Here is a 54,495-nt window from a genome sequence, read left to right as displayed (position 1 = left end):
CGATCGCCGGGCGGCACAATGACGCGGGACGGCGTGATCAAGGGGCGGCGGAAGGACGGCACGTTGAGCGACCAGGACTCCGCCACGGCCGGGGCGGCACGGCCGGACACCTCCGTGGCGCACAACGCGCGGGTCTGGAACTTCTGGATCGGCGGCGACGCCCACCACGAGGTGGACCGGCGGGTGGGTGAGCAGGTCGCCGGGATGTTCCCGGTGATCCGGGACGTGGCCCGCGCGGACCGGGGCTTCCTGGTGCGCGCGGTGCACCACCTGGCGGCCGAGCGCGGCATCCGGCAGTTCCTCGACCTGGGCGCCGGACTGCCGGCCGCGGACAACACCCACGAGATCGCCCAGCGGGTGGCCCCCGGGTCGCGGACCGTCTACGTCGACAACGACCCGCTCGTGCCGGCCCACGCCCGTGCCCTGCTCACCGGCTCCCCCGAGGGCGTCACGGAGTACGTCCACGCCGACGTCCGGGACCCGGACGCCGTCGTGCGACGCGCCGCGAAGACGCTGGACCTGGGCCGGCCGGTCGCGGTGCTGATGCTCGGCCTCCTCAACTTCGTCCCGGACGGCGCCGAGGCCCGGGAGATCGTCCGCCGGATCATGGCCGCCGTCCCGTCCGGCAGTGTGCTGGTGCTCACCCATCCGACCTTCGACGCTGAAGTGGGCGGCGCGGGGAACGTGACCGCCATGGAGTTCTGGAACGCCCACGCCACCCCGCCGATCACCGGCCGCGGCCGCGCGGAGATCGCGTCCTTCCTCGACGGTCTGGAGCCGGTCGAGCCGGGCCTCGTGCCCTGCTCGCAGTGGCGTCCGGAGGCGGCGGACGCGCTCCCGGTACCGCAGTTCGGGGCCGTCGCCGTGAAACCGTGAGCCTCCACGACCCCCGCAAGGCGCATGTGTCCGAGCCCGCCCGCACCCGCGGCGGGTACCCACCCGGAAAGTATGATCAAGCAATGTCTGACATGACCGAGACCACGCCCGGCTGGCTGACCACGGACGAGCTGGAGATGGCCAGGGCCCGGATGCCGATCCTGTACGTCGAGGCCGTGCCCGTGCGGGTGGACGACAGCGGTGAAGTCACCAGTATCGGGCTGCTGTTGCGCATCGGCCCGGACGGCACGGTCAGCCGCACCCTGGTCTCCGGCCGCGTCCTGCACCACGAGCGGGTGCGCGACGCGCTGCTGCGGCACCTGGAGAAGGACCTCGGCCCGGTCGCGCTGCCCCGCGTCCCCGTCTCCACCCAGCCGTTCACGGTCGCGGAGTACTTCCCCACGGCCGGTGTCACGCCGTACCACGACCCGCGTCAGCACGCGGTGTCGCTGGCCTACATCGTGCCGGTGACCGGCGACTGCCGTCCCCGGCAGGACGCGCTGGACCTGGTCTGGTTCACCCCGCAGGAGGCCGCCTCGGCGGCCCTGCACGGCGAGATGCCCGGCGGCCACGGTGCCCTGCTGAAGCAGGCGCTGGCCCACGTGGGCATCGTCTTCTAGCACTGGTCCGGCCGGGGGCCGAAGAGTCCCCGGCCGGGGCCGAACGGCCCGTGGCGCACCGGGCGGGAGCGGTACGACCCTGGGGGCAGACGCCTCGAAGGGAGCCGGTGCGATGACCACGACCACCATGACCACGGCCCTGGAACCACTGCAGCGCGAGCGGCTGATGGAGCTGGCCCGCGAGGTCTCCTTCCCGGCCGGCACCCGGCTCTTCGAGGAGGGGCGGCGCGCCGACCGGTTCTGGATCGTCCGCACCGGCACGGTGTGCCTCGACCTCCATGTCCCCGGCCGCCGCCCCGCCGTGGTGGAATCCCTCGGCCACGGTGAACTCGTGGGCTGGTCCTGGTACTTCACGCCCAGCGTATGGCACATGGGCGGCGAGGCGATGAGCCCGGTGCGGGCCTGGGAGTTCGACGCCGAGTCGGTCCGCGCCCGCTGCGCCGAGGACTCCGCCTTCGGCCGGGCGGTCGCCACCTGGGTCGGCCGGGTGGTCGCCCACCGTCTGCACTCCTCCCGCGTCCGCCTCCTCGACCTGTACGCCCCCTACGGCAGCGGCGGCCTGCTCTGAGCCCCCGCTCAGCGCGGCTGGTGGGGGTCGAGCTGCGAGGCGAGCACCGCCGCCTGGACCCGGCGCTGGACGCCGAGCTTGGCGAGCAGGCGGGAGATGTGGTTCTTGACCGTCTTCTCGGAGAGGTAGAGCCGCTTGCCGATCTCCCGGTTGGTCAGGCCGTCCCCGATCAGGGCCAGGACGTCCCGCTCGCGGGGCGAGAGGGCCTCCAGCTCGGGCGGCAGCGCGGGCGCGGTCCCGGCGGGGTCGGCGCGCAGCGAGCGCAGCAGCCGGGCGGTGGTCGCGGGGTCCAGCATCGACTGCCCGGAGGCGACCGTGCGCACCGCGGAGACCAGGTCGGAGCCCTTGATCTGCTTCAGCACATATCCGGCGGCCCCCGCCATGATCGCGTCGAGCAGGGCGTCCTCGTCGTCGAAGGAGGTCAGCATCAGGCAGGCCAGGCCCGGCACGCGGTCGCGCAGTTCCCGGCAGACGGTGATGCCGTCGCCGTCGGGGAGGCGCACGTCGAGGACGGCGACGTGCGGGCGCAGCGCGGGGCCGCGGGCAAGGGCGTGCGCGGCGGTGTCGGCCTCGCCGACCACGGCGATGTCGGGTTCGGAGTCCAGCAGGTCGACGAGGCCCCGGCGGACGACCTCGTGGTCGTCCAGCAGGAAGACCCGGACGGGGTCCTGCTCCGTGAAGGTGCGTGTCTCGGGCATGGCGGCCTTTCGTTCCCCTGGGCCGACAGGCGCGGCGGACGGCCCACCGGCAGGATCATCGCCGGTCCACGACACCCAGACTAGGGCCGACCGGACCTGGTGGTGCGACTCCCGGTCCCCCGGAGGGACCTGTGGCCGTGGCCCGGAGGGCCGGTTGCGGTCAGGCTGGTGGGTGGGCCCCGTACGGCCCGGATGCGCTGGGCCGTAAGAGCCCCGCACGAGCCAGGGAGGTGCAGGCGATGCCCCGAACCGTGACCGCGGGACTGGACGGCTCCGCCGAGAGCCGGGCCGCCGTCGAGTGGGCGGCGCGCGAGGCGGTACTGCGCGGGCTGCCGCTGCGGCTCGTGCAGGTGTGGGAGCCGCTGCCGGACCCGATGGCACAGGCCCCGCTGCTGGGTGCCGAGGCCCAGCAGGACTGGATCGAGCGGGCGCCGGACGAGAGCGCGGAGGGGCTGCGGCTGCGCCATCCCGGCCTGGAGGTGATCACCGAACGACGCACCGGCGACCCGGTGGACGTGCTGTGCGAGGCCGCCGGGACCTGCGAGCTGCTGGCGCTCGGCTCGCGCGGCCTGGGCGGGCTGCACGGTTTCATCGTGGGCTCGGTCGGCCTGGCGGTCTCCGGCCACGCCGACTGCCCGGTGGTGCTGGTCAGAGCGGGTGAGCAGGCCGCCGACGAGCACGGGCCGGACCCCACGGGCATCCCGTCGGCCGCGACGCCGTTCCGGCCGGTGGTGCTGGGCCTGGACATCAGCGCGCCCGACGCGGCCCTGCTGGAGTTCGCCCTCGGCGCGGCAGCGCTGCGCGGCGCCCCGCTGCGGGTGGTGTACGCCTGGACGCCGCAGCCCGCGCCCTCGTACAACAGCCCCGGTTACGCCTACGAGGCGGAGGCGCCTCCGGTCGTCGAGGAGGCGCTGGAGCCGCGCAACGCGTTCATGCTCGGCCGGGCCCTCGAGCCCTGGCGGGAGTCGTTCCCGGACGTCGACGTGGCCGAGGCGGCCGTGGAGGGCAGCGCCGGGTCGGTGCTGGTGGATGCCTCCCGCGACGCCTGCCTGGTCGTGGTGGGCCGCCGGGTGCGCACGGCCCGGCTCGGCGCTCACCTCGGGCATGTCGCGCACGCCGTGCTGCACCACTCCCCCGCCCCCGTCGCCGTCGTCCCGCACGCCTGACCGAAGTGGAGAACCCGATGGACGAGCCGATCGTGGTCGGTGTGGACGGTTCCGCGCCCAGCCTGCGCGCCGTGGACTGGGGCGCCGAGGAGGCCGCTCTGCGCGGGGCGCCGCTGCGCCTGGTGTACGCCTCGCTCTGGGAGCGCTACGAGGGCGAGCTGATCGCCCAGGAGCTGAACCGCCCCGTCGAGGAGGTCATGGCCAGGGACGTGGTCGGCACCGCCGAGGCCCGCGCCCGGTCGCGCCGGCCCGGTGTGGAGGTCACCACCGACGTGCTGGCCGGCGAACCGGAGTACGCGCTGGTCCGGGAGAGCAGCACCGCCCGCGCTGTGGTGCTGGGCAGCCGGGGCCGCAGCGGGTTCACCGAGGCGCTGCTCGGCTCGGTCAGCCTGACGGTCGCCGGGCACGCGCACTGCCCGGTGTTCGTGCTGCGCGACGGCCCGGAGGACGAGGTGCCCGGCGGCTCACCGCGGATCGTGCTGGCGGTCGGCGACAAACCGCGGGACGCGGCCGCCGTCCGGTTCGCGGCCGAGGAGGCCGCACTGCGCGGCCTCCCGCTGGAGGCGGTACGCGCCTGGCGGCGGCCCTCGGGCTTCACCGGCCACGACGCGGGCGAGGGCGACCCGGAGGAGGCCGCGCGGGAGGTGGTGGCCGAGGCCCTGCGGGACGTGCCGGAAGGGGTGGCGACGGTCGTCCGTACCCCGGAGGGCCCCACCCGTGACGCCCTCGTCGAGGCGGCGCGGGGCGCCACCCTCCTGGTGGTCGGCGGCCATCCCCGGCACGGTGGCTTCGGTCTCCAGCTCGGCCGGGTCGCCCACGGCGCGCTCCACCGCGCCCCCTGCCCGGTCGCGGTGGTCCCGGAACCGGCGTAGCCGCCCGGCCCGTCGGACGTGGGCCGGGCGGCCCGTGCGCGTGAGCGCCGGGGCGGCGAAGCTGGAAGCAGGGGCCGGTTCCTGGCCGTGACGGCAGGCGCGGGGTCAGCAGCGGGCCGGCCGACGAGATGAGGAGCGTCATGAAGGGCTTCGTCTTTCACGGACCGGGCCAGGCGTCCTGGGAGGACGTCCCGGACCCCAGCATCAAGGAGCCGACCGACGTGATCGTCAGGGTCGGCATCGTGTCCATCTGCGGGACCGACCTGCACATCCTCAGGGGCGACGTGCCCGAGGTGCCGCCCGGCACCGTGCTGGGCCACGAGGCGGTCGGCGAGATCGTCGACGTGGGCAGCGACGTGCGCACGGTCCGGCCGGGCGACCGCGTGCTGGTCTCCTGCATCACGTCGTGCGGCCGGTGCCGCTTCTGCCGGGAGGGCCGGTACGGCCAGTGCCTCGGCGGGGGCGGCTGGATACTCGGCCACCTCGTGGACGGCGCGCAGGCCGAGTACGTCCGGGTCCCGTTCGCCGACCTCTCCGTGCATCCGCTGCCGGCCGCCGTGCCGAGCGAGGTCGCGGTGCTGCTGGCGGACATCTTCCCGACCGCGTACGAGGTGGGCGTGCTCAACGGCCAGGTCCGGGCGGGCGACACGGTGGTGATCGTGGGCGCCGGGCCGATCGGGCTGGCGGCCGTGGTCGCGGCCCGGCTCTACGGCCCGGAGCGGATCATCGTCGTGGACCTGGCCAGGACCCGGCTGCAGGCGGCCCGGCGGCTGGGCGCGGATGTCATCGCCTTCGCGGGGGAGGACCCGCGGATGCTGGTGGACGACCTCACGGGCGGGCTCGGCGCGGACGTGGCCGTGGAGGCGGTCGGCGTGCCCGAGAGCTTCGAGCTGTGCACCCAGGTGGTGCGGCCCTGCGGGCACGTGGCCAACGTCGGCGTCCACGGTTCCCCGGCGACGCTGCACCTGGAGAACCTGTGGATCAGGGACGTCACCATCACGACGGGGCTGGTGGACACGTACTCCACCCCGGCCCTGCTGCGGATGGCGGCCGCGGGCCGGCTGCCGGCCGCGGAGCTGGTGACGCACACCTTCCCGCTGCACCACATGGCGGAGGCGTACGAGGTGTTCGGCCACGCCGCCGAGACCGGCGCGCTGAAGGTGGTGCTGGGCGCGGACCGGCACGAGGTGGCCGTCCCGATGCCGTGAACGGCCGCCTCTGTCGTCCCGCGGGATGCCGTCCCGGGGCGCCGAGGCGGACTGCATCCGCCGGGCCGGGCCGGATGCGCATCGCGTGGTCCCTCTCCCCCCGGTCGCGCGTACCGGGCCGGACGCGGGACCGATACGGTGGATTCGACGACCCACTGGTGCCGACTTCGCGCGCCGAGCCGAGGTGGAGGACCGTGGTGGCAAGCCCCAGAGAGCCACGAGAGCCACGCGTGCTGCTGCCGCAACTGAAGCTGGACGAGCTGCTGGAGGAGTTGCAGGCGCGGATCGACGCGGCCCGCGGCACCAGGGACCGGGTGCACAGCCTGCTGGAGGCGGTGCTGAGCGTCGGCCGGGAACTGGACCTGGAGCAGGCGCTGCACTCGATCGTGGAGGCGGCGGCCGCGCTGGTGGACGCCGAGTACGCCGCGCTCGGCGTGATCGGACCGGACGGCCGCACCCTGTCCGCGTTCCACACGGTCGGCGTCTCCGACGAGACGATCACCAGGATCGGCCCGTATCCGCAGGGCCACGGCATCCTCGGCGAGCTGATCCGGCACCCGGAGCCCCTGCGCCTGTCGAAGATCTCCGAGCACCCGGCGTCCTACGGTTTCCCGCCCGACCATCCGCCGATGCAGAGCTTCCTCGGGGTGCCGATCCGGGTGCGGGGCCAGGTGTTCGGGAATCTGTACCTGACCGAGAAGCGCGGCGGCCTGGAGTTCGACGAGGAGGACGAGTCGGTCCTGTCCACACTGGCGGTGGCGGCCGGGGTGGCCATCGACAATGCCCGTCTGTACGAGGACTCCCGGCTGCGCGAGCGGTGGCTGCTGGCGAACGCCGAGATCACGCACCGGCTGATGCCGGGCAGTGAGCGCTCCGAGGCGCTGGATCTGATCGCCGAGCGGGCCCGTGACATCACCGGGTCGGCGCTGGCGGAGGTGGCCGTGCCGATGGCGGACGCCCCCTCGCTCCGGGTGGAGATCGCGGTGGGCGAGGGCGCCGACGCGCACCGGGGTCTGGTGCTGCCGCTGCACGAGGGGCTGATGGGGCTCGCGTACTCCACGGCCGCGCCGGTCACCAGTGCCGACATCACCCGCGACGACCGGATCACCGCCGAGCCGCCCCGGTTCCTCGGGCTGGGCCCGGCGGTGGCGGTGCCGATCGGCACCGGCGAGGTGGGCGCGCGGGGCGTGGTGCTCCTGGTGCGCGAGGCGGGGCGGCCGGTGTTCTCCGACAAGGAGACCCAGATGCTCCAGGGATTCGCCGCACAGGCGGCCATCGCCATGGAGCTGGCCGAACGCCGCCAGGACGCACAGCAGTTGGCCCTGCTGGAGGAGCGCGACCGGATCGCGCGCGATCTGCACGACCTGGCGATCCAGCGGCTGTTCGCCACCGGGATGACACTGCAGAGCGCGGGCCGTTTCATCGAGCACCCCAAGGCTGCCGACCGGGTGCTGCGGGCGGTGGACGACCTGGACGAGACCATCAAGATCATCCGCTCGACCATCTTCGGGCTGAGGGCCCGCGAGGGCGGTGCGGGCAGCGGGCTGCGGGCGCGGATCGTGCGGGGGGCCGGTGAGGCGGCGCCGGTGCTGGGCTTCGCGCCCGGTGTGCGGATGGAGGGGCTGATCGACACCGACGTGCCGCTGCGGATCGCCGACCAGGTGGTGGCCGTACTGTCGGAGGCGCTGACCAATGTGGCCCGGCATGCCCGCGCGCACGCGGTCGAGGTGGTGCTGACGACCGACGGGCGTGAGGTGGTGCTGCGGGTGTCGGACGACGGGGTGGGCATCCCGTCCGGCGGGCGGCGCAGCGGACTGCGCAACATGGCCGAGCGTGCCGAACAGCTCGGCGGCCGGCTGGAGTTGGGCGGCGCGGAGGGCGGGGGCGCGGTGCTGGTGTGGTCGGTGCCGCTGCCCGAGGGCGCGTGAGCCGGAGGTCAGGTGCGCCAGACGGTGACCAGGGCGGCCACGAGGGTGACCAGGGCGGAGAAGGCCACCATCACGGTTCTGAGGCGGGCGGCGAGGTGCGGGACCGGGTCGGGCGGGGGCTCGGGGGGCTCGGCGGCCGACAGGAGCAGCCGGCACCAGGGGCACTCCTGGTCGGGCCGGTGCGGCGGCAGCCAGTGGATCACGCCGCGCGGGGGTGGGCGGCGGTTGTCGCGCGGGTCCCTGTCGTCCCGGTCGTCTCTCATGTCACTCCGTGAGCGCGGTGGCGACCGCGTCATGGTTGCGAAACCTTGGGCCTTTGGCTCACTTAACGGCTAGGCCCTGGGGAGAGGTTGCGGGTCATGCCTGCCGCACGGCCGTTCTGCACATGCGCGAACGACCGGCCACGGCCGGCACGGGGCGCGGCGAAGCGTCAGCGGTGGCCGTCGCCCGCCACCACCCCGTAGGTGACGGCGCCGAAGACCAGGTGGGGCACCAGGTCGGACACCCAGTCCGTGGGAGACCACGTCCGGGGGTCGGTGACACCGAGCCGCGTCATGGAGGCGTCCGTGGCCGCCATGGCGAGGACGCCGGTCGCCAGGCTCCCCAGCCACCACGGCACCCGGGCACCGGCGCGGTGTGCCAGGGAGACGACCACGCCGGTGGCGACGCCCACGCCGATGCCGCTCAGCGCCCCGAGCGCGGACAGCCGGTTCGACCGCTGCTCCCCGGTCCCGCCGACATGCAGGCCCACGTCCTCGACGAGCTTGCCGGCGGCCTCGGCGGGCACGTCACTGGCGGACCTGCCCCGCAGGGCCATGTCGGCGTAGGTGGCGGCGTTGAGGGCGGTGGTCCCGGCGGCGCCCGCCGCGCCGCCGCGCAGGATGCTGTGAATCATGCGCCCCCGAGTTCCCTGAACCCCCTCAGCGAACCGTGCCGCACCGCCGTACGGGTGACGGGCCCACACACACCCGCAAAGAACCTGTCACACATGGACCGGAATGCGGCCCCGGGGGCGGGCCGTTCTCCTTGTCATGACTGTTGGAGTAGCGCTCAACACGCCCGGCGCCGCGAACCAGGTCGACGCTTCCGTGCTCCAGGCCCGCGAGGCCGCGGCGGCGGGGGTACGGTCCGCCTGGTTCGGCCAGACCTTCGGCGCGGACTCGCCCCAGCTCGCCGCGATCGTCGGCCGCGAGGTACCCGGACTCCAGGTGGGTACCTCCGCGATCCCGGTCTTCGGCCGCCACCCCCTGCTCGTCTCCAGCCAGGCCCAGACCGCCCAGGCGGCCACCCACGGCCGGTACCACCTCGGTCTGGCGCTCGGCACCAAGCTGCTGACCGAGGGCGGCTTCGGTCTGCCCTTCGAGCGCCCCATCGCACGGCTGCGCGAGTTCCTCACCGCGCTGCGCCAGCTCACCGAGCACGGTGAGGCCGACTTCCACGGCGAACTGCTCACCGCCGCCACCCCGGTCCCGGCCCGCGTCCCGGGCGCCGAGGACGGCGTACCCGTACTGGTCGCCGCGATGGGTCCGCAGGCACTGCGGGTCAGCGGCGAACTGGCCGACGGCATCCTGCCGTACCTGGCCGGGCCACGGGCGCTGGAACGGGACATCGTCCCGGCGGTCAACGCGGCCGCCGAGGCCGCCGGGCGGCCCGCGCCCCGGATCGTGGCCCTGGTGCCCGGCGTGGTCACCGACGACGTGGACGCCGTACGGGAGACCGCCACGGAGCAGCTCGCGTTCTACGAGCAGATCCCGTCCTACGCCAGGGTCCTCGAACTCTCCGGCGCCCGCCGGGCCGCCGACCTGGCGCTGATCGGCGACGAGAAGACGGTCGCCGCCGAGGTGCGCCGCTACCGGGACGCGGGGGCGACGGAGGTGGTCCTGACCGGTACCGAGATCGCCGGAGACGCGTCCCGGCTGCGCACCTACGCCCTCCTCGGCGAACTGGCGGACTGACCCCGCCCCCCTCCCGCACGACGACGAAGGAGCACCGATGACCACCCACGCCCCCGCGACGGACCTCCACGCCTTCACCGAGTCCTGGCTGGACTGGTACCGGGCGCACGAGGAGAACCTCGCCGACCCGCACGGCTTCCTCGCGGTGACCAGCCTGAACTGGCTGGACGAGCACCCCCGGCGCTTCCCCGACGCCCCCGGTTCCTGGCGCACCGGCCCCGAGGGCGTCACCGTGGCCCTGGACGAGGGCGAGGAACTCACCGTGGCCGGGGAACCGGTGCGCGGTGAGCACCTCTTCGGGGTGCTCACCGAGCGCGGCGGCGTCGAGGCGGTGTGGGGGGACGCGGTGATCGAGGTGGCCAAGCGCGGCGGCCACGACATCGTCCGCCCCCGGCACCCGGACGCCCCGCTGCGCACCGCCTTCGCGGGCACGCCGTCCTACGCGCCGGACCCGCGCTGGGTGGTGACGGGCCGCTACGAGCCCTTCCCCGAGCCCCGCCCGACCACGGTGGGCGCGGCCGTGGAGGACCTCCGGCACGTGTACGACGCGCCCGGCCGGATCACCTTCGAGCTGGAGGGCCGCCCGCTGGCCCTGACCGCGTTCCCCGGCAAGGGGCCCGGCGGGCTGATGGTGCTGTTCACCGACGAGACCTCCGGCCGCACCACGTACGCCGCGAACCGGGTGCTCTCCCTGGCCCCGCCCGCCGCCGACGGCACGGTGGTGCTCGACTTCAACCGGGCGGCGAACCTCCCCTGCGCCTACACCGACCTCGCCACCTGCCCGCTGCCCCCGGCGGAGAACCGGCTGCCGGTGGCGATCGAGGCGGGGCTGAAGATTCCGCGCGAGCGGGGCGGGGCCTGACGATCAGTCAGGGGCCGTCGGGAGCTCAGTCGCGCGGGAAGAGGTGGTGCAGCGGCTCCCCGGCGGCGAACCGGCGTACCTGCTCGACGATCAGGCGTTCCGCGCGCGGCCGGAACGCGGCCGAGCCGCCCGCGACGTGCGGGGTGAGGAGCACACCGGGGACGTACCGCAGCGGGTGACCGGCGGGGAGCGGCTCGGGGTCGGTGACGTCCAGGGCCGCCCGCAGCCGTCCCGACCGGGTCTCGGCGAGCAGCGCGCCGGTGTCCAGCGTGCGTCCCCGGCCGACGTTGACGACCAGCGCGCCATCGGGCAGCGCGGCCAGCTCCTCGGCGCCGAACATGCCGACGGTGTGCGGGTTCTCGGGCAGGACGAGCACCACGATGTCCGTCTCCGGCAGCAGCGCGGGCAGGTCGGCCACCGCGTGGACGCCCTCCTCGGGCCGGGCCCGCCGCGCCACCCGGACGACGTCCGCCTCGCAGGCGAGCAGCCGCCGCTCCAGCGCCGCGCCGATGGAGCCGTAGCCGACGATGGTGACGCGGGCGTCGGCGAGGGAGCGGGTGAAGTGCGGCTCCCAGCGGCCGGCGCCCTGGTCGGCGACCCACTGCGGGAGGTCCCGCTGGGCGGCGAGGATCAGCCCGAGGGCGTGCTCGGCGGTGGAGGCGTCGTGCAGGCCGCGCCCGTTGTGCAGGGTGACCCCGGCGGGCATGAGCGGGGGAAGCTTCTCGACCCCGGCGCTGAGTGACTGCACCGCGCGCAGACCGGTCAGCTTCGGCAGCAGGTTCACGGCGTCCGGCACGGCGTAGGGCATCACCCACAGGCCGACGCGGGCGAGCGCCTCGTCGGCGGGCTCGCTGCCGGGGGTGACGCCGTCCCACACCTGGACCTCGACACCCTCGGGCCAGGGGCCGTACTGCCGGTCCAGACCGGCCCAGGGCAGCAGGACGTCGGTGGCGGTGTGGTGCAGATCTCTGGTCATCGGACCCTCCGTCTCGTACCGTGCTTTCCGTCCAGTGAAACACTTTCCACCACACGGAAAACAGGGGGTCTGGGATGACAGCGACGTCACCCGCCACCGACACCGCAGCGGCGGCACCCACGCAGACAGGCTTCTGGCGGTCCACCCGCGCCCGGTATCTGATGCCGGTCGCATTCGTCACGTACTCGCTCGCCTATCTCGACAAGTCCAACTACGCGATCGCGTCCGCCGGCGGAATGGCCGAGGACCTGAGACTGTCCGCGGGGGCGGACTCCCTGATCGCCGCCTCGTTCTTCCTCGGCTACTTCTTCTTCCAGATCCCCGGCACGATCTACGCCGAACAGCGCAGCGCCCGCCGCCTGGTGGCCTGGTCGACCGTGGCCTGGGGTCTGCTCGCCGTGCTCCAGGGCATGCTCAGCAGCCCGGCCCAGCTCATCGCGGTGCGCTTCGCGCTCGGTGTGGTGGAGGGCGCGGTGCTGCCGTCGATGGTGATGCTGCTCGGCCGGTGGTTCACGCGCGGCGAGCGCGGCCGCGCCAACACCTTCCTCATCCTGGGCAACCCCGTCACGGTGATGTGGCTGTCGGCGGTCTCCGGCTGGCTGGTGTCGGTCTCCGACTGGCGGGTGATGTTCGTCGCCGAGGGCGTGCCGTCGGTGCTGTGGGGCGTGTGCTGCCTCTGGCTCATCAAGGACCGCCCGGAGCAGGCGCGTAACCTTCCCGAGCCCGAACTCGCGCTGCTCCGGGCTGACCTGGCGGCGGAGAAGGCGGCCGCGCCGCCGGTGAGCGGCACCCTGCGCGAGCGGTACGGCCGGGTGCTGCGCTCCCCCGCCGTGCTCACCATGGCCGCGCAGTATTTCTTCTGGTCCTTCGGCATGTACGGCTTCGTGTTCTGGCTCCCGGCCATCATCAAGAAGGGCTCGGGCGAGGGCATCGGCGCCACCGGCCTGCTCACCGCGATCCCGTACGCGTGCGCGGCCGTGGCGATGCTGGTCAACTCCCGCCTCTCCGACCGCAGCGGGCGCCGCCGGGTGGCCGTCTGGCCCTGGCTGGCCTGCGGCGGTCTCGCCCTGCTCGGCTCGTACGCGGCCGGCGGCGACTTCCCGCTCGCCCTCACCCTGCTGGTGGTGGCCGGCGTGTGCCTGTACGCCCCGTACGGCCCGTACTTCGCGCTCGTCACCACCCTCGCGCCGCCCGGGATCGCGGGCGCGGCCGTCGCGCTGGTCAACTCCTTCGGCGCGCTCGGCTCGTTCGCCGGGACCTACCTGGTCGGCTGGGTGCGCGGCACCGAGCTGGGCGACGCGGGCGCCTTCGGCCTGATGGCGGTGTGCACCCTGGTCGCCGCCGCGCTGACCCTCGCTGCACCCGAGCCCGCGAGGAGCGCCGGCCCGGTCCCGGTACGGTGACCGTCGAAGCGGCGGCCGCCCCGGCACGCGTACGGACGGCCGCCGCACCCCATCCCGGCCACGAAAGCGGCAGTGAACGACGAAAGGCGCGCACGGTGACCACACCATCCGGCGACGACATGCTGGGCCGGGGGCTGCGGCTGCTCACCGTGCTGGCCGAGCACCCCGCCGGCCTCGGCGTCAGCGCCGCCGCCCGCGCCGCGAAGCTGCCCGTGAGCAGCGCCCACCGCATCCTGGGCCGCCTGGTCGAGGAACGGTTCGCGACGTACGACGAGGAGGCCCGGCGGTACGCGCTGGGCTCCCGCGTGCTGGAACTGTCCCGCGGCTTCCAGCGCTCCCCGGCGGGCTACTCGGCGGCGGCCGCGCCGATGCGCAGGCTCGGCGCGCGCACCGGGCTGCCGGTCATCGCGGGCATCCTGGACGACGGCGAGGTGCTGCTCGTCCTCTCCGTGCAGGGCACCCAGCATCTCCAGCTGCGCAACGCCGAGGGCACCCGCAACCCCTGGCACGCCACCTCGCTGGGCAAGGCACTGGCCGCCGGGCTGCCGGAGGCGGAACGCGAGCGCCTGCTCGCCGGCCCGCTCCCGGCGGTGACCCCCCGCACGATCACCGATCCCGCCCTGCTGCGCGCGGAGCTGACCCTCGTGCGGGAGCGGGGCTGGGCGGAGGTCGACGAGGAGAACGAGATCGGCGTCCGCTCGATCGCGGTGGCACTGCCCGACGCCCCGGAGGGCACCCCGCCACTGGCGCTGTCCCTGGCTGCGACGGTCATCCTGACGGACGCGGACCAACTCCGCGCACACGCACCCGCGTTGCGGGAGTGCGCGGAGGAGGTCGCGGCGCGGATGTCGCCGTGAGGGGGGTGCTTCCAGGCGGCCCTAGCAGAACCAGCCGTCCTGGACCCAGCCCCGGCGGTTGATGTTGCCGTAGGCGAAGCCGTACGCCCAGCCGGACTGCTTGCTCTCCACCAGGAACGTCTGTCCCTTGTAGAGCGTGCCCATCCAGGCGCCCACCGGCTCGGTCCGCACGAAGAGGTCCTGCGCGCAGACGGTCTCGCGGGTGCCGACGGCGCCGTCGGCGGCCCGCGCGGGGCCGGAACCCAGCAGCAGGACGGCGCCGACGGCGGCCGCGAACGCCGCGCAGCGGACGGTACGGGGTGCGGACATGCCCTTGCCTCCCAGATCCCGGCTCACCATGAGCCGTAGCCGCCGATGCATTCGTCGCGCACATAGCCCCAGTCGTTGGGGCCGAAGTCGAAGGTGGCGGCCCAGCCGTTGTAGACGGGGTGCGCGCCTCGGGTGTGGCCGACCTTGTCGCCGTAGTACAGCGTCCGGACCAGGCCGGTGGGACCGGAGGAACTGTCGTAGTTGGCGTAGAAGCTGGCGCTCTGACAGATGATCACCGCGTGGTCCGGGACGACGGCCGCGTGGGCCGGGGCCGGGATCTGGAGCAGCGCGGCGGTGGCCAGCGCGGGGGCGGCGAGAGCGAGGGCTCGTCCGAGCAGGGGCACGGCGCATCGACTCCTCGTGGGGGAGGTGTGGGTTGACGCGGGTAGACCGTAGCGCGGATTGTCATGCCCGCAACAGGGTGCGTGCGGGAGGGGTAACGCCCGTGGCTGCGTGGGCAGGACCCCGGTCCGTCCGGGCGAATACCGGCGCTCATCCCCTTCCGGACCCGGCGATCGGGGAACCCACACCCCCATGCGCGCACTAGTGATCAACTGCACCCTCAAGCCGTCCCCGGAGCCCTCGAACACCGAGGCGCTCGCGGGGATCGTGGTCGCCGCACTCAAGGGCTACGGAGTGGAGGTGGACGTCGTGCGTGCCGTGGATCTGAACATCGCGCCCGGTGTCGAGACCGACATGGGGAAGGGGGACGAGTGGCCCGGTGTGCACGAGAAGCTGCTCGCCGCGAAGATCCTCGTCATCGCCTCGCCGACCTGGGTCGGGCGCCCGTCCTCGGTGGCGCAGCGGGTGCTGGAGCGGATGGACGCCATGATCAGCGAGACGGACGAGGACGGGCGGCCGGTCGCGTACAACCGGGTGGCCGGGGTGGTGGTGACCGGTAACGAGGACGGCGCCCACCACGTGATCAGCGAGATCGACGGCGCCCTCGGCGACATCGGGTACACGATCCCCGGCCAGGCATGGACCTACTGGCACCTCGGCCCCGGCCCCGGCCCGAACTACCTGGACGAGCAGCGCGGCCACGACTGGGCGGCCTCCACCGGGCGGGCCATGGCGTCCAGCCTGTTCCACACGGCACAGGCGCTGGCCGCCCACCCCGTACCCGCGCCCCCGTCCTGACGTCCCGGCGCCCCGGCGCTCCGACCGGGAAGGTCAGATGTCCGCGCCGCCTCTGGCGCGGCGCTCCTCGGCGGTGGGGCCGTGCCAGTCCAGGCAGAGCACGGTGGCATCGTCGTCAAGGTGGTCGCCGCAGGCCGCGAGGACCGCGGCGACCAGGATGCGGACGACCTCGCGGGGGTGCTCCGTGGCGGTGTCGCGCAGCAGCCCGGCGAGGTCGACGGACTCCGCCCCGCGTTCCTGCATGCCGTCGGTGTAGAGCAGCAGACGGTCGCCGGGCCGCAGGTCGAAGTCCTGTACCTCGTACGGGCCGGGCTGCCCGGCCACACCGAAGGGCAGGTTGATGTCCAGCGGGATCTGTTCGACGACGCCGTCGCGCAGCCGCAGCGGCCAGAGGTGTCCGGCGTTGACGAACTGGGCGCTGCTCCCGTCGAGGGCGATGCGCAGCAGTTGGCCGGTGGCGAAGGTGCGCCGCCCGTGGTCGAGCAGGGCCTGGTGGATGTGGTGGGCCTGCTCCCCGAGACCGGCCCCGGCCCGGCGGGCGCCGCGCGAGGCGTTGACCAGCAGGGTGGCCATGAGGGCGGCGTCGACGTCGTGGCCCATCGCGTCCGTGATGGACAGGTGCAGGGTGTCGTGGTCGAGGGCGTAGTCGTACGTGTCACCGGCGCTGCTGTCCGCCAGGACCAGGGCACCGGCGAGGGCGAACTCGGCGGCCTCGCAGGAGGGGGCGGAGGGCAGGAGCTGGCGCTGGATCTCCGCGGCGAGGCTCACCGGAGTGGTGCGCTGGCCCCAGTGATAGAGGTCGGTGAAGCGGCGGTCGGTGACCACGATGTACGCCAGTGCGTGCGCGGCCTCCTCGACCTGCTCCAGTACCTCTTCGATGGCCTCGGGCAGCCACAGTTCGAGCACTCCGATGGTGTCGCCGCGGTTGGTGACCGGGGCGAGGACCCGCTGTCCCTCGCCGCCGTCCGCCGCCCGCACCAGCTTCTGGGTACGCAGGACCTCGTCGTAGATGCTGCCGGCCAGCGGAATGTGGTCGGCGCGGCGCCCCTGCTGGGTGGACGTCCCCTCGGCGACGCGCACCACGCGGCGCCCGACGACGTCGACGAACAGGAACGAGACGTACTGCGCGCCGACCCGCTCGCGCAGGATGCGCGCGACCACGTCGAGTGAGGCCACCGGTGCCGCGGCCTCCGCCGCCTCCAGCACCTCGGCCAGTCCGATCCTGTCGCGCGTCACGTGAACCTCCCTTGGTCGACCATTCTCCTTCCCGTCGGCCGGACCGGCACACGAGTGTGGCCCATGTGGGCCCCCTCACTCGACGGCCGGCGGTATAGGCCGCATGCCCCGGCCCCAGCGCACCGTCAGCCGGATCAGCCCCGCCAGGGTGCGCAGCCAGGTGGCCGCTAAGACCCGGAGCAGGACGGGGTGCGCACAGGCGACCGCGACGGCGAGCAGGATGAGCGGGACGACGGCGAAGGCGATCACGGCGGCGGTGAGGGCGCGGGTCCGCCGCCCGGCCGGGGCGGCGAGCGGGGCCCGTATCTCCTGGAGCCGCCGGGCGAGCGCCGGGTCGCGGCCGTGCGCCGCTCCGTCTCGGCCAGTACGCGCTTCTCGTACGGAGACAACCGGACGTCCTTCATGGCGCGCACCTCCTGCCGGGAGCCGTCACCGGTGCTTCCGCCCCCGGCCCGCCCCCGGATGCGGCGAAGGGACCGCGCCCGTCGGACGCGGCCCCTTGGTCGGTGCACCCCTGCTAGTCGAGCAGCGTGACCGAGTAGTCCAGCGTGGTCCCGGTGACGGAGTACGTCGCCGTCTGGCCGTTGTCGCAGTACGAGACGTACCGGTTGCCGTAGTTCCTGGTGCCGGCCACGGCGTCGACGTACGGGCGCAGATCGGTGCCCTCCGGGAACGACGTGGTCGTCAGGTCGATGGTCCGGGTCTGGTTCACGGGGTAGGCGTCGGTCGACGGCGACTGCTCCCCGGTGCGGGTGCTCGCGGCCCAGGAGAGCACGAACCCCGAGTTGTTCACCACCGCGACCTTCTGGACACAGGGCTCCGCCTGCGCGGGCGCGGCCTGCGCGGTCGCCGCCGGGACGGCGGCGAGCGCGACGGCACCCATCAGCGGCAGCGCGGTCCTGAAGAGCTTGCGGTTCATCGTTCGACTCCCTCTCGTAGGACGTCAAGTCCCTTGCTGTGTACGGGACTTGGGATGCGGCACGAGTACCCGGAGAAGTTCCGTGGCCACTCCCGCTCTTCGGCCGGGGCAGCGAATCGGCCATTCGTTCGGATCGGAGGAAGGGGGCTGGGCGCACCGGCCCGTGAGACACGTGTCAGGCCTGCTGACCGCCCGTGCGGCCGCGTCCGTCGCCGGGGCCCCACGGGTGTCACGGGCCGTCCGGGTGATGCCGCCGCGCGAGGCGGGGACGGATGCGGAATGGCCGAATCCAAGAGCGATCAGGCCGCCGCTCCAGGGCGGGGACACCGACGGAGGGCACGAAAACCCGTTGATCGCCTCGGCGTTGGGCCCGTCGGCGGGATCGGGGTTCTGGTCGGCACCGGCGCCGGGGGCGGGGGCGGGGGGAACCGGACCCGGTGTCGGCCGGTCAGTGTCCGGCGCCGAGCTCGATGCACAGCACCCCGACGGCGATGAGGCAGATGCCCGCGCCCATGACCCTGGTGAGGGGTTCGCCGAAGAGGGCGCGGGCGGCGACGGCGGTGAGGGCGACACCGGCGGCGGCCCAGATGCCGTAGGCGACGCCGAGGGCCATGCCGCCGCTCAGGGCCAGGGTGAGGAAGGCGAAGGCGGTCAGGTACCCGGTCACGGTCGCGGCGAGCCACCTCCTGCCGCGCCCTCGGGAGGCCATGCCCAGGCACAGTGTGCCGGCGACTTCGCTGAGGATGGCCCCCGCGAGGAAGGCCCAGGTCACGAGGGCCCCCCTTCCTCGCGGGCGTGGCGGGCCCGGGCGGACTGCGCGCCGAGTTCGACGCAGAGAACGCCCGCGATCACCAGGGCGATGCCGAGGCCCATGACCCCGGTGAGCGGGTCGCCGAAGAAGAGGGCGGCCAGGATCGCGGTGAGGGCGACACCCGACGCGCCCCAGACGCCGTACGCGACACCGAGGGCCAGTCCGGCGCGCAGCACCAGGGCCAGGACGGTGAAGGAGCCGACGTAGCCGACGGCCACGAGGACGTAGAGCACCGGGTGGCCGAGGGCGCCGCGCAGGGAGAGGGTGGCGCTGACTTCGAGCAGGATCGCCGCGGTGAGCAGCAGCCACTTCCTCATGACGCGGGGCCCTCGGCCCACAGGCCCTCCATGACGGCCGGCAGTTCGGCGCGGTCGCGCGCGGGGACGGGGAAGACGCCGGTGGCGGCGGCCGTCCAGTACCCGTCGGCCGGCAGCCGGGCCGCCGTGAGCCGGGCCCGTACCGCGTCCGGCAGGTCGTCCGGCAGGGTGAGCCAGGGCTCGATACGGCGGACCCAGGCCTCGGTCAGGGCGGTGCGGTAGTGCGCGTCGGCGGTCTCCAGGGGTCTGCCGAGCTGTTCGAGCAGGAGCCTCTCCCACCGGTCGGCGACGTGGTCGACGACCCCCAGCATCAGGGCTTCCTTGGTCGAAAAGTGGTACATCAGCTCCGGCTTCGACAGTCCGGCCTCCTTCGCCGCCGCCTCCAGCGTGACCCCCCGCCGCCCTCGGCCCGGAGCAGGTTCAGCGCACGTCGAGGATGCGCCGCTTCGTGTTCCTGGCCGTGGCACCGACATTACCAACCGGCTCGTAAAGCACGCGGCCTGACGCGGGTCACCAGGGGACGACGCCCGCGTCCTCGAAGAACGACCCACTGGGCCCGCCGTCGGGCAGGGTGGCGAGCCGGATCGCCGTGGCCGCGCCCTGCTCGGGGGTGCGCGAGCCCGCGTGGCCGTTGAAGTCGGTGGCCACCAGGCCGGGGCACATGGCGTTGACCAGGACGCCGGTACCGGCGAGCTGCCGGGCGTACTGCACGGTCATGCCGTTGAGGAACGTCTTCGACGGGGCGTACGCCGCCATGATCGGCCCGACCTCGAGGTCCGGGTCCGCCTGCCGGGTCAGGGAGCCCACGGAGCTGGAGACGTTGACGATGCGCGGCGCGGACGAGCGGCGCAGCAGGGGCAGCATCGCGTTGGTGACCCGGACGACGCCGAGGACGTTGGTGTCCACGACGGTGCGGATCTGGTCGAGGTCGACGGTGGTGGGGTCCTGCGACCAGTCCGGCCCCATGTCGCCGGAGATGCCCGCGTTGTTGACCAGGACGTCCAAGCCTCCCGTCTGCCGCTCGATCAGCGCCGCCGCCTCGGCCACGCTCCGGTCGTCGGTCACGTCCAGCGGCACCCCGAAGGCGTCCACCCCGGCGGCCCGGAGCTTCTCGACGGCGGACTCGCGCCGCGCGTCGTCGCGGGCGCCGACGCCCACCCGGAAGCCGAGGGCGCCGAGGCCGGCCGCGATCTCGTACCCGATTCCCTTGTTCGCGCCGGTGACCAGCGCGGTCTTCGCTTCGCTCATGCATCGATGCTCGCTCGCCAGGCGGGGGTGGTGCCAACACCGATGCGGTCGGCTGTGATACCCGGCGGGTATCACCGGGTCTACGCTGGGGACATGGAGGCATTGGAGACCCGTGAGCTGCGGTATTTCATGGCCGTCGCGGAGGAGCTGCACTTCGGCCGCGCCGCCGAGCGGCTCGGCATGGCCCAGCCGCCGCTGTCACGAGCGATCCAGCGGCTGGAGCGGCGCCTCGGGGTCCTGCTGCTGGCCCGCGACCGCCGGGGCGTCTCGCTGACCGGCGCCGGTGAGGTGCTGCTGCACGAGGGCCGCGTGGCGCTCGACGCGGCCACCGCCGCCGCCCGCCGCACCCGCCGGGCGGGGGACGCCGACGGGGCGGGCGGCACCCGTGACCGCCTGGTGCTCGCGGTGAAGGCCGCGGCCTCCCACGACCTGCTGCAGAAGCTCCTCGGCGCCTACGCGGCCGAGCTCGGCGCCGCCGAGATCGAGGTGCTGCCCAGCGGGATGTGCGAGCAGGAGGAGATGCTGCGCGACGGCCGCGCCGACGTGGCCCTGATGCACGCCCCGTTCAACTCCCTCGCGGGGTTCGACCACGAGGAGCTGATGAGCGAGGGCCAGATCGCCGTACTGCCCGCCGGGCACCCGCTCGCCGCCCGCGCGACCCTCACCCTGGCCGACATCACCGATGTGCCCGGCCTGCCGCACGCCCGCTGGCCCCGCGACGGCTCGTACCCACCGGGGCCGGGCCCCGAGATCCACGACCAGACCCAGTTGGCCCAACTGATCGCGCTGGGCCGCACGATGGCCGTCTTCCCCGAGTCCGCCCGCGCCTGGCTGTGGTCCGAGCACGCCGCCGTACCCCTCACCGACGCGCCCCCGGTCGTCACCCACATCGCCTGGCCCGCGCACAGCCGCTCGGTCGCCCTGGCCGGTCTGATCCGTACGGCGACCCGGCTGTGACGGTGCCAGACTGGTCGTGTGACGGACCCGGACCAGCGGCTTGAGCAGACCATCCTGCGCCTGCTGGAACAGCGCGCCGACACCTCCTCGATCTGCCCCTCCGACGCTGCCCGCGCGGCCTACGAGGGTGACGACGACGGCTGGCGGGACCTGATGGAACCGGCCCGCCGGGTGGCCTGGCGGCTGGTCGCGGCCGGTGAGGTCGAGGTGACCCGGTCCGGGCAGCCGGTCGGGGAGTCCGAGGCGCGCGGGCCCGTCCGTATCCGCCGCGCACGCCGGTAGCGCGCCCCCTCCTCCTGACGACCCGGGGTCAAACTCCCGTCGATTGCCCTACCGTTGGCGCATGGCGCTGCATCACCACAGTGACCGGCCGTGGCGTGTGCGAGTGGACGACGAGGAGCGCACGCCCTGTGGCGCCGGAGTGCTGCTGGACGACCGGCACGTGCTGACCTGCGCCCATGTGGTGCGGGACGCCGGGGCGGCACCCGGCGGCACCACGTCCCGCCTGCGGATCACCAGCGTGGCGTGCCGCCCGGAGTGGAGCCGTACCGCGTACGTGGCGCCGGGCACCTGGGTGCACGAGGAGGGCACGCAGCGCGGGGACGTGGCGCTGCTCGAACTCGACGAGCCGGCCGGGTGCGGCATCCGGACCAGGCTGTGGAAGGCGCCCATCTCCGGCGGCACGGTCCAGGTGTACGGCTTCCCGCGGCACGCGCCGTTCGGCATGGGCGCCGACGCCCGGCTGGCGGGGTCCGGTCACCGGCAGGGCGAGTGGGGCCTGTTGACGCGGATGCGCGAGGGCGTCCCCTGGATCGAGCCGGGGTACTCGGGCGCCGGCGCGATGGCGGTGGGCGGGGAGTTCGACAACCATGTGATCGGCATCGTGGTGGCCGACTATGTCAATGGCGACGAGAAGGCGGCCTGGATGCTGCCGACCGAGACGATCCTCAGGTACCTCCCCACGATCGAGGAGTTCACCGGCGGCGACCGCAACGACGAACTGGGTCCCACACGCGGCGAGTTGCCCGCCGACGTACTCGGCGACCCACTACGGCTCGCGCTGACCCAGGAGCTCACCCGGCTGCTCGACAGCGGCTGGTCCGGTGCCGCCGTCGTCGGCACCGGCGGCACGACCGCCGTGGGCGACTCCTGGCTGGTCCGGCTGGTGCGCACGGCCGACCCGGCGGCCCGCGTCGGTGTCACGGACGCCGAGCTGACCGACTCCCCCGGCGACACGGTCCTCGGGCTCGGCACCATCGACGCGGCCTACGACGCACGCGGCAGGTCGGTCGGCGACTTCGCCGGCTACCTCACCCGCCGCTTCGGGCTCCCCGGCGGCGACCCCCACGAGGTACGGCGGCAACTGCTGCGCCGCAGGCCACCCGCGTGTCTGGTGGTGGGCGGCGTCGACCGGGCCCAGGACCCCGAGGCCCTGGTGGATCAGTTACTGGGCCGGCTGGCCGCCCGCGCCCGCCCGCGCGGTCTCCGTCTCGTCCTCGGCTTCGAGGGCACACCCCCGCCCGGCCTGGCCTACGACGTCTCCCTGGACCCCGAACCGCTGCGCGGGGACCCCGCTCGCAGCGTGAGCGCCGCCGAGGTCCAGGCGGCCGTCGGCCGGCTCGCCGTACAGGAGGAGGCCGCCTCCGCGCTGCAACTGGACTGGGGCGTACGGTTCTTCGCCGCGCCCCGGCTGCCGCCGCTGGCCGCGCCCCGCCTACGGGTCCGGCTGGCGGTGGCCCGTGCGACCGAGCCCAACCCCGAACTCAGCGCGATCCACGACCAGGCCGCCCACGCCCGCGCCGCCCTGACCCGGTTCGAGCACAGCCTGCGCCGCATGATCACGACCCATGAGGACCTCACCACCTCACTGGAACTGCACCGCGTCCGGGCCGCCCGGTACTTCGGAGACGAGGACCGCCCGCTCGCCGAACGCCACGCCCCGGCCGCCCGTGCCCTCCAGACCGAGCCGATCGACCTCGGGGCCGCCCGCGAACTGGTCCGGTGCTACATCGACGAGGTGAACCGCCGGTTCGAGGAGAGGTGACGGGTGACGACGAGCCGCCGGCTGTGCAACCGCCCCGACTGCGGGCGCGGCACCATCGACGAACAGGGCTTCTGCGACCGGTGCGACCGGCTGCCCCTGCCGCAGGACGGCGCGGCCCCCGAGCCCCCGGCGCGGACCGGCGCGAGCGCGGGCGTGGCACAGGTCCGCCCCGACCCCTGGTACGGCCTCGGCCTGGTCGACCCCGTCCAGGCCCCGGAGGCCCTCCAGGTCCCGGACGTGCCCTCGGAGCCGGTGGCCGAGCAGCACCGTTTCTGCCCCAACCCGGTGTGCGGGCAGCCGGTCGGCCGCGGCCACGACGGCGAGCCGGGCCGGATCAGCGGTTTCTGCCCCCAGTGCGGCACCGGCTTCGACTTCGCCCAGCCGGGGGGCTTCACCATCGCCGACCGCTACGAGGTCCGGCGCACCCTCGGCTCCGGCGCGTACGGCGCCGCCTACCTCGCCCACGACCGCAACCTGGCGACCGACGTCGTCCTCAAGGCGCTGCACAAGTCGGTGGCCAAGACCGCGCTGCACGAGCGGGACATCCTGGTCGAGCTGCGGCACGACAGCATCGTCCGCATCCTCGGCTACGAGGAGGAGGGCCCGCACCTGGTCCTCGAGTACGTCCCCGGCGAACCGCTCGCGGCCCGCCCCGGTGACCGTCTCGAAACCCTGCTGGCGCACGGCGTGCGCGTCCTCCAGGCGCTCGACTACCTGCACGCGCGCGGCCTGTTGCACTGTGACGTCAAGCCGCTGAACATCATCCGCTTCCGGGAGGAGAACCCGGCGGGCGCGCTCGACCGGGTGCGGCTCATCGACTTCGGCGCGGTGCGCAGCCAGACCAAGGACACCGGCCCGGTGGTGGCGTTCACCAGGGCATACGCTCCCCCGGAGTCCGACCCTGAGCATCTGCGCCCCACTCCCGGCTTCGACCTCTACGGACTCGGCATGACCCTCCGCGAGGTCTGCCGCTCCTACGGGACCGACCGCTCCGCTCCCGGCGTCGACTCCCTCCATCTGCTGCTGGAGCGCGCCACCCACCCCGAGCCGTGGCGGCGGTTCGGATCGGCCCGTCAGTTCGCGGAGCAACTCAGCGGTGTCGTGCGGCAAGTGGTGGCGGCCCCTCCCACGTGCCGCCAAGTGACCCGCCTTTCCGCCCTGTTCGGCCCCGCGCCCGAGCCCCTGCACGGCGGCCTGGGCGCCGCTCGCCCCCTCGCCCACTGGGCCGAGGCGCGTCCGGACCGGGACGCGCTGCTGGAGATGGCCTCACCCTTCCGCACCCCGGACCCCGCCGATGTGGCGGCCACTCTCCCGGCCCCCCTGTCCGACCCCGACGATCCGGGCGCCGGGGGTGCGCTCACCGAGAGCCGGCTGGCCCTGCGCCGCAGGGACGCCAAGGGGGCGGCCGAGCGGCTCGCGGCGGCGGGCCTGCCCGACTGGCACTGGCTCACCGGCTGGTACTGCGGCCTGATCGCCCTCGCCGACGGACACCCGCAGCGGGCCGCCGTCGCGTTCACCGAGGTACGCCGGGCGCTGCCGGGTGAGCTGATACCGGGCCTCGCCCTCGGCCTGTGCGCCGAACTGCGCGGCGACCGCACGGCGGCCCGGTCGCACTACGGCACCGTCTTCGACACCTCCCCCGCCCTCGGCGCGGCCGGTTTCGGGCTGGCCCGCGTACTGCTGCTGGCCGGGGAGCGCGCCAAGGCGGTCGAGGTCGCCGAGAAGCTGGCCAAGGAGTTCCGCTACGAGCGCGAGGCAGGCGTGGCGGCAGTGCGCCTGCGCGTCATGGTCCGCCCGGACCTCGAGCCTCCAACCGAGGACGACGTGGACCGGGCGAGGGCGGCCCTGCCCGGCCTCGACGTGACCGACGCGGCGGCCGCCGCGCTCCGCGCCGAGATCCAGTACGCGGAGTTCCTGCGCACCCGCGACCGGCTCAAGCTGTCCGACGCCGTCCGCGCCCTCGGCCCGCACGCGCCCACCGAACGCGAGTACGTCGCCCTGGTGGATCTGGCGAACAAGCTGCGTCCGGGCTTGAGTTGGGGATGGTGGGGAAAGCGCGACAGATCGGGTCACACCCGTTCCGGAGCCGCACCCGGACCGCTAAGCTTGTAAGACGTTCCGTCGATGACGGGAGCACGCTCCGCAACGAAGCGCAGCGACAGATCGGGTGGTGCCGGTGGGGGACAGGACACCCTTGGGGCTCAGCTTTGCCCTGGAAGTGGACTCGCCCTCGGACCTGCCCTACGACGAGCGGCGCGCGGACGCCCTGATCACCGTCACCGCACACTCCGCCGCCGGGCCGTCACCGCAGGTCCGGAGCGCCCAGGTCCTCATCATGGACCGCTCGTTGTCGATGTCCCGGCACAAACTGGACGAGGCGAAGCGCGCGATGTGCGCGGCCATCGACACCCTGCGCGACGGCACCCTGCTCGGAATCGTCGCGGGCAACCATCAGGCCGAGGTGATCTTCCCGCCGACGGGCGGTCTGGCCGTCGTGGACGCCCGGTCCCGCGAGGACGCCAAGCTCCGGGTCGCCGGCCAACTCGCCGAGGGCGGAACGGCGATCGGCCAGTGGCTCGACCGTGCGCGTGATCTCTTCGCCTCGGTGGAGTCCCCCGGCACGGTGCGCCACGCGATGCTCTACACGGACGGCAAGGACGAGCACGAGACACCCGAACAGCTCGCGGAGATCCTCGCCTCGTGCGCCGACCGGTACATCTGCCACGCACGGGGCTTGGGCGAGGACTGGCATCACGACGAACTCCTGCGCATCACCCAGGCGTTGCACGGCACCGCCGAGGCGGTCGTCACCATCGCGGACCTCACCGAGGACTTCACCCATCTGATGCGGGAGGCCCAACGGATCGTGGTCCCCCGGCTGTACCTGGGCCTGCGCCTCAACAGCCGCTTCCAGCTCGCGTTCGTACGGCAGACGCGCCCCACCGAGGCGGACTTGACCTTACGTCAGCTGCTGGACGGCGAAACTCATGTCCCGCTGGGCTCCTGGCCCGCCGAGTCCCGCCAGTACCAGGTCTCCCTCCGCTTCGACCCCGACACTCTGACCGTCGACGAGCTGATGCGCGCCGCCCGTGTCACCCTGCACGCCGAGTTCCCCGACGGCACCCGCCGCCCCTGCTCCGAGAGCGCGGCCATGGTCGTACGCCGCCGCGCGACCCCCGGCTTCGGCATCGTCCGCTCCCCCGACCTGACCCGCGTCGAGAACGAGCGCGAACTCGGTATGGCCATGCGCGCCTGCGCGGACGCCCAGCTGCGCGGCGACCTCGACCGCGCGGACCGTGAACTGCGCCTGGCGACCAGCCTCGCGGAGTCCCTCGGGGACACCGCACGCCTGCGGCTGCTGCGCGCGGTGGCGACCACCGGCCCCGACGGCCGGCCCCGGCTGCGGCGGGACGCCTCCCGTGGACAGATGCTCCGCATCGGCGTCGACTCCACCAAGACCGTGAGCCGCCCGGTCGAGTCGCGTGAACTCTCCGTGCGGCACACCGGTTTGCCCCGCGTGTGCCCCAGGTGCGACACGACGGCGACCTCCCCCACCGCCAAGTTCTGCGAGGAATGCGGCCACCCGCTCGGGGCCGGGGGCCCGGTGGACGCGTTGTGACCGGCGAGTGGCCGCGCGTACCCCATACGGTCGTGATGCTGCGGTGGCTGCGGGCGGGCGTGCTGACCATGGTGGCGGTCACGGCGCTGCTGTACCTGGTGGTGGCGAACGGGGCCGAAGAGCAGATCGCCGCCGCCGACCGTACGACGACGGCCATCCGGCACATCGGCGAGGCCTACGACCAGGCCGACGCGGCCGACACCGCGCTGAAGGCCGTCTCCCGGACCGGCGCGATCGACCTGATCGGCACCAGCGGCGACTTCGCCAACGCCACCGCCCGCGTCAGCTCCCACCTCACCTCGGCCACCGAGGGCAACGCGGCCGGGGAACAGGGGCTCAGCCACATCCAGTTCGTCCAGGGCCAGTTGACCACCTGCGTACAGTCGGCCAACGCGGCGGTCCTGGACGGCAGACCGGGCCTGGACCGCGCCCGCGACGCGCTGGACGACGAGCCGGAGTACGACGGCGGGGACCCGGTCCCCTTCACGGGCGGCCTCAAGCAGTCCCTCATGGACCTCAAGGCACTGGAGGCCGACGCCCGCGACCGCCAGCGCAGCTCGGGCTGGCGGGACCCCGCCCTCCTCCGGACCCTGTTCCTCGGCCCGCTGGCGGTCATGCTGCTGCTGGCCGGCGTCACCGGCCGCCTCATCGTCCACCGCTTCCGGCGCTACCCCGGCCCGGCCCTCGTCCTGGCGCCGCTGGCCACCGCGTCGATCAGCGTCCCCATGTGCACGATGAACCCGCCGAACGTGGCGATCGCGCTGCCCGTGCTCGCCGCCGCCGGCGCGCTCGGGTACCTGGCCTACCGCCCCCGGCTCGCCGAGTACAGATTCCCGCGCCCATGAGACGGCCCACGGCACCCCTCCTGCGCTGCGCCCTGATCCTCGGGCTGCTCCTGGCGTCCGTCTCGTGCGGCGGACCGGAGCGGAGCAAGGTGACGATCATGGTCCCGTGGTCCGGCACCGAGTTCCAGGCGTTCTACGCGGTCGTCAAGGACTTCGAGCGCGGCCACCCCGGCATCGACGTGGAACCCCAGGTCACCCGCGCCCTCACCCAGCAGCTCGACGCCGCGGTGGGCGCCGGCGCCGAGCCCGACCTGGCCGTACTGCCCAGCGTGGGCGCGATCACCAAGTACCGGGAGGAGGACGCGCTCCGGAAACTGGACGTCGACACGAGCGCGTACGTCGAGCCCTTCCGCGCGCTCGGCACGCACGCCCAGGAGGTGTACGCGGTCCCCGTGAAGGCCGACCTCAAGAGCCTGATCTGGTACGACGCCCGGTCCACCGAGCCGCCTTCACCGGGCCGGCCCGGCCGATACCGCTGGTGCCTCGGGCTGGAGTCCGGGCCGACCTCCGGCTGGCCGGGGGCCGACTGGATCGCGGACCTGGTGCTCTCCGAGGCGGGCGTCGACGCCTACACCGACTGGGCCTCGGGCGAGGGGAAGTGGGCCGAGGGACCGGTCAGGGACGCGTGGACCGCGTGGGGGAAGACGGTGGGCGCCGGCCTGCAGGGCGCGACCGCGCGGAACTTCCGTCAGGCCGCAGGCAGCAAGGACGCTCACGGGTGTGCACTGAGCCACGGCTCCCTCTCCGCGATGCCGTTCAGCTCGGCCCAGGTGAGCGACGCCCAGTACACCTACGTACCGTCCTCGCGCGACGCCCTGGAGGTCTCGGCGGACTTCGTCGGCAAGTTCACCGGGAACGACGGCGCCGACGCCTTCATCACCTACCTGGCGAGCACCGAGGCCCAGCGGACGTGGGTGAACGAACCCGGCTTCGCGGTTTCCGCCAACCGCAAGGTGACGGAGTACGACAACACGATCCAGGGCCGGATCGCCGGGATACTCCGCTCCCCCGACTTCGCGCTCTGCTTCAGCGCCGCCGACGCGATGGACCCCGATGTGTCCGCCGCGTTCTACCGGGCGGTGCTGGACTACGCGAACGGCAAGGCGCCGGGGCCGCTGCTGGCCGCACTCGACAAGGTCCAGCGGCAACTCGGTGATCCCTCCCCGGAGCCCGCGCCCGCACCGCTGTGCAGCATACCGAAACCCCGCTGACCTCCAGGAGACCTCATGGCGGACGCCATCCAGTTCACCCTCGACGACGGAACCCGCGTCCTCGTCGCCCCGCCCACCCGCACCGGAACCGGGGCCGTGGGCCTGGGCACCCGGCTGGAGAGCGCGGCAGAGAGCCTGCGGGAGGCCCTGCGGCCGATCACCGCCGCCGCCTCCGAGGTGATCGGCCAGTTCCGTGACGTCGCCCAGCGACCCGACGAGGTGGAGGTCACCTTCGGTGTCACCCTGGACGCCAAGCTCGGCGCGGTCCTGACGAGCGCGGGCACCAGCGCCCATCTGGACGTCACGCTCCGCTGGAGCGGCTCCGAGCCCGCACTATGACAGTTGACGCTCCGTCACCTTCTCCAGACGCGCCCGCTCACCGTTGGCCGACCGTGCCTGCTCAAGCAGCAACCGGGCCGAACGGCCGTGCAGGTTCAGGGTCATGAGCTGGTTGCCGAACCACGGTCCGCCCGTGTGCCGCCAGACGATGGGGAGCTGAGCGCAGCGTCCGTGCCGGGCGAGCAGGCGCCCCAGTGAGCGTGCCGTCCGGCTCCAGCCGAAGCGGAAGCCGAACCTCATCGACCGGGGTACCGAGTTGTGCACGGGCGAGCAGGTGAGCTGAGTGACGCGGGAGGCGACCGTCGTGGACCGCCAGGCCGGCTCGGCGACATAGGCGTGATGGACGTCGCCGGAGAGGACGCTGATCGTCGCCGGTGCCTCCGGGCCCGAGCCGGCCTCGGCGATCAGGTCCGCCAGCGCGGTGAACGACGCCGGGAACGCCGCCCAGTGCTCCAGGTCGGCAGCCCGGCGCAGCCACTCCCCGAACCGGGCCCAGCGCGGGCCGCGTTCGCCCCGGCACAGCGCCGCGTCCCACGCCTCGGCGTCGTGCACGAGGTGGGGCATCAGCCAGGGCAGCGAGGTCCCGATCAGCAGGTGGTCGACAGTCTCGCGGTCGGCGAGCGCCTGCTCCCGCAGCCAGCGCTCCTCGTCCGGGTCGAGCATCGCCCGCTCGTCCTCGGCAAGCACCCGCGCCGCCCGTGAGTCCACGATCAGCACGCGTACCCGGCCGAAGTCGCGGCGGTAGCTCCAGCGGGTCGAGGCGGGGTCGGCGTCGGCCTCGGCGGCGAAGGCGCGCAGCGCGTCGGTGCCGTCGGCGGCCGAGGTGACGGCGGTGTACAGCGGGTCGGCGGCCAGGTCGGCCGGGGCGAGGTTGCCGATGTGCTGGTAGACCCAGTAGGACATCAGGCCGCTCAGCAGCCGCTCGCGCCACCAGGGCGTGGCCCGCATGTCGGCCAGCCAGGAGGCGGAGGTGTTCCAGTCGTCGATGACGTCGTGGTCGTCGAAGATCATGCAGCTCGGCACGGTGGACAGCAGCCAGCGCACCTCGGGGTCGAGCCAGGACTCGCGGTACAGCCCGGTGTACTCCTCGTAGTCCGCCACCTGGGAGCCGGGCGGTTCGTCCAGGTCCCGGCGCGCGGCGATCCGCTTCTGGGTCTCCTCGGAGGTCTCGTCGGCGTAGACCTGGTCGCCGAGCAGCAGGAGCACGTCGGGGCGCTCGCCGCCCGCGACGAGCCGGGTGGCGAGGGTGTCGAGGGCGTCCGGACCGGCCGGGTCGTGGCCGCCGTCGGCGGGCGGCGCGGCCCAGCGGCAGGAGCCGAAGGCAACCTTCAGGCCGTCGTCGGGGCCGGGGACACGGATGCGGGAGGGCGGGAAGGGCGAGTCGGCCGGCGGCCACACGGACTCGCTCTCCAGCAGCACCTCGTACTCCGCCTCGGTGCCGGGGGTGAGACCGGTCACCGGTATCAGGGCGTAGTGGTGGCCCGCTACGTGGAAGGTGTGCGCGGTGCCCTTGGCGCCGTCGGAGCAGCGCACCTCCGCGGTGCAGGGGCCGCTCGTCTCGACCCAGACGGTCGCGGACGAGCCGTCGACGTAGCGCAGCAGGGGGCCCAGGGTCAGGCTCGGCAAGATGTCCTCCGTCCCGCCCCGGCCGGTGCGGGCGGGGCGGACCGTACGGTAGTCAACGAATAACCGGGGCGGACAGTCCCCCCCTCCACGGCCGGCCGGGATCGCCCGCGGCTGTGTCCGCCATGTCGGCGGCATCGCGCGGGCCCACTACTCCATCCGGGTGCCAAAACCCCCCGATCGGCGGCGTGTCGGCCGCTCAGGAAGCCGGGGTCCGGCCCGAACCGCAAGGATGGCCGTCACTGACGCCACGGCGCGGGTGGAACTCGAGCACCAGGAGAAGCGGGACCTGTGACAATCATCAATCAGCCCGAGCCGGCGGCTGAGGACTCGAGCGAGAACGAGCTTCTCATCCACCGGAGGCAGCCCGGCAATGTCGTCGTCAAGTGGCTGACGACCACCGACCACAAGACGATCGGCACGCTGTATCTGTCGACGTCCTTCGCGTTCTTCCTGATCGGCGGCGTGATGGCGCTGCTCATTCGGGCGGAGCTGGCGCGCCCCGGAATCCAGATCATCTCCAACGAGCAGTACAACCAGGCGTTCACGATGCACGGCACCGTGATGCTGCTGATGTTCGCCACCCCGCTGTTCGCGGGGTTCACGAACTGGATCATGCCGCTCCAGATCGGCGCGCCCGACGTGGCGTTCCCCCGGCTGAACATGCTGGCCTACTGGCTGTACCTGTTCGGCTCGCTCATCGCGGTCAGCGGCTTCATCACTCCGCAGGGCGCGGCCGACTTCGGCTGGTTCGCCTACTCGCCGCTTACGGACGCGGTCCGCTCGCCCGGTGTCGGCGGTGACCTGTGGATCATGGGCCTGGCCTTCTCCGGCTTCGGCACGATCCTCGGCTCGGTCAACTTCATCACCACGATCATCTGCATGCGCGCTCCGGGCATGACGATGTTCCGAATGCCGATCTTCGTATGGAACGTGCTGCTCACCAGCGTGCTGGTCCTCTTCGCCTTCCCCGTGCTCGCGGCGGCGCTGCTGGCGCTGGAGGCGGACCGCAAGTTCGGCGCCCACGTCTTCGAGGCGGCCAACGGCGGACCCCTGCTGTGGCAGCACCTCTTCTGGTTCTTCGGCCATCCAGAGGTGTACATCATCGCGCTGCCGTTCTTCGGCATCGCCACCGAGATCATCCCGGTGTTCTCCCGTAAGCCGATCTTCGGCTACATGGGCCTGGTCGCGGCCACGATCGGCATCGCCGGTCTGTCCGTGACCGTGTGGGCGCACCACATGTTCGTCACCGGCGGTGTACTGCTGCCGTTCTTCTCCTTCATGACGTTCCTGATCGCGGTCCCCACAGGCGTCAAATTCTTCAACTGGATCGGCACCATGTGGCAGGGCTCGCTGTCCTTCGAGACACCGATGCTCTGGACGACCGGCTTCCTCGTGACGTTCCTCTTCGGCGGTCTGACCGGCGTCATCCTCGCCTCGCCCCCGATGGACTTCCACGTCTCGGACACGTACTTCGTGGTCGCCCACTTCCACTACGTGGTCTTCGGCACGGTCGTCTTCGCCATGTTCGCCGGCTTCCACTTCTGGTGGCCCAAGTTCACCGGCAAGATGCTGGACGAGCGGCTCGGCAAGATCACCTTCTGGACGCTGTTCGTCGGCTTCCACGGCACCTTCCTGGTCCAGCACTGGCTGGGCGCCGAGGGCATGCCCCGCCGCTACGCCGACTACCTGGCCGCCGACGGCTTCACGGCCCTGAACACGGTCTCCTCGATCTCGTCGTTCCTGCTCGGCCTGTCCATGCTTCCCTTCTTCTACAACGTCTGGAAGACGGCGAAGTACGGCAAGCCGGTCGAGGTGGACGACCCGTGGGGCTACGGCCGTTCGCTGGAGTGGGCGACCTCCTGCCCGCCGCCGCGCCACAACTTCGTCACCCTGCCCCGCATCCGCAGCGAATCCCCGGCGTTCGACCTGCACCACCCGGACATCGCGCGGGCGGAGCGCGAGGCGTACGCCATCGGGCACTGAGTCCGGAGACCACCATGACCAGACTGCCGGGGCAGGAAGCCGAAGGCGCCGGCCTCGGCAACGAGGTCGAGGGATATCTGCTGTGGCAGGCCACCATCGCGGTGGCCGAGCAGCGGGCGCGGGAGTTCGTCGAGCGCATGGACTGGCTGACCACGGCGCAGCGCGAGGAGATCGAGCAGCTCTACGTCTCCGACAGCCTGCGCCGCGCCAAGCAGGACCTGGAGCGCATCGCGGCCCGCTGCCGGTCGCTGCGGAGCGAGTACGAGGAGCGCTATCGCGTGTTGCGGCTGCGCTGTGTCGGATACACGCTGGGCGCGGCGGCCGGTCTCACCACGGCGGCGGCCGCCGCGCTGGCGCTGAGCCGCTGAGTGGCTTGCCGTGGACCTCCCAGAGGAGGTCCACGGCACCACGTCCTACGAGCAGTGGCTCCAGGATCAGCGCGACGCCTGAACCCACCGACGTACGACCGAGGGCCGGTTTCGGATTACTCCGAAACCGGCCCTGATCTGTGACTGTCTCCGGTCTGAGCCGGGCGGACACCGATGCCCAACGGACGGAACCCTGTCCTGCCCAGCTCAGGAGCACTCAGGGAGTGTGGATCACATCCACGTTGGTCACCTTCGCGCAGACCGCGAATGCCTGGAGCGTGCCTGGGTTGTTGGGGTCACTGTTCGTGGCGTAGGCCCACCACGTCTCGTTGCCGATCGGCCTGCTGGCCGCGAGGTTGTAGCGCTGGACGTACGAGTTTCCGGCCTTCACCTCGGCGCCGCCGCCCGTGAGGACCTCCCCCGCCGGACACGTGGCCGAGGCCGCCGCGTCACCGGCATATCCATTGCCGGGCGACACAGGCAGCGTGACCGTCTTGCCCTCGACGATGTGCATCGTTCCCGTACCGGCAGCTGTCGCGAAGCCAGTCGGTCCGACCAGCATCGCCGCAGCCGCCGCTGCCACGAGACCGCACTTCACCGCGCGCTTGACCACTGGGGTCTCCTTACCTTTCTGCGGCGAGAGGGGGAGCCCCCTCCGCTCGATCACCATGCTGGCGTCAGACATGACCGACACGCCCGAATGAAGAAGATAAGAGCCCTTTCCGTGGAATCAACCGAAAAAACCGCTTAAAGATCCACGCGATGGGGATCCTTAAGGGCTTTCCGAATACCCATCCAGCGGTGAGTCGTTCGAATTCTGAGGGGCTGCCCGGCGGGTCTCCTCCGCGGTCCCGCACCCGACCGCCCTGTCACCCGAATGGCGCAACATGACGTGTCACCCACATGGAGGTATCTCAACCTGAAAAGTGCCCCACCGAGGCAATCCGTGAAAGGGAAACCAAATGCACATTCGACGAATCCTCGCCGCCGTCATCGCCACGACAGCCCTCGCCGGACTCGGCCTCACGGGGGCCGCCACCGCCACCGCGCAGGGTGCCGCGTCCTACGTCACCCCTTCCGAGTGCAAGCAGGGCGGTGGAACGCCCGATCTGACGGACAACCTGTGCAAGGGCGGCTCGCACAACGGCGAGAAGATCGACTAACCCCACGCGGGGGCGTCCCGCGGCCACGCGCCGCGGGACGCCCCCGCGCGAGCGCAGCCGGGAGAGTCGCAGAAGCCATGCCGACCCGGTACGCCAGGTCCGAGGGGCGACGTCGATGTCCTTGGCGTCGGGAACTGCCCACCCGGGGCCGCGTTGTGTCCGCGCAGACCGGGGGTTGAGGAGGAGACGGGCCGTACCCGCCTCCGACCGTACCGGCGGGCGGCTGCCCCGCGCGGTCCTCTAACGCGGTTCGTGGGCCGCCGCCCGGCAGGCACCGGTCGCTGCGCCGCCCGCCACTCCGGCACCGGTCAGCCCGGTCACACAACTCTGCAGGTCTCCGACCACGCCACGGCTGCAGGCCGCTGTGACGGAGTCGGACGCGGTGGCACCGGCCAGTTCGGCCATCCGTGTGCAGGCGGGGATGTCCGCCCGGACCGCGGGAGCGGCGAGGACCGCACCACCGAGGGTGAGGGTCAAACCGGTGAGGGCACCGGCGATACGGGTCGACGTGCGCATGGGACACACCTGCCTTCCGGGGTGGGCGCGCGGTCCTGGTCCCGGCGGGCCGGATCCACGCCGTACGGACGCCTGGCGACGCCCGGTGAGTGAGGCCCCGGCCGGCGGCCTCACAGACTGACCGCACCGTTCCGCGTCGCGTCCATGGAGCCGGACCGGGACATGGTCGCCAGGCCGAAGGAGAGGGCCCCGGACCGGATGAGACGCACTCGGACCTCCACTCGCGGGCCCCTCACTCCAGCGTCGCATCCTCTCCCCCGCCCGTCCTGGGCATCCGGGAGAGGGCCGCGCTGAGTAACCGCGATCGCGCGAAGCGCGGTAGCCGACCCGTCCGGCCGACCGGTGGATCGGGCGGCCCAGCTTCCCGCCCGGCCTGTCCCCTGCACACCGCCGGGCGGGGCCCGACCGAGCCCAGGTCGGGGATGGCCCGTAGTCGCCGAAATCGGCCACGAGGAGCTACGCCGCCAGGACCTCCGGCGCACCGGCCCGATCTGGTTCGCCGAGGCGGAAGTACAGGTTCACGGATCGCCGGACATGACCCGCCGAGCCGGTCAAGGCTCCCGGTCGGCAACTGGTCCCCCGACAACGGCCGAGGGCCGGTTGCGGATTTCTCCGTAACCGGCCCTCACCAGCGACTTCGTAAAGTCGGGACGACAGGATTTGAACCTGCGACCCCTTGACCCCCAGTCAAGTGCGCTACCAAGCTGCGCCACGTCCCGATGCTGTTTGACCTGGGGTTTCCCTGGTCGAAACGCGCAGGGAAACTCTACCGCACTCGGGTCGGTGCTCGCGCACCGGTCGGTTGTTGACCTCAAGCGGGCTTGAGGTTGCAGGATCGTCGGCATGACGATCACAGCGGACCACGGCTACGACGATCTGCCCCGGCTGATGAGCCTGATGACCGGCGACGAGAAGCACGACTTCGCCGCGACCTCCACGCTCGACGTGCTGTGGGTGCTCTACGACCGGGTGCTCGATGTCACCCCCGAGCGGGCGGAGGCGACGGACCGGGACCGGTTCCTGCTGAGCAAGGGGCACGGGCCGATGGCGTACTACGCCGTGCTCGCGGCGAAGGGTTTCGTGCCCGAGGAGTGGCTGCCCGGCTTCGGGTCGTACGACTCGCCGCTCGGGCATCACCCGGACCGGGTGCTCGTGCCGGGGGCCGAGATCGGCAGCGGATCGCTCGGGCACGGGCTGCCGCTCGCCGTCGGCAGCGCGCTCGGGCTGCGGGCGCAGGGGCTCACCGATCCGGCCGTGTGGGTGCTGATCGGGGACGCCGAGCTGGACGAGGGCAGCAACCACGAGGCCATCGCCTACGCCGGGGCCGCCGGTCTGGACCGGCTGCACACCGTGGTCGTGGACAACGCCTCCGCCAGCCACGCCCTGCCCGGCGGCATCGCCGCCCGGTTCGAGGCCGCGAACTGGTCCACCTCCACCGTCGACGGACGTGACCACGCCGCGCTGTACGAAGCCTTCACCGCCCCGCACCCCGGCCGCCCGCACGCGGTCGTCGCCCGGGTGGAACCGAAGAACGCCCGCTGACGGATCAGAAAGGCCCACCCTCGTGGAAATCATGGAAACCATGCGTGACCGGTTCAGTGCCGTCGCCTCCCGGCTGCTGGACGAGGACCCGCGGGTCGCGGTCGTCCTCGCCGCGATCGGCCGGGACGCGTTCACGGCCGCCGCCCGCCGCCACCCCGACCGGCTGATCAACGTCGGCATCCGCGAGCAGCTCCTCGTCGGCGCCGCCGCCGGGCTGTCGCTCACCGGGATGCGGCCCATCGTGCACACCTTCGCCGCCTTCCTCGTGGAGCGCCCCTTCGAGCAGGTCAAGCTGGACCTCGGCCACCAGGACACCGGAGCGGTGCTGGTCAGCGCGGGCGCCTCCTTCGACTGGCCGGCCGGTGGCCAGACCCACATGTCGCCCGGCGACGTCGCCCTCCTGGACACGCTGGACGGCTGGACCGTGCACGTCCCCGGCCACCCCGACGAGGCCGAGACCCTGCTCCGGCACGCCGTCGCGGCGGGCGACGACAAGGTGTACGTACGCCTCTCCCTCCAGCGCAACCGGCTTCCCCTCCCGGTCGACGGCGCCCGCTTCCACACCGTGCGCGAGGGCCGCGCCGGGGTCGTCGTCGCGGTCGGCCCGATGCTGGACGCCGTCCTCGCCGCGACCGAGGGCCTGGACGTGACGGTGCTCTACGCGACGACCGTCCGCCCCTTCGACGCGGCCGCCCTGCGCCGGGCCACCGAAGCGGCCGGCACCGACGTGGTCCTGGTCGAGCCCTACCTCGCCGGAACCTCGACCCGCGTCGCCACCGAGGCCCTTGCCGACGTCCCGCACCGCCTGCTCGGCCTCGGCGTCGGCCGCCGCGAGCTGCGCCGGTACGGCACGCTGGACGAACACCTCGCCGCGCACGGGCTGGACGCCCGCGGCCTGCGGGAACGGATCGGCGCGTTCGTCGGGGCGGGCGCGGTCAGCGCCTAGCGCTCCTGCGGCACCCCCAGCCCCGGATGCTCCTCCAGCAGCCGTATGGGAGCCGCCTGGCGCCAGGAGTCGGCGAGGATGTCCCGCAGTTCGTCCTCGCCGTCCAGCGCCGCGAGTCTCGCCCGCACCCAGGCGAAGCTCGCCTCGTGGTCCGCGATCCAGAACTTCTCCGGCTCGGCCAGCACCAGTTCGTCCCGCTCCTCCTTCGGGCAGCGCACCGCGAGGGAGGTCTCCTCCTCCGGGAGCGTGGCGAACATCTTCCCGGCCACCCGGAAGGTGGGCATGCTCCAGGCCGTCTTCTCGGTCGTGTCCGGCAGGGACAGGGCGATACGGCGTACGTCTTCTGCGTCCGGCATGCAACGCACCGTAACCCCCGGCACTGACAACGGCCCCGGCTCAGCCCTCGGCCGCGGCCTGCCCCAGCGCCTCCAGCACCGGCCGGATCAGCGGATGCCCCTCCGCGCCCCGGCGCACGGCCGCGAACACGCGCCGGGTGGGGGCCACCCCGTCCACCGGCCGTACGACCACGCCCGTCAGGTCCATGCCGCGCAGCGCGGAGCGGGGTACGAGGGCCACGCCCGCGTCGGCCGAGGCCAGCGCGACCACCGCGCGGAAGTCGTCGGAGGAGTGCTCCAGCCGCGGCTGGAACCCCGCGCTCTCGCAGGCCAGCACCACCACGTCGTGACAGGGGTTGCCGGGATACGGCCCGATCCACGGGTCCTTGGACAGCTCCGCGAGCGGCACCTCGGCATCGTCGGCGAGCCGGTGCCCGAGCGGGACGACGGCGTCGAACGGCTCGGCGTACAGCGGGAGATGGGTCAGCCTGGGGTCGTCGGCGGGCGGCGCTCCCCGGTACTCGACGGCCACCGCCACATCCACCTGACGGTCCAGCAGCATCCTGAGGCTCGCGTCGCCCTCCGCGTCCTGCACCCGGATTCCTATGCCGGGCGCCGACCGGCCGAGCCGGGCCAGGGCGGGCGCCACGACCTGGGCGATCCCGGTGGCGAAGGCGGCGACGGTGACCGTCCCGGCCTCGCCCTTGCCGTACGCCGCCAGCTCCGCCTCGGCCCGCTCCAACTGGGCGAGGACGGCGTTGGTGTGGCTGAGCAGGATCTCGCCGGCCGGGGTGAGCCGTACGCCCTTCGCGCCGCGCTCGACCAGGCGGTGGCCGGTCTCCTGCTCCAGCGCCGTGAGCTGCTGGGAGACGGCGGAAGGGGTGAGGTACAGCGCGGCGGCCGCCGCCGTGACCGTGCGGTGGTCGGCCACCGCACGGAGGATGTGGAGCCGCCGCGCCTCGATCATGCCGCCATTATCGCAAGGCGGCCGTGCTGGTCAGCCCGCCAGCTCGGCGCGGGCCGCGATGAAGGCGTCCACGGCACGGTTGACGTCCTCGGTGGAGTGCGCGGCGGAGAGCTGGACGCGGATGCGCGCCTTGCCCTGCGGGACCACCGGGTACGAGAAGCCGATCACGTACACCCCGCGCTCCAGAAGGAGTTCGGCCATGCGGCCCGCCTCGGAGGCGTCGCCGATCATCACCGGGGCGATGGCGTGGTCGCCGGGGAGGATGTCGAAGCCGGCCTCGGTCATGCGGGAGCGGAACAGCGCGGTGTTCTCGGCGAGCCGCACCCGCAGGTCGTCGGCCGACTCCAACAGGTCGAGGACCTTCAGCGAGGCGGCGGCGATCACCGGGGCGAGGGTGTTGGAGAACAGGTACGGGCGCGAACGCTGGCGCAGCAGGGCGACGATCTCGGCGCGGGCCGCGACATAGCCGCCGGAGGCGCCGCCGAGGGCCTTGCCGAGGGTGCCGGTGATGATGTCGACGCGGTCCATGACACCGTGCAGCTCGGGCGTGCCGCGGCCGCCCGCGCCGACGAAGCCGACGGCGTGCGAGTCGTCGACCATGACCATCGCGTCGTAGCGGTCGGCCAGGTCGCAGATCTCGGCGAGCGGGGCGACGTAGCCGTCCATGGAGAAGACGCCGTCGGTGACGATCAGCTTGCGCCGGGCGCCGCCCGCGTTCGCCTCCTTGAGCTGGGTCTCCAGGTCGGCGAGGTCGCGGTTGGCGTAGCGGAAGCGGCGGGCCTTGGACAGGCGGATGCCGTCGATGATGGAGGCGTGGTTGAGGGCGTCGGAGATCACCGCGTCCTCCGCGCCGAGCAGGGTCTCGAAGACACCGCCGTTGGCGTCGAAGCAGGAGGAGTAGAGGATCGTGTCCTCCTGGCCGAGGAACGCCGAGAGGCGGGCCTCCAGCTCCTTGTGGACCTCCTGGGTGCCGCAGATGAAGCGCACGGAGGCCATGCCGTAGCCCCAGCGGTCGAGCGCCTCGTGGGCGGCGGCGATCACCTCGGGGTGGTCGGCCAGGCCCAGGTAGTTGTTGGCGCAGAAGTTGAGGACCTCACCGGGGCGCCCGCCCCGGGTGACCTCGACGGTCGCGGACTGCGGGGTGCCGATGACGCGCTCGGGCTTGTGCAGTCCGGCGGCGCGGATCTCGTCGAGGGTGGCGCGGAGGTCGTCGCGGACGGTGTCGAACATGGGGGCTCCTTCGAAGGTGCTGACGGGGGTTACGCGGTCCAGTCCAGGATCACTTTGCCGCCCTTGCCGCTGGCCGCGTCCTCGAAGGCCGCCTCGTAGTCGCGGTAGTCGTACCGGCCGGTGATCACGGGGGCGAGGTCGAGGCCGCCCTCCAGGAGGACCGACATGGCGTACCAGGTCTCGAACATCTCCCGGCCGTAGATGCCCTTGATGGTGATCATCGAGGTGACGATCCGGGACCAGTCCACCGGGAACTCCTGTGCCGGCAGGCCCAGCATGGCGATGCGGCCGCCGTGCGTCATGTTGGCGATCATGTCGCGCATGGCCTCGGGGCGGCCGGACATCTCCAGGCCGATGTCGAAGCCCTCACGCAGGCCCAGCTCCCGCTGACCGTCCGCGATGGTGGAGCGCGAGACGTTCAGTGCCAGGCTCACTCCTATCTTGCGGGCCAGTTCGAGGCGCTCCTCGCTGACGTCGGTGACGACGACGTTGCGGGCGCCCGCGTGCCGGGCGACGGCCGCGGCCATCAGGCCGATCGGGCCCGCGCCGGTGATCAGCACGTCCTCGCCGACCAGCGGGAAGGACAGCGCGGTGTGCACGGCGTTGCCGAACGGGTCGAACACGGCGGCGATGTCCAGGTCCACGGGGACCCGGTGCACCCACACGTTGGAGGCGGGCAGCGCCACGTACTCGGCGAACGCGCCGTCGCGGCCCACGCCCAGGCCGATGGTGGAGCGGCACAGGTGGCGGCGGCCGGCGAGGCAGTTGCGGCACTTGCCGCACACCAGGTGGCCCTCGCCGCTGACCCGGTCGCCCACCCGGATGTCGGTGACGTCGCGGCCGGTGGACACGACCTGCCCGACGAACTCGTGGCCCACGGTCAGCGGGGTGCGGATGGCCTGCTGCGCCCAGCCGTCCCAGGCCCGGATGTGGAGGTCGGTGCCGCAGATGCCGGTCCGCATGACCTTGATGAGCACGTCACCGGGACCCACTTCGGGCTCGGGGACGTCCATGAGCCGGAGACCGGGCTCCGCCTTCTCCTTGACCAGCGCCTTCAACGCTACGGCTCCTGTGGGTGAGGCCCGGCCGTACGGGCTCGCCGAGGCGTCCGCACCGGGTCCGAGGGGTGGAATCACCCCGCAATCTGCCGTACGCGCCGACCGGAATCCATCGAGCTTTTCTTAACCGGCGCCACAGGTTTCCTTCACGCGTCGGGAGCTTCGGCCCAACTCCAGTCCTATTTGCGTTCGTTCAGATGGGCAGACCGTCGTCGGCGGCCCGTTCGATGCGTACGGCGAGTTCGGCGGCCATCCCCTTGATGGCCTCAAGCCCGGACCTGCCCCAGGTGCGCGGCTCGGTGTCGGCGGCGCACACGGTGCCGAGCACCATGCCGGAGCTGTCGATCAGTGGGGCGCCCATATAGGAGCGGATGCCGAGGTCGTCGACGATGGGGTTGCCGGCGAAGCGGGGGTAGTCACGGACGTCCTCCAGCACGAGGGCTTTGTGGCGGACGACCACATGGGGGCAGAACCCATGTTCGCGGGGCAGCACCCGGCCGGTGCCGTCCTCGCGGGTGAGGGGGCCGGTGGGCGGGGCGCTGAGACCGGCGAAGAACTGCTGCTGCTCGCCGATGAAGTTGACCATGGCGTACGGGGCGCCGGTGACCTGGGCGAGGTGGTCGGCGAAGGCGTCGAGCGCGGGTTCGGCGCGCTCCCCGAGGCCGAGGCGGCGCAGCCGGGAGGTACGGGCCGGGGCCTCCTTGTCCTCCGGCGTGAGCAGCAGACCCCGGACCCGGCGGACCGGTTCGTACATCATGGCCGCGCTCCCTGGACGGGGGCTCCCTGCACGGGCACGGGCGCCGGGACGTGGGCGAGGAGGTGGCGTACGAGGGTGAGCAGGGTCTGCACGCCGGAGCTGGAGATACGGGCGTCGCAGGGGACGACCGGGACGGCAGGGCTGAGGTCGAGTGCGGCGCGTACCTCGTCGGGGTCGTAGCGGAAGGCGCCGTCGAACTCGTTGACGGCCACGATGAAGGCGACGCCGCGTTCCTCGAAGAAGTCGACGGCGGCGAAGCACTCCTCCAGGCGGCGGGTGTCGGCCAGGATGACCGCGCCGAGGGCACCCTCGGACAGCTCGTCCCACATGAACCAGAACCGTTCCTGGCCGGGGGTGCCGAACAGGTACAGGACGTGCCGGGGGTCGAGGGTGATCCGGCCGAAGTCCATGGCGACGGTCGTCTCGACCTTGTTCTCGATGCCGTCCAGGTTGTCGGTGGCCGCGCCGACCGTGGTGAGCAGTTCCTCCGTGCTGAGCGGCGCGATCTCGCTGACCGCGCCCACGAAGGTCGTCTTGCCCACGCCGAATCCGCCCGCCACCAGGATCTTGAGCGCGGTGGGGAACGGGTCGGAGCTGTACGGGTCAGAGCTGTCGTCGTAGTCCATCGAGCACTGCCTCCAGCAGAGACCGGTCAGTGGGGTTGTGGTGGAAGGCGGGGGGCTTGGTGGTCAGCGCCCCGCAGTCGACGAGGTCCGAGAGCAGCACTTTGGTGACCACGGCCGGCAGTCTCAGGTGCGCGGCGACCTCGGCGACCGACACGGGCGCGCGGGACAGGTCGAGCACCTGCGCGTGCTCGGGGCCGAGATAGCCGAGCGGCGAGACTCCGGTGGCCATCACCTGGGAGATCAGGTCCAGCGCGACGCTGGGTTCGGTACGGCCGTTGCTGACCGTGAACGGCCGCACCAGCCGCCCGGCCGCGTCGTCGAGCCAGGGCCCGTCGCCCACGGCGGCCACGCTCACGTCTGCATCGCCGTCGGGTCGGCGGCGGGCTGGCGGGGCGCGGTGACGAGGTACGGGCGGACGCTCTTGACCAGCATCGCCATTTCGTAGCCGAGCACGGCGGCGTCGGCCTCACGCCCGGCGAGCACGGCGAGACAGGTGCCGGAGCCCGCGGTGGTGACGAACAGCAGCGTGGAGTCCAGCTCGACCACGACCTGCCGCACCTCCCCGCCGTCCCCGAAACGGACACCCGCGCTGCGGCCCAGCGAGTACAGGCCGGAGCCGAGCGCGGCCATGTGGTCGGCGCTGTCCGGGTCCAGCCCGTGCACGGACTTCACCAGCCCGTCGCAGGACAGCAGCACCGCGCTGCTGGTGTGCGGCACGCGCTGCACGAGGCCGCTCAGCAGCCAGTCGAGGTCGGATGCGTGGGCGGTCGGCGCATCGCTCGCCATGGTGGATCGACTCCTTGGGGTACGGGGGGCTGCGGGAGCGGTGGGGGTCGTGGGGGCGGTGGGGGTGTGCGTCATGCGGGGGGCGCGCTCCTGTCGAGGGGGCCGGGGGGCATGTGGTCCGGCTCCATGTGGTTCCGCTCCATGTGGTTTCGCTCCGAAGGGGGCGACACGGTGTGGTCCGGCTCCATGGGGGTGGGAGCCATGTGGTCCGGCTCCGTGGAGGGCAGCGCCGTGTGGTCCGGCTCCATGGGGGGCGGCTCCATGGGGGGCGGCTCCATGGGGGGCGGCTCCATGTGGCCCGCCTCCACAGGCGCGACCTCCCTGTGCGGCGCCCGCATGGGCCCGGCATCCATGTGCGCGACAACCATGTCTTCGACGCCCAGGCGGGAAGGCTCCGTATGCGTGCCCTCCATGTACGCCGTCTCCGAAGGCTCCGCCTCACCGGGCGGCACCTCCCCGAACCCCTCCCCCGCCGCCTCCAGGCTCTGCTGGGACTCCGCCAGCCCGATCCCGCGCTGGAAGGCGGCCATCAGGCCGGGGTCGTGGCCCACGACAACATCGTTGTCCTGACGCGGTACGGGCCCGCCCCGGAGCTGCGGAACGATGTGCTCCTGGGCACGGCGGCGGGGAAGCGAGGGCCTCTCCGTGGCCGACGGCGCCGCACCGACTCGCGGCGTCGGCAGCACGCCCGCGTCGGCCTCCACCACGGCCCGCTCCCCGGCGCCGATACCGGGCACCGCCTCGGCGGGGTTGGCCCGCTGCTCCTGCGCCCCGCGCATGGGCAAGGCAGGCGGCGCGGCAGCCTCACCGCTCCCCCGCCGAGCCACCTGCCGATGCCGCCCGGTGGCCGGAGCACTCGGTGTACTCGGTGTACTCGGAGCAGCGGCTCCCACCGCCCCGGCCACCGCGGCCCCCGGACCAGCAGCCTCCTGACCGGGTCCCGCCGCAGCCCCCTCAACCCCCGGCACAACCCCCGCCGACGCCCCCAACAAGCCCTGAGGCACGACCAGTACCGCCTGCACGCCCCCATAGATGTTGGTCTGGAGACGTACTGAAATCCCATGCCGACGGGCGAGCTGAGAAACCACGTACAGACCGATGCGGCCGTCCGCCAGGAGGCTGGCGACGTTGACCTGGTCGGGGTCGGCAAGCAGGGCGTTCATCCGGTGCTGTTCCTCGACCGGCATCCCGAGTCCCCGGTCCTCGACCTCGATGGCCAATCCTGAGGTCACCAGGTTGGCGCGGAGCAGGACTTGGGTCTGCGGGGCGGAGAACACCGTGGCGTTCTCGACGAGTTCGGCGAGGAGATGGATGACGTCGGCGACGGCGTGCCCGCGCAGTTCACCCTCGACCGGCGGAACGAGCTTGACCCGTGAGTACTGTTCGACCTCGGCGATGGCGGAGCGCAGCACCTCGGTCATGTCGACGGGGTTGCTCCACTGGCGCCGGGAGACGGCGCCGCCGAGCACCGCGAGGTTCTCGGCGTGGCGGCGGATGCGGGTGGCGAGGTGGTCTACGTGGAAGAGCCCCTTGAGCAGGTCGGGGTCCTCGATCTCGTTCTCCAGCTCGTCGAGGATGGAGATCTCCCGGTGCACCAGCGACTGGAGCCGCCGGGCGAGGTTGACGAAGACCTCGAGTTTCTGTTCGTTGGCGGCCTGGCTGGAGAGCTGGGCCGCGCGGACGACTGCGGTGACGGCGCCGTCGTGCGCGCGGGCCAGGTCGGCCGCGAGGAGTTCGAAGTCGTCGGCGTCCTCGGGCGGCCGGCGGCGCGGTTTGCCGCGGGGCGGCGGCTCGCCCCGGCGCAGCGCGTCGACCAGGGCGCGCAGGTCGGCCTCGCCGCGGGCGGCGTTGCGGCGCAGGGCGCCGACGCGGTCCCCGACGGAGCGGGCAGCGCGGCCGGCGGCCACGGCGGCGAGGGCGATGGCGGCTCCGGCGACCCCGGCGGTGAGGGCGAGCACCGCCCAGAGAGCGAGGCCGGTGTGCGCCCCACTGGAGCGGACGGTGAACACGACGGCCGCGGTGGCGGCGAGGGCGACCGCGACGGGCGGGAGTACGGCGAGCCGCATGAGCTGGGGCCGAATGAGCGTCTCGGGCAGTGCGGGAGCGGGTCGGGCGACCGGTCTCCCGTGCCGGCCGCCCTCTCGGCGGTCGGCACGGGAGACCGGTGCGCGGAGGTGAGACATCTGCGTCCTCGTACTGGTCCGTCGGGCCTGGCGTCGGAAAGAAAAGGGAAAAGAAAAGGGCCCTGAGTTGTCCGACGGGAATTCACCGTAGTTGCCTGTGCCGTAGGTGCGGCGGGCAGTTGACAAAGTCTCCCGGCCTGCGTCCCGCTCTGGTATGAGGCGTCGTACGCCCGATCGATAAAGCCGGTGAATTTCCGCGTCAGAGGGAAAAGAAAACGATCCGTCCCGATCAGAAGAAATCATTTCCCCGTGATCCGTACGGGATCAACACCCCGTACGCTCCTGCCTTGACCTGGGCCCCGCCCCCGTCGAGGACTGAAGCCTCAGACCAGCGCCAGGACGACCGCGAGCGTCGAGTCGTACTTCTGCTGCCGTCCCGCGACCGATTCGAGGACCAGCTGGGCCTTCTCCCACTGCTCGGGCTGAGCCTTTGCGTAGTCGCGCCAGCCGACGACGACGAGGAGGCGGCCCGGCACCTCGGGGCCCCAGCCGATGTCACCGCAGGCGTCCTGGAACGCCTGCCAGTCGCGGCCGGCGAACTCGGGCAGGTCGAGGGCCTTGGTGGCGCGGTCCATGAATCCGGCCTGGTCCGTGACGCCGGCGAGGTCGAGCGGGATGACCTTCCAGCCGGCCTCGCGGACGACCTCGGCGAGGGTCGCTGCGGGCATGTCGGCACCGCCTTCGGGGTCCGCGGACTGTTTCGGTCCACTCATGATGCCCCGGTCGGAGCGGGCCCGCAGGTCCGCCCGGCCGGGTCCGGACGGCCACCCGGTAGGCCGCCCCCTCTGTACCCGGGAGCCGTACCGGGCGCGCCCGAGCCCGCCACCGACCCCGGCCGGGTGGTGATCGACCTGTCCGCCGCCCATGTGTGGGACGCCTCGTCCGTCGCCGCGCTGGACGCCGTGGAGGCGCGGTACGCCGAGCGCGGCGCGACGGTCGTCACCGGCCTGGACGAGCGCGGCGCCCACCTGCCCGGCACGCTGACCGACGAGCCGGCGGGCAAGGGCTGAGCGGACGCCGACCCCCGTCTGGGCGCGAACCCGTGCCGCGCCGACCCGTCACCCGGTGGCGGCCAGCAGGGTGCGGCCGCCGAGGGCGACGGAGAACTGGTCGGTGATCTGGGCCAGCGCCTCGGCGGTGCCGGGAGCGACGGCCAGGGTGCCGTCCTCGCGCACCACTATGTCCTTGTCGAGGGTGAACCAGCCCTGGACTATATGGGCCGCGCCCATGGAGCTGAGCACCGGCCGCAGGGCGTAGTCGATGGCGAGGACATGGGCCGTGGTGCCGCCGGTGGCGAGGGGCAGCACCGTCTTCCCGGTGAGCGCGTACTGCGGGAGCAGGTCGAGGAAGGACTTGAGCAGCCCGGAGTACGCGGCCTTGTACACGGGGGTGCCGATCACGACGCCGTCGGCCCGGTCGACCAGTTCGGCGGCGGCCGCGATGGCCGGGTGCCTGACATCCGCGCCGAGCAGTGCGTCGGCGGGCAGCCCGCGCACGTCCAGGGGGACCACCTGGTGCCCCTGGCGGCTCAGCCGCTCGTCCAGGTGGCGCAGCAGACGGCCGGTGCGGGAGGTGGCGGAGGGGCTGCCGGAGATGGACAGGACGGTTGCCATGGGGGGGACCTTTCAAGCGGGGTTCGGTGGGCGGGAGCCAGGGGGTGCCTCGGCGAGTCCCCTTACGCCTGCTGCCACAGGGTGGTGGGCGCTTCCGTCCGCACCACGGGTGCGATCTCCTCGGCGAACCAGCGGAGCTGGTCGATCTGCCGGGGCAGAGAGAGACCTGAACCGTCGACGGTGACGGACTGCAGGTCGTGCCGGTAGGCCGCGTGGAAACCGAGGATCTTGTCGATGACCTGCTGCGGGCTGCCGATCAGGTGGGGCCCGTCCGCGATGGCCTCCTCCACCGTGCGGAACGGCGTGTTGTAGCCCGGCCTGCCGGCCAGATGCGGTTTGTACGACTGACAGACGCGAGCCTCGTAGAAGTCCTTGAACTCGGCGACGGCCTGCTGGCTGGTGCGGGCGATGAACAGGCCGCCGGAGCCCGCGCCGACGTATGCGCCGGCCGGGTCGTGGCCGTGGGCGGCGAAGCGTTCCCGGTAGTGGTCGATGAGCCGGGTGTACGCCTCGCGCGGCTGGATGGCGTTGGCGCTGAACAGCGGATCGCCGTGCCGGGCGGCCAGCTCCGGGGAGTTCAGGCTGGTGGCGGAGCCGTGCCAGACCCGGGGCGGGCGGCCCTCGTAGGGGCGCGGCAGGGTGGTGACGCCGGTCAGGGGCGGGCGGAACTTGCCCTGCCAGGTGACGTCCTCCTCGCGCCAGAGCCTGCGCAGCAGCTCGTACTTCTCGGCCTGGTAGTCCCACTGGAGGCCCTCGTCCAGGCCGAAGAGGTCGAAGTGGCCGGCCTCGGCGCCCTTGCCGATGACGAGTTCGAGGCGGCCGCGGGAGAGCTGGTGGAGGGTGGCGTAGTCCTCGGCGACCCGGACGGGGTCGAGGATGGCGAGCACCGTGACGCCGGTGAGCAGCCGGATGCGGGAGGTGCGGGCGGCGAGCGCGCCGAGCAGCACGGTGGGGCTGGAGGAGAGGAAGGGCCCGGCGTGCCGCTCCCCGATCGCGTACGCGTCGAAGCCCAGCTCCTCGGCGGCGACCCCGGTCTCCACGATCTCGGTCAACCGGTCGGGGGCAGGCACCTGTTCGCCGGTCAGGGGGTGCGGGGCGTGGCCGCCGATGGTGAGGACCTGGAACCTCATACGGCCTCTTCCGGACGCGGTGCGGGGCGGCCGAGGCCGAGGTGGTCGCGCAGGGTGCGCCCCTCGTACTCGGTGCGCAGGACACCGCGCTCCTGGAGCAGCGGCACGACCCGGTCGACGAACTCGTCGAGCCCGCCGGGGGTGAGGTGGGGTACGAGGATGAAGCCGTCGGCCGCGTCGGTCTGCACGTGTTCGTCCATGGCGGCGGCGACCGAGCCGGGGGTGCCGATGAAGGACTGGCGGGCGGTGAGTTCGATGGCCAGCTCGCGGATGGAGAGGTGCTTCTCCTCGGCGAGGGCCCGCCAGCGGGCCGCGATGCCGAAGCGGTCGGCCATGTGCGCCCAGCCCTGGGCGAGTTCGCCGTCCGGTACCGGTTCCACGTCCGGGAGCGGTCCGTCGGGGTCGTAGCCGGTGAGGTCACGGCCCCAGACGTTCTCCAGCGTGGCGACGGCCGTCTGCGGGCTGACCTGCTGACGCCGGATGTGCGCGGCGCGCTCCTGCGCCTCGGCCTCGCTGTCGCCGAGGACGACGGTCGCGGCGGGCAGGATCTTGAGCTGGTCCGGGGTGCGCCCGTACCGGGCAAGGCGGCCCTTGACGTCGGCGTGGAAGGCGCGGCCGGCCTCCAGGGTGCCGTGCCGGGTGAAGACGATGTCGGCGGTGCGCGCGGCGAACTCCCGGCCCTCGTCGGAGTCCCCGGCCTGGATGAGGACGGGGTGCACCTGGGGCGAGTGGGGCAGCGTGGCGCGGGCGGTGATGTCGAACTGGGGCCCGCTGTGCCGGACGGTGAGCGGGGTGCCGCCGCTGGGCCAGGAGTCCCACAGGGCGCGGGCCACCTCCACGAACTCGGCGGCGCGCGTGTAGCGGTCGGCGCGGTCGAGGTAGCCGCCGCGCCGGAAGTTCTCGCCGGTGAACGCGTCGGAGGAGGTCACGATGTTCCACGCGGCCCGGCCCCCGGAGAGGTGGTCCAGCGAGGCGAATCTGCGCGCGAGTTCGTACGGCTCGTTGAAGGTGGCGTTGACCGTGGCGGCCAGTCCGAGGTGTTCGGTGACGGCGGCGAGCGCGTTCAGCACGGTCAGTGACTCGGGGCGGCCCACCACGTCCAAGTCGTGGATGCGGCCCTTGCGTTCGCGCAGCCGCAGTCCTTCGGCGAGGAAGAAGAAGTCGAACCGGCCGCGCTCGGCGGTGCGGGCCAGGTGCTGGAAGGAGGAGAAGTCGATCTGGCTGCGGGACCCGGGGTCGCGCCACACGGTGGTGCTGTTGACGCCGGGGAAGTGTGCGGCGAGGTGAACCTGCTTGCGTCCTGCGGGAGTCGAGGCGCTCACAGCGCGGCCTCCGTCCGTACGGCGTAGCGGCTGTCGGGGCGGGCCAGGCCGAGGTGGTCGCGCAGGGTGTGGCCGGTGTGGGTGGCCCGGAAGAGCCCGCGGGCCCGCAGGGCGGGCACGACGTCGTGGATCACGGCGGGCAGTTCCTCCGTGGGGCTGGTGGTGACGAGGTGGAAGCCGTCCGTACCGGCGTCGGCGTGCCAGTCGGCGAGCAACTCCGGCAGCGCGTCCCGGGTTTCGGTGACGCCGACGGATATCAGCACGCGCAGGTCGTCCCGGCCGGCCCGGCTCAGCAGTTCGGTACGGGCCTCGCGGGCGGTGGCCGCGCTGTCGGCGGCCAGCAGGACGATCTCGGCGTACTGGGAGGCCAGCTCCCAGCGGGCGTCGCGGCCCTGGGCGTCCAGTGCGACCGCGACGGGTGGCCGCCCCTGCGGTGGCCGGGGGACGATGGACGGCCCCCGGACCGAGAAGTGCGGCCCGTCGAAGTCGGCGTAGTGCAGCTTGTCGCGGTCGATGAAGCGGCCGGTGGCGGCGTCCCGTATCTCGGCGTCGTCCTCCCAGCTGTCCCAGAGCCGGGCGGCGACCTCGGCGGCGTCGGCCGCCTCCGCCCACAGCTCGGCGTCGGGCGCGGGATCACGCCGTCCGACGGCGCGGGCCGCTTCCTCGGTGGTGGATACGTCGACCAGCCAGCCGGCCCGGCCCTCGCTGACGAAGTCCAGGGTGGCGAGGGCGCTGGAGGTGTGGAAGGGCTCGGTGTGAGTGGTGGTGACCGTGGGGATCAGACCGATCCGGCTGGTGCGGGCGGCGGCGTGGGCCAGTACGGCCACGGCGTCGAGGCGGCCCTCCCCGTCGGCGGGGTCCAGGGAGTCGTCGAGGGTGACGAAGTCGAGGGCGCCGAGTTCGGCGAGCTGGACCAGGCCGGTCCAGTGGGCGGCGGAGCGGGGCCCGGCGCTGCCGAGGGCGACGGAGAGATGGAGTTCACGGGTCATGCTGTCCTCCTCGCCTACTTCCCGGCCTTGGGCAGGCCGGGCGGGTTGATCTCGGACTTGGTCACGGCCTCGTCGGACAGCCCCCAGCGCTTCAGCACCTTCGCGTAAGTGCCGTCCTCGATCACGTGGTTGAGGGCGTCGGCGAGCGGCTTGGCGAGTCCGCTGTCCTTCTTGGTGGTGGCCGCGATGAGGCCCTGGAGGGTGGCGCCGGCGCCGGAGTAGGTGCCGACGACCTCGGTCTGGCCGGTGGTCGCCGCGTGGTAGGCGGCGGTCGGGTTGGGGCCGACATAGACGTCGATGCGCCCGGAGCGGAGCGCGAGGTAGGTGTCGCTCTCGTCCTGGTAGTACTTGATGTGGATCGGCTCGCGGCCCGCCTTCTGGTTCTCCTTGCTCCACTCGACCAGCAGCTTCTCCTGGTTGGTGCCACTGGAGACGGCGACGTTCCGCCCGGCGAGGTCGGCGGGGCCGGTGACCTTCAGGCCGCTGCCCTTCTTCGTCGCGAACCCGAGGTTGTCCTCGCGGTAGGTGGCGAAGTCGTACTTCTCCTTGCGCTCCTCGGTGACCGTGATGTTGCTGAAGCCCACGTCGTACTTGGCGCTGTCCAGGCCGACGAAGATGTTCTCCCAGGAGACGGTGTTGAGGTGCGGCTTGAGCCCGAGCACCCCGGCGACCAGGTAGGCGAGGTCGGGTTCGACGCCGATGACGGTCTTGTTGTCGGTGGCGTGGAAGCCCAGTGGCGCGGCCGAGTTGGAGGAGTCGACGATCTCCAGGGTGCCTCTCTTGCGGATCTTCTCCGGAACCTCGGCGGCGATGGAGGCGACCCGGGCCGTGGTGATCCGGTGCTGGTCCGGGCCGAGGTTGATCTTCGTGGTGGTGCCCTTGCCGGCCGCGACCTCGGCCGTGCCGCCGTCGGTGGGATTGGCGCAGGCGGCCAGAACGAGGGCGGAGGCGAGGCCGAGTGCGGGGGCGACGATACGGCGGGCGGTGGTGGACACGCGGAAGTCTCCTTGTGACGGTGCGGAGTCGGGGTGGTCAGAGGACCTTGGCGAGGAAGGCGCGGGTGCGTTCGCGCTGCGGGTCGTCCAGGACGGCTGCGGGCGGCCCCTGTTCGACCACGGTGCCGTCGTCCATGAAGACCACGGTGTCGGCGACCTCGCGGGCGAAGCCGATCTCATGGGTGACGACGATCATGGTGGTGCCGGTGCGGGCCAGGTCCTTGATGACGTCCAGGACCTCGCCGACCAGCTCGGGGTCGAGCGCGGAGGTGGGTTCGTCGAAGAGGAGCACCTTGGGCTCCAGGGCGAGCGCGCGGGCGATGGCGACGCGCTGCTGCTGGCCGCCGGAGAGCTGGCGCGGGTAGGCGTCGGCCTTGTCGGCGAGGCCGACCCGGTCCAGCAGGCGGCGCGCGGTGGCCTCGGCCTCCTTCTTGGGGCGGCGCAGCGCGGAGACGGGGGCTTCGAGAAGGTTGTCCAGCACGGTGAGGTGCGGGAACAGGTTGAAGTTCTGGAACACGAACCCGATGTGGGTGCGCTGTTTGAGGACGTCCCGTTCCTTCAGTTCGTGCAGCTTGTTCCCGGCGCGGCGGTAGCCGATGAGTTCACCGTCGATGCTGATCCAGCCGCTGTCGACCTTCTCCAGATGGTTGATGGTCCGCAGCAGGGTGGACTTGCCGGAGCCGGAGGGGCCCAGGATCACGGTGACCTCGCCCGCCCGTACGGTCAGGTCGACGCCACGCAGGACTTGAAGCGGGCCGAAGCTCTTGTGGACGCCGCGCACGTCCACCATGACGTCGTTCATCGGCTCTCTCCCCCGGGGTGAAGTGCGGTGACGGGTGCTTCGCGCCGGGCAGCGGCCGCGCGCAGGTCGCGCAGGAAGCGGCGGGCCCGCTGGAGCGGGGTGGGTGGCGGGGTGCGGTCGGCGCCGCGGGCGTAGCGGCGCTCCACGTAGTACTGGGCGACCGACAGCAGCGAGGTCAGCAGGACGTACCAGGCGGTGGCGACGAGCAGCAGCGGGATGACCCGGCCGTTGCGGCCGTAGACGACCTGGACCTGGTAGAACAGCTCGCCGATGGCCATCACGTAGACCACTGAGGTGCCCTTGAGCAGGCCGATGATCTCGTTGCCGGCGGTGGGCAGGATGGCGCGCATGGCCTGGGGCAGCACGATCCGGCGGATCTGCCGCAGCCGGGGTATGCCGAGCGCGGCGGCGGCCTCGCGCTGTCCGGAGTCGACGGAGAGGACCCCGCCCCGGACGATCTCGGCGGCGTAGGCGGCCTGGTGGAGGGTGAGGCCGATGACGGCGGCGCCGATGGTGCCGATCAGGCTGTCGCTGTCGACGGACCAGAAGACCGGACCGAAGGGGATGCCGATGCCGAGGCGTTCGTACAGGGCGCTCAGATTGAACCAGAACACGAGCTGCACGATCATCGGGATGGACCGGAACACCCAGATGTAGGTCCAGGCGACGGTCTGCAGCACCGGGCTGTGCGAGAGCCGCATGAAGGCCAGCACGGTGCCCAGGAGGAAGCCCAGCACGGTCGCGTAGGCGGTGAGTTGGAGGGTGACCCAGACGGCCTGGACGATCGTCTCGGACAGTACGTAGTCGCCGAAGACCCGCCACTCCCAGACCGGGTTGGTGGCGAGCCCGTGCGTGAACTGGGCGACCAGCACGAGGACGGCGGCGGCCCCGGCCCAGCGGGCGGGGTGCCGGGCGGGGACGACCTTGAAGGCGGCCGGGTCCGCGGTGGCCGGCGGCACGCGGGGCGCGGCCGGGGCGGTGTCGGGGGCGGCGGTGGTCATGGTGGGTTCCGTCGCTTCTCAGGCGTGCTCGGGCGGGCTGATCCGCGAGCTGTCGATGGCGGAGCCGGTGGTGCCCCACTTCTTGAGGATGCGGTCGTAAGTGCCGTTCTTGATCAGCTCGTTGACGGCGGCCTGGAACGCCTTGGTCAGCTTCGAGCCCTTCTTGAAGGCGAAGCCGACGTCGAGACGGTGGTACTCGCCGAGGAACGCGGTGTGCGCGGCGGGCTGGGCGGCCTGGTAGCGCAGGCCGTTGATGGTCGACATGATCACGTCGATACGGCCTTGCTGGAGGGCGGTGATCGTCGCGCCGTTCTCCGAGTACACCTTCACCTCGTACGGCTTCTTGCCGGCCTTGGCGCACACCCCCTTCTGTGCGGCGAGGGTGGCCTCGAAGGTGGTGCCGGCGTTGATGCCGACGGTGCGGCCGCAGAGCTGGGTCAGGTCGGTGATCTTCTTGCCGAAGGAGGTGTCGCCCTGCTTCACGGCGAAGCCCTGGCCGTCGTCGATGTAGGTGACGAAGTCGATGGTCTTCAGCCGCTCGGTGGTGACGCCGAAGTTGCCGGTGCCCACGTCGTACTTGCCGCTGCCGAGGGCGGGGAGGATGGTCTCGAAGGAGGCGTCCTGCCGCTCCAGCTTGATCCCGAGCACCTTGGCGACGGCCGAGGCGATGTCGATGTCCTGGCCCTGCGGTGTGCGGGAGCCGTTCGGGTAGTACGCGGAGGGCGGCGCGCCGACCGAGCTGCCGATGCGCAGGGTGCCCGCGGAGCGTACGTCGGCGGGCAGCAGGGCGGCGGCGGAGTCGACCTTGTGGACGGCGGCCACGGGGTCGGCGGTCGGTGCGGGCGAACCGCCCGCGGCGGTCGCCTCGGCGGGGTCGCCGGAGCCGCACCCGGTCAGGGCCAGCAGGGGCAGGAGCGCGGCGGCGGCCACGAACGGGCGCGTGCGGCCGGGGATGCCGAGGAGCTTCACTGGGCGGTGGCCTTTCCGGTGCGGAGGTGTTTCTCGAAGGGCAGCGGGCCGATGGACTCCGGGTCGGCCTCGGTGTCGAAGAGCGGGCGGTAGCCGGTGTTCAGGTACAGCGCTCGGGCCTCGGGCTGGCGGGGTCCGGTGGTCAGGTAGATGCGCCGATAGCCGCGGGCGCGCGCCTCGCGTTCCAGCTCGGCGACGACCTCGCGGGCCAGGCCCCGGCGGCGGTGGCCGGAGTGGGTCCAGATCCGCTTCAGCTCGGCGGTGTCCGCGTCGTACCGGCGGAAGGCGCCGCCCGCGACGGGTTCGCCGCCCTCCAGGATCAGCAGGAGGACACCGCCGTGCGGCGCGGTGAACTCCTCGTCGGGGTAGCGGGCGAGTTCGGCGTGCGCGTCCTTGCCGTAGCGGGCGGAGTACTCCTCGCCGAGTTCACGCAGCAGGGGCCGTACGCGCGGGTCGGAGACGGGTACTTGGACGACCGACCGTGCGGAGAGGGCGGGCAGGGTCACTCGCCCACCGCCGTGAGCGGGCCGGTGCCGGCCGCGCGGGCGGCGTCCCGCTTGGCGACCTCCTCGCGGACGATCGGGATGACGTGGCGGCCGAAGTC

General features: G+C 72.7%; 61 protein-coding genes, 1 tRNA gene and 1 pseudogene (1 of these 63 running past the window's edge). 26 read left to right on the top strand and 37 right to left on the bottom strand.

Annotation, left to right across the window (positions count from 1 at the left end):
* Window positions 1–63 precede the first annotated feature (63 nt).
* From E5082_RS27655 to E5082_RS27645, 3 genes are all read left to right on the top strand, one after another.
* Window positions 64–876: an SAM-dependent methyltransferase gene (locus E5082_RS27655; RefSeq protein WP_135793976.1), complete on the top strand. Its 813-nt coding sequence runs from the start codon at window positions 64–66 to the stop codon at window positions 874–876.
* A gap of 92 nt (window positions 877–968) precedes the next feature.
* Window positions 969–1,496 (top strand): NUDIX hydrolase family protein, encoded by a 528-nt coding sequence (locus E5082_RS27650; protein ID WP_167387906.1) that lies wholly within the window; start codon window positions 969–971, stop codon window positions 1,494–1,496.
* 112 nt (window positions 1,497–1,608) lie between these two features.
* Window positions 1,609–2,064, top strand: coding sequence for a Crp/Fnr family transcriptional regulator (locus E5082_RS27645; protein WP_135793975.1), 456 nt, complete (start codon window positions 1,609–1,611; stop codon window positions 2,062–2,064).
* A gap of 8 nt (window positions 2,065–2,072) precedes the next feature.
* Here the strand turns inward: E5082_RS27645 and E5082_RS27640 are convergent, their stop codons facing one another.
* Window positions 2,073–2,762: a response regulator gene (locus E5082_RS27640; RefSeq protein WP_135793974.1), complete on the bottom strand. Its 690-nt coding sequence runs from the start codon at window positions 2,760–2,762 to the stop codon at window positions 2,073–2,075.
* 239 nt (window positions 2,763–3,001) lie between these two features.
* Here E5082_RS27640 and E5082_RS27635 point away from each other — a divergent pair, with 239 nt between their 5' ends.
* From E5082_RS27635 to E5082_RS27620, 4 genes are all read left to right on the top strand, one after another.
* The gene (locus tag E5082_RS27635) at window positions 3,002–3,928 is read left to right on the top strand and encodes a universal stress protein (RefSeq protein WP_135793973.1); all 927 of its coding nucleotides are present in this window, start codon (window positions 3,002–3,004) and stop codon (window positions 3,926–3,928) included.
* A gap of 17 nt (window positions 3,929–3,945) precedes the next feature.
* The gene (locus E5082_RS27630) at window positions 3,946–4,800 is read left to right on the top strand and encodes a universal stress protein (RefSeq protein WP_135793972.1); all 855 of its coding nucleotides are present in this window, start codon (window positions 3,946–3,948) and stop codon (window positions 4,798–4,800) included.
* 140 nt (window positions 4,801–4,940) lie between these two features.
* Window positions 4,941–6,008, top strand: coding sequence for a zinc-dependent alcohol dehydrogenase family protein (locus E5082_RS27625; RefSeq protein WP_135793971.1), 1,068 nt, complete (start codon window positions 4,941–4,943; stop codon window positions 6,006–6,008).
* A 197-nt stretch (window positions 6,009–6,205) separates the two neighbouring features.
* Complete coding sequence (locus tag E5082_RS27620; protein WP_229918976.1) at window positions 6,206–7,936, top strand: sensor histidine kinase; 1,731 nt, start codon at window positions 6,206–6,208, stop codon at window positions 7,934–7,936.
* An 8-nt stretch (window positions 7,937–7,944) separates the two neighbouring features.
* Here E5082_RS27620 and E5082_RS27615 read toward each other — a convergent pair whose 3' ends face one another.
* Together E5082_RS27615 and E5082_RS27610 are read right to left on the bottom strand one after the other, a co-directional pair.
* The gene (locus E5082_RS27615; RefSeq protein WP_135793969.1) at window positions 7,945–8,199 is read right to left on the bottom strand and encodes a hypothetical protein; all 255 of its coding nucleotides are present in this window, start codon (window positions 8,197–8,199) and stop codon (window positions 7,945–7,947) included.
* A 167-nt stretch (window positions 8,200–8,366) separates the two neighbouring features.
* Window positions 8,367–8,831 carry a hypothetical protein gene (locus E5082_RS27610; RefSeq protein WP_135793968.1) on the bottom strand — a complete coding sequence of 155 codons (465 nt, stop codon included), beginning with the start codon at window positions 8,829–8,831 and terminating at the stop codon, window positions 8,367–8,369.
* A gap of 136 nt (window positions 8,832–8,967) precedes the next feature.
* Between E5082_RS27610 and E5082_RS27605 the strand changes: the two genes are divergently transcribed.
* Both E5082_RS27605 and E5082_RS27600 read left to right on the top strand, forming a co-directional pair.
* The gene (locus E5082_RS27605; RefSeq protein WP_135793967.1) at window positions 8,968–9,891 is read left to right on the top strand and encodes an LLM class F420-dependent oxidoreductase; all 924 of its coding nucleotides are present in this window, start codon (window positions 8,968–8,970) and stop codon (window positions 9,889–9,891) included.
* Between the two features lie 37 nt (window positions 9,892–9,928).
* On the top strand, window positions 9,929–10,753 hold the full coding sequence (locus E5082_RS27600; RefSeq protein WP_135793966.1) for a DUF1684 domain-containing protein: 825 nt from the start codon (window positions 9,929–9,931) through the stop codon (window positions 10,751–10,753).
* A gap of 25 nt (window positions 10,754–10,778) precedes the next feature.
* Here the strand turns inward: E5082_RS27600 and E5082_RS27595 are convergent, their stop codons facing one another.
* The gene (locus tag E5082_RS27595; RefSeq protein ID WP_135793965.1) at window positions 10,779–11,729 is read right to left on the bottom strand and encodes a 2-hydroxyacid dehydrogenase; all 951 of its coding nucleotides are present in this window, start codon (window positions 11,727–11,729) and stop codon (window positions 10,779–10,781) included.
* Between the two features lie 74 nt (window positions 11,730–11,803).
* Between E5082_RS27595 and E5082_RS27590 the strand changes: the two genes are divergently transcribed.
* Entirely contained in the window at window positions 11,804–13,132 is a 1,329-nt protein-coding gene (locus E5082_RS27590; protein WP_135793964.1) for an MFS transporter, read from the top strand.
* Between the two features lie 95 nt (window positions 13,133–13,227).
* Window positions 13,228–13,989 carry an IclR family transcriptional regulator gene (locus tag E5082_RS27585; RefSeq protein ID WP_229918977.1) on the top strand — a complete coding sequence of 254 codons (762 nt, stop codon included), beginning with the start codon at window positions 13,228–13,230 and terminating at the stop codon, window positions 13,987–13,989.
* Between the two features lie 21 nt (window positions 13,990–14,010).
* Here E5082_RS27585 and E5082_RS27580 read toward each other — a convergent pair whose 3' ends face one another.
* Window positions 14,011–14,298, bottom strand: coding sequence for a hypothetical protein (locus tag E5082_RS27580; RefSeq protein WP_208766258.1), 288 nt, complete (start codon window positions 14,296–14,298; stop codon window positions 14,011–14,013).
* Window positions 14,299–14,321: 23 nt separating this feature from the next.
* Window positions 14,322–14,642 (bottom strand): hypothetical protein, encoded by a 321-nt coding sequence (locus tag E5082_RS27575; protein WP_135793963.1) that lies wholly within the window; start codon window positions 14,640–14,642, stop codon window positions 14,322–14,324.
* A 190-nt stretch (window positions 14,643–14,832) separates the two neighbouring features.
* On the opposite strand from E5082_RS27575, the gene E5082_RS27570 reads away from it, so the two are divergent.
* Complete coding sequence (locus E5082_RS27570) at window positions 14,833–15,438, top strand: flavodoxin family protein (RefSeq protein WP_167514157.1); 606 nt, start codon at window positions 14,833–14,835, stop codon at window positions 15,436–15,438.
* 33 nt (window positions 15,439–15,471) lie between these two features.
* Here E5082_RS27570 and E5082_RS27565 read toward each other — a convergent pair whose 3' ends face one another.
* The 7 genes from E5082_RS27565 to E5082_RS27535 all read right to left on the bottom strand — a co-directional run bounded on the left by E5082_RS27565 (window position 15,472) and on the right by E5082_RS27535 (window position 19,969).
* A complete protein-coding gene (locus tag E5082_RS27565; RefSeq protein WP_190045398.1) occupies window positions 15,472–16,674 on the bottom strand; it encodes a PP2C family protein-serine/threonine phosphatase in 1,203 nt (400 codons plus the stop codon).
* A gap of 75 nt (window positions 16,675–16,749) precedes the next feature.
* On the bottom strand, window positions 16,750–16,923 hold the full coding sequence (locus tag E5082_RS32495) for a hypothetical protein (protein WP_167514156.1): 174 nt from the start codon (window positions 16,921–16,923) through the stop codon (window positions 16,750–16,752).
* A 268-nt stretch (window positions 16,924–17,191) separates the two neighbouring features.
* The gene (locus tag E5082_RS27560; protein ID WP_135793962.1) at window positions 17,192–17,593 is read right to left on the bottom strand and encodes a hypothetical protein; all 402 of its coding nucleotides are present in this window, start codon (window positions 17,591–17,593) and stop codon (window positions 17,192–17,194) included.
* A 448-nt stretch (window positions 17,594–18,041) separates the two neighbouring features.
* Window positions 18,042–18,365: a DMT family transporter gene (locus E5082_RS27550; RefSeq protein ID WP_135793960.1), complete on the bottom strand. Its 324-nt coding sequence runs from the start codon at window positions 18,363–18,365 to the stop codon at window positions 18,042–18,044.
* Window positions 18,362–18,721 (bottom strand): DMT family transporter, encoded by a 360-nt coding sequence (locus tag E5082_RS27545; RefSeq protein WP_135793959.1) that lies wholly within the window; start codon window positions 18,719–18,721, stop codon window positions 18,362–18,364. Before E5082_RS27545 ends, E5082_RS27550 begins: the two co-directional genes overlap by 4 nt.
* The gene (locus tag E5082_RS27540) at window positions 18,718–19,194 is read right to left on the bottom strand and encodes a TetR/AcrR family transcriptional regulator (RefSeq protein WP_135793958.1); all 477 of its coding nucleotides are present in this window, start codon (window positions 19,192–19,194) and stop codon (window positions 18,718–18,720) included. The genes E5082_RS27545 and E5082_RS27540 overlap by 4 nt, the downstream gene beginning before the upstream one ends.
* Before the next feature lie 37 nt (window positions 19,195–19,231).
* The gene (locus tag E5082_RS27535; RefSeq protein ID WP_135793957.1) at window positions 19,232–19,969 is read right to left on the bottom strand and encodes an SDR family oxidoreductase; all 738 of its coding nucleotides are present in this window, start codon (window positions 19,967–19,969) and stop codon (window positions 19,232–19,234) included.
* Window positions 19,970–20,062: 93 nt separating this feature from the next.
* Here E5082_RS27535 and E5082_RS27530 point away from each other — a divergent pair, with 93 nt between their 5' ends.
* The 8 genes from E5082_RS27530 (at window position 20,063) to E5082_RS27495 (ending at window position 28,984) form a co-directional block, all read left to right on the top strand.
* The gene (locus E5082_RS27530) at window positions 20,063–20,926 is read left to right on the top strand and encodes a LysR family transcriptional regulator (RefSeq protein WP_135793956.1); all 864 of its coding nucleotides are present in this window, start codon (window positions 20,063–20,065) and stop codon (window positions 20,924–20,926) included.
* An 18-nt stretch (window positions 20,927–20,944) separates the two neighbouring features.
* Window positions 20,945–21,208: a DUF3253 domain-containing protein gene (locus E5082_RS27525; protein ID WP_135793955.1), complete on the top strand. Its 264-nt coding sequence runs from the start codon at window positions 20,945–20,947 to the stop codon at window positions 21,206–21,208.
* Between the two features lie 61 nt (window positions 21,209–21,269).
* Window positions 21,270–22,970, top strand: coding sequence for a trypsin-like serine peptidase (locus E5082_RS27520; RefSeq protein ID WP_135793954.1), 1,701 nt, complete (start codon window positions 21,270–21,272; stop codon window positions 22,968–22,970).
* Window positions 22,971–22,973: 3 nt separating this feature from the next.
* Window positions 22,974–25,082 carry a tetratricopeptide repeat protein gene (locus tag E5082_RS27515; RefSeq protein ID WP_135793953.1) on the top strand — a complete coding sequence of 703 codons (2,109 nt, stop codon included), beginning with the start codon at window positions 22,974–22,976 and terminating at the stop codon, window positions 25,080–25,082.
* A 106-nt stretch (window positions 25,083–25,188) separates the two neighbouring features.
* Entirely contained in the window at window positions 25,189–26,589 is a 1,401-nt protein-coding gene (locus E5082_RS27510) for a VWA domain-containing protein (protein ID WP_135793952.1), read from the top strand.
* Window positions 26,586–27,434 (top strand): hypothetical protein, encoded by an 849-nt coding sequence (locus tag E5082_RS27505; protein WP_135793951.1) that lies wholly within the window; start codon window positions 26,586–26,588, stop codon window positions 27,432–27,434. The genes E5082_RS27510 and E5082_RS27505 overlap by 4 nt, the downstream gene beginning before the upstream one ends.
* On the top strand, window positions 27,431–28,645 hold the full coding sequence (locus tag E5082_RS27500; protein WP_135793950.1) for an ABC transporter substrate-binding protein: 1,215 nt from the start codon (window positions 27,431–27,433) through the stop codon (window positions 28,643–28,645). Before E5082_RS27505 ends, E5082_RS27500 begins: the two co-directional genes overlap by 4 nt.
* A gap of 15 nt (window positions 28,646–28,660) precedes the next feature.
* The gene (locus E5082_RS27495; RefSeq protein WP_135793949.1) at window positions 28,661–28,984 is read left to right on the top strand and encodes a CU044_2847 family protein; all 324 of its coding nucleotides are present in this window, start codon (window positions 28,661–28,663) and stop codon (window positions 28,982–28,984) included.
* Here the strand turns inward: E5082_RS27495 and E5082_RS27490 are convergent.
* On the bottom strand, window positions 28,979–30,610 hold the full coding sequence (locus E5082_RS27490; protein WP_135793948.1) for an alkaline phosphatase D family protein: 1,632 nt from the start codon (window positions 30,608–30,610) through the stop codon (window positions 28,979–28,981). The two genes, E5082_RS27495 and E5082_RS27490, sit on opposite strands and share 6 nt — an antisense overlap.
* 288 nt (window positions 30,611–30,898) lie before the next feature.
* Here E5082_RS27490 and ctaD point away from each other — a divergent pair, with 288 nt between their 5' ends.
* Both ctaD and E5082_RS27480 read left to right on the top strand, forming a co-directional pair.
* Window positions 30,899–32,593, top strand: a complete 1,695-nt coding sequence (gene ctaD / locus E5082_RS27485; RefSeq protein ID WP_135793947.1) for an aa3-type cytochrome oxidase subunit I — start codon at window positions 30,899–30,901, stop codon at window positions 32,591–32,593.
* A 14-nt stretch (window positions 32,594–32,607) separates the two neighbouring features.
* The gene (locus E5082_RS27480; protein ID WP_135793946.1) at window positions 32,608–32,961 is read left to right on the top strand and encodes a cytochrome C oxidase subunit I; all 354 of its coding nucleotides are present in this window, start codon (window positions 32,608–32,610) and stop codon (window positions 32,959–32,961) included.
* A 217-nt stretch (window positions 32,962–33,178) separates the two neighbouring features.
* On the opposite strand, the gene E5082_RS27475 is transcribed toward E5082_RS27480, so the two are convergent.
* Window positions 33,179–33,646 (bottom strand): hypothetical protein, encoded by a 468-nt coding sequence (locus E5082_RS27475; RefSeq protein ID WP_135793945.1) that lies wholly within the window; start codon window positions 33,644–33,646, stop codon window positions 33,179–33,181.
* A gap of 277 nt (window positions 33,647–33,923) precedes the next feature.
* Here E5082_RS27475 and E5082_RS27470 point away from each other — a divergent pair, with 277 nt between their 5' ends.
* A complete protein-coding gene (locus E5082_RS27470) occupies window positions 33,924–34,124 on the top strand; it encodes a hypothetical protein (RefSeq protein WP_135793944.1) in 201 nt (66 codons plus the stop codon).
* Between the two features lie 240 nt (window positions 34,125–34,364).
* On the opposite strand, the gene E5082_RS27465 is transcribed toward E5082_RS27470, so the two are convergent.
* Window positions 34,365–34,640, bottom strand: coding sequence for a hypothetical protein (locus E5082_RS27465; RefSeq protein WP_135793943.1), 276 nt, complete (start codon window positions 34,638–34,640; stop codon window positions 34,365–34,367).
* Window positions 34,641–35,285: 645 nt separating this feature from the next.
* Window positions 35,286–35,359, bottom strand: a tRNA-Pro gene (locus E5082_RS27460).
* A gap of 124 nt (window positions 35,360–35,483) precedes the next feature.
* Here E5082_RS27460 and E5082_RS27455 point away from each other — a divergent pair.
* Window positions 35,484–36,182, top strand: coding sequence for a thiamine pyrophosphate-dependent enzyme (locus E5082_RS27455; protein WP_135793942.1), 699 nt, complete (start codon window positions 35,484–35,486; stop codon window positions 36,180–36,182).
* Window positions 36,183–36,213: 31 nt separating this feature from the next.
* Entirely contained in the window at window positions 36,214–37,128 is a 915-nt protein-coding gene (locus E5082_RS27450; protein ID WP_135793941.1) for a transketolase family protein, read from the top strand.
* Here E5082_RS27450 and E5082_RS27445 read toward each other — a convergent pair.
* The 10 genes from E5082_RS27445 to E5082_RS27400 form a co-directional block, all read right to left on the bottom strand.
* On the bottom strand, window positions 37,125–37,484 hold the full coding sequence (locus E5082_RS27445) for an MmcQ/YjbR family DNA-binding protein (protein WP_135793940.1): 360 nt from the start codon (window positions 37,482–37,484) through the stop codon (window positions 37,125–37,127). The two genes, E5082_RS27450 and E5082_RS27445, sit on opposite strands and share 4 nt — an antisense overlap.
* A gap of 40 nt (window positions 37,485–37,524) precedes the next feature.
* On the bottom strand, window positions 37,525–38,430 hold the full coding sequence (locus tag E5082_RS27440) for a LysR family transcriptional regulator (protein ID WP_135793939.1): 906 nt from the start codon (window positions 38,428–38,430) through the stop codon (window positions 37,525–37,527).
* Between the two features lie 30 nt (window positions 38,431–38,460).
* Complete coding sequence (locus E5082_RS27435; RefSeq protein ID WP_135793938.1) at window positions 38,461–39,660, bottom strand: glycine C-acetyltransferase; 1,200 nt, start codon at window positions 39,658–39,660, stop codon at window positions 38,461–38,463.
* Window positions 39,661–39,689: 29 nt separating this feature from the next.
* Window positions 39,690–40,718, bottom strand: a complete 1,029-nt coding sequence (gene tdh / locus E5082_RS27430; protein ID WP_135793937.1) for an L-threonine 3-dehydrogenase — start codon at window positions 40,716–40,718, stop codon at window positions 39,690–39,692.
* 193 nt (window positions 40,719–40,911) lie between these two features.
* Entirely contained in the window at window positions 40,912–41,475 is a 564-nt protein-coding gene (locus tag E5082_RS27425; protein ID WP_086693386.1) for a GAF domain-containing protein, read from the bottom strand.
* Window positions 41,472–42,101, bottom strand: a complete 630-nt coding sequence (locus tag E5082_RS27420; RefSeq protein ID WP_135793936.1) for a GTP-binding protein — start codon at window positions 42,099–42,101, stop codon at window positions 41,472–41,474. The genes E5082_RS27425 and E5082_RS27420 overlap by 4 nt, the downstream gene beginning before the upstream one ends.
* The gene (locus E5082_RS27415) at window positions 42,079–42,450 is read right to left on the bottom strand and encodes a DUF742 domain-containing protein (protein WP_135794032.1); all 372 of its coding nucleotides are present in this window, start codon (window positions 42,448–42,450) and stop codon (window positions 42,079–42,081) included. The genes E5082_RS27420 and E5082_RS27415 overlap by 23 nt, the downstream gene beginning before the upstream one ends.
* Window positions 42,451–42,452: 2 nt before the next feature.
* Complete coding sequence (locus tag E5082_RS27410; RefSeq protein ID WP_135793935.1) at window positions 42,453–42,887, bottom strand: roadblock/LC7 domain-containing protein; 435 nt, start codon at window positions 42,885–42,887, stop codon at window positions 42,453–42,455.
* 71 nt (window positions 42,888–42,958) lie between these two features.
* Window positions 42,959–45,070: a sensor histidine kinase gene (locus E5082_RS27405; RefSeq protein WP_135793934.1), complete on the bottom strand. Its 2,112-nt coding sequence runs from the start codon at window positions 45,068–45,070 to the stop codon at window positions 42,959–42,961.
* 323 nt (window positions 45,071–45,393) lie between these two features.
* Window positions 45,394–45,738: a barstar family protein gene (locus tag E5082_RS27400; RefSeq protein ID WP_135793933.1), complete on the bottom strand. Its 345-nt coding sequence runs from the start codon at window positions 45,736–45,738 to the stop codon at window positions 45,394–45,396.
* 153 nt (window positions 45,739–45,891) lie between these two features.
* Between E5082_RS27400 and E5082_RS27395 the strand changes: the two are divergent.
* Window positions 45,892–46,080 (top strand): annotated as a pseudogene (locus tag E5082_RS27395) (SulP family inorganic anion transporter); the annotation flags it as partial.
* A gap of 48 nt (window positions 46,081–46,128) precedes the next feature.
* On the opposite strand, the gene ssuE reads toward E5082_RS27395, so the two are convergent.
* The 10 genes from ssuE to E5082_RS27345 all read right to left on the bottom strand — a co-directional run.
* Window positions 46,129–46,683 (bottom strand): NADPH-dependent FMN reductase, encoded by a 555-nt coding sequence (gene ssuE / locus E5082_RS27390; RefSeq protein WP_086693649.1) that lies wholly within the window; start codon window positions 46,681–46,683, stop codon window positions 46,129–46,131.
* Between the two features lie 62 nt (window positions 46,684–46,745).
* Window positions 46,746–47,813, bottom strand: coding sequence for an LLM class flavin-dependent oxidoreductase (locus E5082_RS27385; RefSeq protein ID WP_135793932.1), 1,068 nt, complete (start codon window positions 47,811–47,813; stop codon window positions 46,746–46,748).
* Complete coding sequence (locus E5082_RS27380) at window positions 47,810–49,135, bottom strand: NtaA/DmoA family FMN-dependent monooxygenase (RefSeq protein ID WP_229918979.1); 1,326 nt, start codon at window positions 49,133–49,135, stop codon at window positions 47,810–47,812. The genes E5082_RS27385 and E5082_RS27380 overlap by 4 nt, the downstream gene beginning before the upstream one ends.
* Window positions 49,132–50,124, bottom strand: a complete 993-nt coding sequence (locus tag E5082_RS33100) for an LLM class flavin-dependent oxidoreductase (RefSeq protein WP_135793931.1) — start codon at window positions 50,122–50,124, stop codon at window positions 49,132–49,134. The genes E5082_RS27380 and E5082_RS33100 overlap by 4 nt, the downstream gene beginning before the upstream one ends.
* 14 nt (window positions 50,125–50,138) lie before the next feature.
* Window positions 50,139–51,119 carry an ABC transporter substrate-binding protein gene (locus E5082_RS27370; protein WP_135793930.1) on the bottom strand — a complete coding sequence of 327 codons (981 nt, stop codon included), beginning with the start codon at window positions 51,117–51,119 and terminating at the stop codon, window positions 50,139–50,141.
* A 37-nt stretch (window positions 51,120–51,156) separates the two neighbouring features.
* On the bottom strand, window positions 51,157–51,921 hold the full coding sequence (locus tag E5082_RS27365; protein WP_135793929.1) for an amino acid ABC transporter ATP-binding protein: 765 nt from the start codon (window positions 51,919–51,921) through the stop codon (window positions 51,157–51,159).
* Window positions 51,918–52,922, bottom strand: a complete 1,005-nt coding sequence (locus tag E5082_RS27360) for an amino acid ABC transporter permease (protein WP_135793928.1) — start codon at window positions 52,920–52,922, stop codon at window positions 51,918–51,920. Before E5082_RS27360 ends, E5082_RS27365 begins: the two co-directional genes overlap by 4 nt.
* A gap of 18 nt (window positions 52,923–52,940) precedes the next feature.
* Window positions 52,941–53,891, bottom strand: a complete 951-nt coding sequence (locus E5082_RS27355) for an ABC transporter substrate-binding protein (RefSeq protein WP_229918980.1) — start codon at window positions 53,889–53,891, stop codon at window positions 52,941–52,943.
* The gene (locus E5082_RS27350) at window positions 53,888–54,397 is read right to left on the bottom strand and encodes a GNAT family N-acetyltransferase (RefSeq protein WP_373310115.1); all 510 of its coding nucleotides are present in this window, start codon (window positions 54,395–54,397) and stop codon (window positions 53,888–53,890) included. The genes E5082_RS27355 and E5082_RS27350 overlap by 4 nt, the downstream gene beginning before the upstream one ends.
* Window positions 54,394–54,495, bottom strand: partial view of an LLM class flavin-dependent oxidoreductase gene (locus E5082_RS27345; protein ID WP_135793927.1) — the 3' portion only. Its footprint extends 1,023 nt past the window's final position; the window shows 102 of its 1,125 coding nt (coding positions 1,024–1,125); its start codon lies off the right edge, out of view — the gene reads right to left on this strand; its stop codon occupies window positions 54,394–54,396. Before E5082_RS27345 ends, E5082_RS27350 begins: the two co-directional genes overlap by 4 nt.

Source organism: Streptomyces griseoluteus (assembly GCF_004784465.1).
GTDB classification, from domain to species: domain Bacteria; phylum Actinomycetota; class Actinomycetes; order Streptomycetales; family Streptomycetaceae; genus Streptomyces; species Streptomyces griseoluteus.
The sequence above is the reverse complement of the archived record's forward strand: the minus strand, read 5'-3'. Positions and strand labels throughout refer to the sequence as shown.

Coding starts and splice junctions, on each gene's coding strand:
- E5082_RS27650 (WP_167387906.1), top strand. CDS start 969: ATGACCGAGACCACGCCCGGCTGGCTGACCACGGACGAGCTGGAGATG.
- E5082_RS27645 (WP_135793975.1), top strand. CDS start 1,609: ATGACCACGACCACCATGACCACGGCCCTGGAACCACTGCAGCGCGAG.
- E5082_RS27640 (WP_135793974.1), bottom strand. CDS start 2,762: ATGCCCGAGACACGCACCTTCACGGAGCAGGACCCCGTCCGGGTCTTC.
- E5082_RS27635 (WP_135793973.1), top strand. CDS start 3,002: ATGCCCCGAACCGTGACCGCGGGACTGGACGGCTCCGCCGAGAGCCGG.
- E5082_RS27630 (WP_135793972.1), top strand. CDS start 3,946: ATGGACGAGCCGATCGTGGTCGGTGTGGACGGTTCCGCGCCCAGCCTG.
- E5082_RS27625 (WP_135793971.1), top strand. CDS start 4,941: ATGAAGGGCTTCGTCTTTCACGGACCGGGCCAGGCGTCCTGGGAGGAC.
- E5082_RS27615 (WP_135793969.1), bottom strand. CDS start 8,199: ATGAGAGACGACCGGGACGACAGGGACCCGCGCGACAACCGCCGCCCA.
- E5082_RS27610 (WP_135793968.1), bottom strand. CDS start 8,831: ATGATTCACAGCATCCTGCGCGGCGGCGCGGCGGGCGCCGCCGGGACC.
- E5082_RS27605 (WP_135793967.1), top strand. CDS start 8,968: ATGACTGTTGGAGTAGCGCTCAACACGCCCGGCGCCGCGAACCAGGTC.
- E5082_RS27600 (WP_135793966.1), top strand. CDS start 9,929: ATGACCACCCACGCCCCCGCGACGGACCTCCACGCCTTCACCGAGTCC.
- E5082_RS27595 (WP_135793965.1), bottom strand. CDS start 11,729: ATGACCAGAGATCTGCACCACACCGCCACCGACGTCCTGCTGCCCTGG.
- E5082_RS27590 (WP_135793964.1), top strand. CDS start 11,804: ATGACAGCGACGTCACCCGCCACCGACACCGCAGCGGCGGCACCCACG.
- E5082_RS27580 (WP_208766258.1), bottom strand. CDS start 14,298: ATGTCCGCACCCCGTACCGTCCGCTGCGCGGCGTTCGCGGCCGCCGTC.
- E5082_RS27570 (WP_167514157.1), top strand. CDS start 14,833: ATGCGCGCACTAGTGATCAACTGCACCCTCAAGCCGTCCCCGGAGCCC.
- E5082_RS27560 (WP_135793962.1), bottom strand. CDS start 17,593: ATGAACCGCAAGCTCTTCAGGACCGCGCTGCCGCTGATGGGTGCCGTC.
- E5082_RS27545 (WP_135793959.1), bottom strand. CDS start 18,721: ATGAGGAAGTGGCTGCTGCTCACCGCGGCGATCCTGCTCGAAGTCAGC.
- E5082_RS27540 (WP_135793958.1), bottom strand. CDS start 19,194: ATGTCGGTGCCACGGCCAGGAACACGAAGCGGCGCATCCTCGACGTGC.
- E5082_RS27535 (WP_135793957.1), bottom strand. CDS start 19,969: ATGAGCGAAGCGAAGACCGCGCTGGTCACCGGCGCGAACAAGGGAATC.
- E5082_RS27530 (WP_135793956.1), top strand. CDS start 20,063: ATGGAGGCATTGGAGACCCGTGAGCTGCGGTATTTCATGGCCGTCGCG.
- E5082_RS27520 (WP_135793954.1), top strand. CDS start 21,270: ATGGCGCTGCATCACCACAGTGACCGGCCGTGGCGTGTGCGAGTGGAC.
- E5082_RS27500 (WP_135793950.1), top strand. CDS start 27,431: ATGAGACGGCCCACGGCACCCCTCCTGCGCTGCGCCCTGATCCTCGGG.
- E5082_RS27495 (WP_135793949.1), top strand. CDS start 28,661: ATGGCGGACGCCATCCAGTTCACCCTCGACGACGGAACCCGCGTCCTC.
- E5082_RS27480 (WP_135793946.1), top strand. CDS start 32,608: ATGACCAGACTGCCGGGGCAGGAAGCCGAAGGCGCCGGCCTCGGCAAC.
- E5082_RS27475 (WP_135793945.1), bottom strand. CDS start 33,646: ATGTCTGACGCCAGCATGGTGATCGAGCGGAGGGGGCTCCCCCTCTCG.
- E5082_RS27470 (WP_135793944.1), top strand. CDS start 33,924: ATGCACATTCGACGAATCCTCGCCGCCGTCATCGCCACGACAGCCCTC.
- E5082_RS27465 (WP_135793943.1), bottom strand. CDS start 34,640: ATGCGCACGTCGACCCGTATCGCCGGTGCCCTCACCGGTTTGACCCTC.
- E5082_RS27455 (WP_135793942.1), top strand. CDS start 35,484: ATGACGATCACAGCGGACCACGGCTACGACGATCTGCCCCGGCTGATG.
- E5082_RS27450 (WP_135793941.1), top strand. CDS start 36,214: ATGGAAACCATGCGTGACCGGTTCAGTGCCGTCGCCTCCCGGCTGCTG.
- E5082_RS27445 (WP_135793940.1), bottom strand. CDS start 37,484: ATGCCGGACGCAGAAGACGTACGCCGTATCGCCCTGTCCCTGCCGGAC.
- E5082_RS27440 (WP_135793939.1), bottom strand. CDS start 38,430: ATGATCGAGGCGCGGCGGCTCCACATCCTCCGTGCGGTGGCCGACCAC.
- E5082_RS27435 (WP_135793938.1), bottom strand. CDS start 39,660: ATGTTCGACACCGTCCGCGACGACCTCCGCGCCACCCTCGACGAGATC.
- E5082_RS27425 (WP_086693386.1), bottom strand. CDS start 41,475: ATGATGTACGAACCGGTCCGCCGGGTCCGGGGTCTGCTGCTCACGCCG.
- E5082_RS27420 (WP_135793936.1), bottom strand. CDS start 42,101: ATGGACTACGACGACAGCTCTGACCCGTACAGCTCCGACCCGTTCCCC.
- E5082_RS27410 (WP_135793935.1), bottom strand. CDS start 42,887: ATGGCGAGCGATGCGCCGACCGCCCACGCATCCGACCTCGACTGGCTG.
- E5082_RS27405 (WP_135793934.1), bottom strand. CDS start 45,070: ATGTCTCACCTCCGCGCACCGGTCTCCCGTGCCGACCGCCGAGAGGGC.
- E5082_RS27400 (WP_135793933.1), bottom strand. CDS start 45,738: ATGCCCGCAGCGACCCTCGCCGAGGTCGTCCGCGAGGCCGGCTGGAAG.
- ssuE (WP_086693649.1), bottom strand. CDS start 46,683: ATGGCAACCGTCCTGTCCATCTCCGGCAGCCCCTCCGCCACCTCCCGC.
- E5082_RS27385 (WP_135793932.1), bottom strand. CDS start 47,813: ATGAGGTTCCAGGTCCTCACCATCGGCGGCCACGCCCCGCACCCCCTG.
- E5082_RS33100 (WP_135793931.1), bottom strand. CDS start 50,124: ATGACCCGTGAACTCCATCTCTCCGTCGCCCTCGGCAGCGCCGGGCCC.
- E5082_RS27365 (WP_135793929.1), bottom strand. CDS start 51,921: ATGAACGACGTCATGGTGGACGTGCGCGGCGTCCACAAGAGCTTCGGC.
- E5082_RS27360 (WP_135793928.1), bottom strand. CDS start 52,922: ATGACCACCGCCGCCCCCGACACCGCCCCGGCCGCGCCCCGCGTGCCG.